Source organism: Streptomyces sp. NPDC003011 (assembly GCF_053591515.1).
On record NZ_JBSFTY010000002.1, the window covers coordinates 169,547 to 227,217 of the forward strand.

The 57,671-nt window shown below is 71.7% G+C and carries 43 protein-coding genes and 1 tRNA gene (2 of these 44 running past the window's edge); 19 read left to right on the forward strand and 25 right to left on the reverse strand.

All coding sequences use genetic code 11. The features are described from left to right. The 7 genes in view from ACWD0J_RS02160 to ACWD0J_RS02190 are tightly spaced (at most 8 nt apart) and all read right to left on the reverse strand, a layout consistent with a single transcriptional unit that may run on beyond the window. Positions 1 to 533, reverse strand: the 5' portion of a protein-coding gene (locus ACWD0J_RS02160; RefSeq protein ID WP_451493791.1) for an HpcH/HpaI aldolase/citrate lyase family protein. The gene continues 298 nt to the left of window position 1, outside the view; 533 of the gene's 831 nt are visible here — the first part of the coding sequence; the start codon lies at positions 531 to 533; the stop codon falls past the left edge of the window. Further along, on the reverse strand, positions 530 to 1,738 hold the full coding sequence (locus ACWD0J_RS02165; protein ID WP_451493792.1) for a CaiB/BaiF CoA transferase family protein: 1,209 nt from the start codon (positions 1,736 to 1,738) through the stop codon (positions 530 to 532). Before ACWD0J_RS02165 ends, ACWD0J_RS02160 begins: the two co-directional genes overlap by 4 nt. Next, positions 1,735 to 2,628 carry a ribokinase gene (gene rbsK, locus ACWD0J_RS02170; RefSeq protein WP_451493793.1) on the reverse strand — a complete coding sequence of 298 codons (894 nt, stop codon included), beginning with the start codon at positions 2,626 to 2,628 and terminating at the stop codon, positions 1,735 to 1,737. The genes ACWD0J_RS02165 and rbsK overlap by 4 nt, the downstream gene beginning before the upstream one ends. Then, positions 2,625 to 4,160 carry an ADP-ribosylglycohydrolase family protein gene (locus ACWD0J_RS02175; protein ID WP_451493794.1) on the reverse strand — a complete coding sequence of 512 codons (1,536 nt, stop codon included), beginning with the start codon at positions 4,158 to 4,160 and terminating at the stop codon, positions 2,625 to 2,627. Before ACWD0J_RS02175 ends, rbsK begins: the two co-directional genes overlap by 4 nt. Next, positions 4,148 to 5,323: an ADP-ribosylglycohydrolase family protein gene (locus ACWD0J_RS02180; protein WP_451493795.1), complete on the reverse strand. Its 1,176-nt coding sequence runs from the start codon at positions 5,321 to 5,323 to the stop codon at positions 4,148 to 4,150. Before ACWD0J_RS02180 ends, ACWD0J_RS02175 begins: the two co-directional genes overlap by 13 nt. 8 nt (positions 5,324 to 5,331) lie before the next feature. Next, on the reverse strand, positions 5,332 to 6,648 hold the full coding sequence (locus ACWD0J_RS02185; protein ID WP_451493796.1) for an ADP-ribosylglycohydrolase family protein: 1,317 nt from the start codon (positions 6,646 to 6,648) through the stop codon (positions 5,332 to 5,334). After that, a complete protein-coding gene (locus ACWD0J_RS02190) occupies positions 6,645 to 7,709 on the reverse strand; it encodes an ADP-ribosylglycohydrolase family protein (protein ID WP_451493797.1) in 1,065 nt (354 codons plus the stop codon). Before ACWD0J_RS02190 ends, ACWD0J_RS02185 begins: the two co-directional genes overlap by 4 nt. 309 nt (positions 7,710 to 8,018) lie before the next feature. Here ACWD0J_RS02190 and ACWD0J_RS02195 point away from each other — a divergent pair, with 309 nt between their 5' ends. The 5 genes from ACWD0J_RS02195 (at position 8,019) to qcrB (ending at position 17,820) form a co-directional block, all read left to right on the forward strand. After that, positions 8,019 to 8,750 (forward strand): VIT1/CCC1 transporter family protein, encoded by a 732-nt coding sequence (locus tag ACWD0J_RS02195; protein ID WP_451493798.1) that lies wholly within the window; start codon positions 8,019 to 8,021, stop codon positions 8,748 to 8,750. Positions 8,751 to 9,121: 371 nt separating this feature from the next. Beyond that, positions 9,122 to 13,717: a glutamate synthase large subunit gene (gene gltB / locus ACWD0J_RS02200; protein ID WP_451493853.1), complete on the forward strand. Its 4,596-nt coding sequence runs from the start codon at positions 9,122 to 9,124 to the stop codon at positions 13,715 to 13,717. After that, positions 13,710 to 15,173, forward strand: coding sequence for a glutamate synthase subunit beta (locus ACWD0J_RS02205; protein ID WP_451493799.1), 1,464 nt, complete (start codon positions 13,710 to 13,712; stop codon positions 15,171 to 15,173). The genes gltB and ACWD0J_RS02205 overlap by 8 nt, the downstream gene beginning before the upstream one ends. 183 nt (positions 15,174 to 15,356) lie before the next feature. After that, positions 15,357 to 16,082: a vWA domain-containing protein gene (locus tag ACWD0J_RS02210; RefSeq protein ID WP_451493800.1), complete on the forward strand. Its 726-nt coding sequence runs from the start codon at positions 15,357 to 15,359 to the stop codon at positions 16,080 to 16,082. Positions 16,083 to 16,161: 79 nt separating this feature from the next. Beyond that, a complete protein-coding gene (qcrB, locus tag ACWD0J_RS02215) occupies positions 16,162 to 17,820 on the forward strand; it encodes a cytochrome bc1 complex cytochrome b subunit (RefSeq protein WP_451493801.1) in 1,659 nt (552 codons plus the stop codon). Here qcrB and ACWD0J_RS02220 read toward each other — a convergent pair. Together ACWD0J_RS02220 and ACWD0J_RS02225 are read right to left on the reverse strand one after the other, a co-directional pair. Further along, positions 17,795 to 19,111: an acyl-CoA dehydrogenase family protein gene (locus ACWD0J_RS02220; protein WP_451493802.1), complete on the reverse strand. Its 1,317-nt coding sequence runs from the start codon at positions 19,109 to 19,111 to the stop codon at positions 17,795 to 17,797. The genes qcrB and ACWD0J_RS02220 overlap by 26 nt on opposite strands. Beyond that, a complete protein-coding gene (locus ACWD0J_RS02225) occupies positions 19,111 to 20,250 on the reverse strand; it encodes an acyl-CoA dehydrogenase family protein (RefSeq protein ID WP_451493803.1) in 1,140 nt (379 codons plus the stop codon). Before ACWD0J_RS02225 ends, ACWD0J_RS02220 begins: the two co-directional genes overlap by 1 nt. 61 nt (positions 20,251 to 20,311) lie before the next feature. Between ACWD0J_RS02225 and ACWD0J_RS02230 the strand changes: the two genes are divergently transcribed. Genes ACWD0J_RS02230 through ACWD0J_RS02240 form a run of 3 tightly spaced genes read left to right on the forward strand, consistent with a single transcriptional unit; the run spans position 20,312 to position 22,946 of the window. Continuing rightward, positions 20,312 to 21,103, forward strand: coding sequence for an SDR family oxidoreductase (locus ACWD0J_RS02230; protein ID WP_451493804.1), 792 nt, complete (start codon positions 20,312 to 20,314; stop codon positions 21,101 to 21,103). 26 nt (positions 21,104 to 21,129) lie between these two features. Continuing rightward, positions 21,130 to 21,765 (forward strand): TetR/AcrR family transcriptional regulator, encoded by a 636-nt coding sequence (locus tag ACWD0J_RS02235; protein WP_451493805.1) that lies wholly within the window; start codon positions 21,130 to 21,132, stop codon positions 21,763 to 21,765. Positions 21,766 to 21,788: 23 nt separating this feature from the next. Next, positions 21,789 to 22,946, forward strand: coding sequence for an acetyl-CoA C-acetyltransferase (locus ACWD0J_RS02240; RefSeq protein ID WP_451493806.1), 1,158 nt, complete (start codon positions 21,789 to 21,791; stop codon positions 22,944 to 22,946). A gap of 109 nt (positions 22,947 to 23,055) precedes the next feature. Here the strand turns inward: ACWD0J_RS02240 and ACWD0J_RS02245 are convergent, their stop codons facing one another. Genes ACWD0J_RS02245 through ACWD0J_RS02260 form a run of 4 tightly spaced genes read right to left on the reverse strand, consistent with a single transcriptional unit; the run spans position 23,056 to position 26,530 of the window. Continuing rightward, positions 23,056 to 24,123: an NAD(P)H-dependent flavin oxidoreductase gene (locus ACWD0J_RS02245; RefSeq protein WP_451493807.1), complete on the reverse strand. Its 1,068-nt coding sequence runs from the start codon at positions 24,121 to 24,123 to the stop codon at positions 23,056 to 23,058. Between the two features lie 14 nt (positions 24,124 to 24,137). Continuing rightward, complete coding sequence (locus ACWD0J_RS02250; RefSeq protein ID WP_451493808.1) at positions 24,138 to 24,893, reverse strand: CoA-transferase subunit beta; 756 nt, start codon at positions 24,891 to 24,893, stop codon at positions 24,138 to 24,140. Beyond that, positions 24,890 to 25,759: a CoA transferase subunit A gene (locus ACWD0J_RS02255; RefSeq protein ID WP_451493809.1), complete on the reverse strand. Its 870-nt coding sequence runs from the start codon at positions 25,757 to 25,759 to the stop codon at positions 24,890 to 24,892. Before ACWD0J_RS02255 ends, ACWD0J_RS02250 begins: the two co-directional genes overlap by 4 nt. Further along, positions 25,760 to 26,530, reverse strand: coding sequence for an enoyl-CoA hydratase family protein (locus ACWD0J_RS02260; protein ID WP_451493810.1), 771 nt, complete (start codon positions 26,528 to 26,530; stop codon positions 25,760 to 25,762). Between the two features lie 54 nt (positions 26,531 to 26,584). On the opposite strand from ACWD0J_RS02260, the gene ACWD0J_RS02265 reads away from it, so the two are divergent. Then, on the forward strand, positions 26,585 to 27,325 hold the full coding sequence (locus ACWD0J_RS02265; protein WP_451493811.1) for an SDR family oxidoreductase: 741 nt from the start codon (positions 26,585 to 26,587) through the stop codon (positions 27,323 to 27,325). A gap of 1 nt (position 27,326) precedes the next feature. Then, positions 27,327 to 28,232, forward strand: coding sequence for an SDR family oxidoreductase (locus ACWD0J_RS02270; protein ID WP_451493812.1), 906 nt, complete (start codon positions 27,327 to 27,329; stop codon positions 28,230 to 28,232). A 75-nt stretch (positions 28,233 to 28,307) separates the two neighbouring features. Here ACWD0J_RS02270 and ACWD0J_RS02275 read toward each other — a convergent pair whose 3' ends face one another. After that, positions 28,308 to 29,204 (reverse strand): hypothetical protein, encoded by an 897-nt coding sequence (locus ACWD0J_RS02275; RefSeq protein WP_451493813.1) that lies wholly within the window; start codon positions 29,202 to 29,204, stop codon positions 28,308 to 28,310. A gap of 536 nt (positions 29,205 to 29,740) precedes the next feature. On the opposite strand from ACWD0J_RS02275, the gene ACWD0J_RS02280 reads away from it, so the two are divergent. The 5 genes from ACWD0J_RS02280 to ACWD0J_RS02300 all read left to right on the forward strand — a co-directional run bounded on the left by ACWD0J_RS02280 (position 29,741) and on the right by ACWD0J_RS02300 (position 36,604). Further along, positions 29,741 to 30,091, forward strand: coding sequence for a chorismate mutase (locus tag ACWD0J_RS02280; RefSeq protein WP_451493814.1), 351 nt, complete (start codon positions 29,741 to 29,743; stop codon positions 30,089 to 30,091). A gap of 140 nt (positions 30,092 to 30,231) precedes the next feature. Then, the gene (locus ACWD0J_RS02285; RefSeq protein ID WP_451493815.1) at positions 30,232 to 30,783 is read left to right on the forward strand and encodes a response regulator; all 552 of its coding nucleotides are present in this window, start codon (positions 30,232 to 30,234) and stop codon (positions 30,781 to 30,783) included. A gap of 56 nt (positions 30,784 to 30,839) precedes the next feature. Continuing rightward, on the forward strand, positions 30,840 to 33,341 hold the full coding sequence (gene pepN, locus ACWD0J_RS02290; RefSeq protein WP_451493816.1) for an aminopeptidase N: 2,502 nt from the start codon (positions 30,840 to 30,842) through the stop codon (positions 33,339 to 33,341). 495 nt (positions 33,342 to 33,836) lie between these two features. Then, positions 33,837 to 35,195: a pyridoxal phosphate-dependent decarboxylase family protein gene (locus ACWD0J_RS02295; RefSeq protein ID WP_451493817.1), complete on the forward strand. Its 1,359-nt coding sequence runs from the start codon at positions 33,837 to 33,839 to the stop codon at positions 35,193 to 35,195. Further along, positions 35,192 to 36,604: a lysine N(6)-hydroxylase/L-ornithine N(5)-oxygenase family protein gene (locus ACWD0J_RS02300; RefSeq protein ID WP_451493818.1), complete on the forward strand. Its 1,413-nt coding sequence runs from the start codon at positions 35,192 to 35,194 to the stop codon at positions 36,602 to 36,604. The genes ACWD0J_RS02295 and ACWD0J_RS02300 overlap by 4 nt, the downstream gene beginning before the upstream one ends. 96 nt (positions 36,605 to 36,700) lie before the next feature. On the opposite strand, the gene ACWD0J_RS02305 is transcribed toward ACWD0J_RS02300, so the two are convergent. Continuing rightward, complete coding sequence (locus ACWD0J_RS02305) at positions 36,701 to 38,515, reverse strand: bifunctional metallophosphatase/5'-nucleotidase (protein ID WP_451493819.1); 1,815 nt, start codon at positions 38,513 to 38,515, stop codon at positions 36,701 to 36,703. Positions 38,516 to 38,652: 137 nt separating this feature from the next. On the opposite strand from ACWD0J_RS02305, the gene ACWD0J_RS02310 reads away from it, so the two are divergent. Beyond that, positions 38,653 to 39,366, forward strand: a complete 714-nt coding sequence (locus ACWD0J_RS02310; RefSeq protein WP_451493820.1) for an SIMPL domain-containing protein — start codon at positions 38,653 to 38,655, stop codon at positions 39,364 to 39,366. 170 nt (positions 39,367 to 39,536) lie between these two features. Further along, positions 39,537 to 40,967 (forward strand): pyruvate kinase, encoded by a 1,431-nt coding sequence (gene pyk, locus ACWD0J_RS02315; RefSeq protein WP_451493821.1) that lies wholly within the window; start codon positions 39,537 to 39,539, stop codon positions 40,965 to 40,967. Positions 40,968 to 40,978: 11 nt separating this feature from the next. Here pyk and ACWD0J_RS02320 read toward each other — a convergent pair whose 3' ends face one another. After that, complete coding sequence (locus ACWD0J_RS02320) at positions 40,979 to 41,734, reverse strand: helix-turn-helix domain-containing protein (RefSeq protein WP_451493822.1); 756 nt, start codon at positions 41,732 to 41,734, stop codon at positions 40,979 to 40,981. 106 nt (positions 41,735 to 41,840) lie between these two features. Beyond that, positions 41,841 to 41,915: transfer RNA gene (locus tag ACWD0J_RS02325), tRNA-Leu, on the reverse strand. Positions 41,916 to 42,014: 99 nt separating this feature from the next. Here ACWD0J_RS02325 and ACWD0J_RS02330 point away from each other — a divergent pair. Next, the gene (locus ACWD0J_RS02330; RefSeq protein ID WP_451493823.1) at positions 42,015 to 42,671 is read left to right on the forward strand and encodes an ANTAR domain-containing response regulator; all 657 of its coding nucleotides are present in this window, start codon (positions 42,015 to 42,017) and stop codon (positions 42,669 to 42,671) included. A gap of 101 nt (positions 42,672 to 42,772) precedes the next feature. On the opposite strand, the gene ACWD0J_RS02335 is transcribed toward ACWD0J_RS02330, so the two are convergent. The 7 genes from ACWD0J_RS02335 to ACWD0J_RS02365 form a co-directional block, all read right to left on the reverse strand. Next, positions 42,773 to 43,489, reverse strand: a complete 717-nt coding sequence (locus tag ACWD0J_RS02335; RefSeq protein ID WP_451493824.1) for an ABC transporter ATP-binding protein — start codon at positions 43,487 to 43,489, stop codon at positions 42,773 to 42,775. Next, on the reverse strand, positions 43,486 to 44,346 hold the full coding sequence (locus ACWD0J_RS02340) for an ABC transporter ATP-binding protein (protein WP_451493825.1): 861 nt from the start codon (positions 44,344 to 44,346) through the stop codon (positions 43,486 to 43,488). Before ACWD0J_RS02340 ends, ACWD0J_RS02335 begins: the two co-directional genes overlap by 4 nt. Before the next feature lie 5 nt (positions 44,347 to 44,351). After that, positions 44,352 to 46,157 (reverse strand): branched-chain amino acid ABC transporter permease, encoded by a 1,806-nt coding sequence (locus ACWD0J_RS02345; protein ID WP_451493826.1) that lies wholly within the window; start codon positions 46,155 to 46,157, stop codon positions 44,352 to 44,354. Between the two features lie 4 nt (positions 46,158 to 46,161). Further along, positions 46,162 to 47,091, reverse strand: a complete 930-nt coding sequence (locus ACWD0J_RS02350) for a branched-chain amino acid ABC transporter permease (RefSeq protein WP_451493827.1) — start codon at positions 47,089 to 47,091, stop codon at positions 46,162 to 46,164. A gap of 152 nt (positions 47,092 to 47,243) precedes the next feature. After that, on the reverse strand, positions 47,244 to 48,473 hold the full coding sequence (locus ACWD0J_RS02355) for a branched-chain amino acid ABC transporter substrate-binding protein (RefSeq protein WP_451493828.1): 1,230 nt from the start codon (positions 48,471 to 48,473) through the stop codon (positions 47,244 to 47,246). Between the two features lie 988 nt (positions 48,474 to 49,461). After that, positions 49,462 to 49,950, reverse strand: coding sequence for a hotdog fold thioesterase (locus ACWD0J_RS02360; protein WP_451493829.1), 489 nt, complete (start codon positions 49,948 to 49,950; stop codon positions 49,462 to 49,464). Between the two features lie 46 nt (positions 49,951 to 49,996). Beyond that, positions 49,997 to 52,279 (reverse strand): FdhF/YdeP family oxidoreductase, encoded by a 2,283-nt coding sequence (locus ACWD0J_RS02365; RefSeq protein WP_451493830.1) that lies wholly within the window; start codon positions 52,277 to 52,279, stop codon positions 49,997 to 49,999. 273 nt (positions 52,280 to 52,552) lie between these two features. On the opposite strand from ACWD0J_RS02365, the gene polA reads away from it, so the two are divergent. Beyond that, positions 52,553 to 55,279, forward strand: coding sequence for a DNA polymerase I (gene polA, locus ACWD0J_RS02370; protein WP_451493831.1), 2,727 nt, complete (start codon positions 52,553 to 52,555; stop codon positions 55,277 to 55,279). Between the two features lie 1,585 nt (positions 55,280 to 56,864). On the opposite strand, the gene ACWD0J_RS02375 is transcribed toward polA, so the two are convergent. Next, positions 56,865 to 57,671, reverse strand: partial view of a DUF4184 family protein gene (locus ACWD0J_RS02375; RefSeq protein ID WP_451493832.1) — the 3' portion only. 51 nt of this gene lie beyond the right edge of the window; 807 of the gene's 858 nt are visible here — the last part of the coding sequence; the start codon falls outside the window, past its right edge; the stop codon is at positions 56,865 to 56,867.

Consider the following 57,671-nt stretch of genomic DNA (forward strand, 5'->3'; position numbering starts at 1 on the left):
CCCGCCGCCCGTGCCGCCACGATCACCCGGGCGCGGGACCAGTCGAGGCCCGCGTCCTCGCGTACGCCCAGATCGGCGCGGAGGTCCGCCTCGCCGAGGGCGACACCGCGCAGGGAGACGTGCGCGGAGGCGATGGCGTGGGCGCGCTCGATCCCCAGGGCGGATTCCAGCAGGGCGTACAGCGGCGGTGTGCCCCGGTCGGTGAGGGCCGTGCTCCCGGCGACGCGGATGACCTGCTCGGGGGAGGTCACCTTGGGCAGGCGCAGGCCGCGGACGCCCGGGAGCGCGGCCATCGCCCGCAGGTCCCGGTCGGCGGCCGGGCTGCCGAGGGCGTTCACCCGTACGTGCACCGGGACCGGCTGCGGCTCGGCGAGGAGTTCCGCGGTGGCCGCGCGGGCGTACTCCTTGCGGTCGGGAGCGACCGCGTCCTCCAGATCGATCACGACGACATCGGCGCCCGAGGCGAGGGCCTTCACCACGACATGGGGGCGGTCACCCGGCACGTACAGCCAGGTCAGAGGGGGCGCTGTCATACGGCGCCCGCCTCGCGCAGGGCGGTCAGCTCGGCTTCGCTCAGGCCCAGTTCGGCGAGGACCTCCGCCGTGTCCGCGCCGTGCGGGCGGCCCGCCCAGCGGATCGCGCCGGGGGTGGCGGAGAGCCGGAAGAGGACGTTCTGCATGCGCAGCGGGCCCAGTTCGGGGTCGTCGACGGTGGTGACGGTGTCCAGGGCCTGGTACTGCGGGTCGGCCAGCACGTCCCGCACGTCCTGGACCGGGGCGACGGCCGCCTCGGCCTTCTCGAAGGCCGCCAGGACGTCGGTGCGGGTGCGGGCGGCGATCCAGGTGCCGACCGCCTCGTCGAGCAGGTCGGCGTGGGCGGCCCGGCCGGCGCCCGTCGCGAACCACGGTTCGTCGGTCAGTTCCGGGCGGCCCACCAGACGCAGCACGCGTTCGGCGATCGACTGGGCGGAGGTGGAGACGGCGACCCAACTGCCGTCCGCCGTGCGGTACGTGTTGCGCGGGGCGTTGTTGGCGGAGCGGTTGCCGGTGCGCTGCTGCACGTATCCCAGCTGGTCGTACCAGGTCGGCTGCGGGCCCAGCACGGTCAGGATCGGCTCGATGATCGCCATGTCGACGACCTGGCCCTCGCCCGTGCGGTCGCGGGCGGCGAGGGCCGTCATGACGGCGTAGGCCGTGGCGAGAGCCGCGATGGAGTCGGCCAGGCCGAAGGGCGGGAGCGTGGGGGGCGCGTCCGGTTCGCCGGTGATCGCCGCGAAGCCGCTCATCGCCTCGGCGAGGGTGCCGAAGCCGGGGCGGTGGGCCGAGGGGCCGAACTGGCCGAAGCCGGTGACCCGGGTGAGGACCAGGCGCGGGTTGGCGGCGGACAGCTCCTCCCAGCCGAGGTCCCACTTCTCCAGGGTGCCGGGGCGGAAGTTCTCGATGACGACGTCGGCGGTGGCGGCGAGGCGCAGCAGGGTGGTGCGGCCGCCGGACGTGGAGAGGTCCAGGGTGATCGTGCGTTTGTTGCGGCCCAGCAGCTTCCACCACAGGCCCACGCCGTCCTTCGAGGGGCCGTGGCCCCGGGAGGGGTCGGGCTTGGCGGGGTGCTCGATCTTGATGACCTCCGCGCCGAAGTCGCCGAGCATCGTCGCGGCGAGGGGACCGGCGAAGAGGGTGGCGAGGTCGAGGACCCGGAGGCCGGTGAGAGGGGCGGCGGAGGTGCGGGGGTGTGTCGTCATGGGGTGTACCGCGCTTCGATCTCGGAGCGGTAGGGCATCGACGCCGACGCGCCGGGCCGCTGGACGGAGAGGGCGGCAGCTGTGGCCGCCCAGGTCAGTGCCGCGCGCAGGGGGCGGCCCTCGCCGAGTGCCACGGCCAGGGTGCCGACGAAGGTGTCGCCCGCGCCGGTCGAGTCCACGGCGGTGACCCGCGGGGCGGGCACGGTGAACGGTTCGGTGCCACGGGCCGCGTACAGACTGCCCGCCGCGCCCAGGGTGACGACCACTTCGGGCACCTGGTCGAGCAGGGCGAGGGCCGCGCTGTGCGGGTCGGTGCGGCCGGTGAGGGCGGCGGCCTCGTGTTCGTTGGGGACCAGCAGGTCGGTGGCGGCGAGGAGTTCGGGCGGCAGGGGCTGGGCGGGCGCCGGTGTGAGGACCGTCCGGACGCCGTGGCCGCGGGCTGTGCGGGCGCCCGCGAGGACCGCGGCCAGGGGGATCTCCAGTTGGAGGAGCAGTGCGTCGGCGGAGGCGATGAGGCCGTCGTCGCCGGGGACGAGGTGGTCGACGCCGGCGTTGGCGCCGGGGACCACGACGATCGCGTTGCCGCCCTCGTCGTCCACGACGATGTGCGCGGTGCCGGAGGGGCCCTCGGTGGTGCGCAGGTGGTCGGTGGTGACGCCGGAGTGTTCGAGGGTGGAGCGCAGGCGGGGGCCGAAGACGTCGTTGCCGACCGCGCCGATCATCGACACGGTGGCGCCCGCGCGGGCCGCGGCGATCGCCTGGTTGGCGCCCTTGCCGCCAGGGATCGTGCGGAACTCCCGTCCCGTCACCGTCTCTCCGCGCTGCGGGGCCTTCTCGACGTACGCGACGAGATCCATGTTCGTGCTGCCGAGCACGACGATGTGGGTCATGGGCGAGGTGCCTCCCGGTGGGCGAGCGCGTGGGTGAGGTGGGCGAGCGTGTCGAAGCCGGTGCCGTCGAAGGCGCCGATGGTGGTGGCCAGCCGGTTCTTCAGCGGGGCCGTCCAGCGGTCGGGGAGGGCGGCGGGGGCGCCGGCGAGCAGGCCGGCGATGCTGCCGGCCGTGGCTCCGTTGGAGTCGGTGTCCCAGCCGCCGGACACCGCACGGCAGACGGAGCCGGTGAAGTCGCCGTCGGCGTGGGTGAGGGCGGCGGCGATCAGGGCGGTGTTGGGGAGGGCGTGCACCCAGTGGTGGGTGGGGGAGTGGACGGCGTGGAGTTCGTCGACGACCGTGTCGAAGTCGTCGTGGGAACGGGCGAGCCGGACGGCGTGCCGGACGGCCCCGGCCAGGCGGGAGCGGGGCGGGATCACCGTGAGGCCGGTGCGCAGTGCGGTGTGGACGTCGGTGGTGCCGGTGGCGGCCCGGGCGATGGTGGCCGCGATGAACATCGCCGCGTAGACGCCGTTGGCGGTGTGGGTGAGGGTGGCGTCCCGGTGGGCCTGTTCCGCGGCGGCGGCCGGGTCGCCGGGGTTGGTCCAGCCGTGCACGTCGGCGCGGATCAGGGCGCCGATCCATTCGCGGAAGGGGTTGCGGTGGCGGGCCGTGTGCGGCGGTTCCAGGCCGGTGAGGAGGTTGCGGTAGGCGATGCGTTCGGCGGTGAACGTGCGGCCGGCGGGGAGTTCGTCGAGCCAGAGGGCCGCCACGTCGGTGGTGGTGAAGTGCGCGCCGTGGCGGCGCAGCAGGAGCAGGTTGAGGAGGGGGTAGTTGAGGTCGTCGTCCTCGGGCATGCCGTCGATGTTCTCGGCGAGGGAGGTGGGCGCCGAGCGGCGGTTCCAGGGGTACTTCGCCAGGAGGTCGGCGGGGACCCCTCGTGCGGTGAAGTACGTGTCGAGGGGCCAGTTCCCGGTGGACGCGGCCAGCCGGCGGATGGCGTGCAGGGGGAGCTTCTCGACGGGTTTGCCCAGGAGGCAGCCCACCGCCCTGCCGAGCCAGGCCGCTTCGAGGCGGACCGGCGTTGTGGCCGGGGGACGGGTCTCGCCCGCCCGCGTCGGCGGGGTGGTGCCGCTGTGCCCGGCCGGGTCGGCCCGGCGGCCCGGCGGCTCGCAGCCGAGCGGATCGTGGCGGGGGGACGCCGGACGGTCGTGGCCGAGCGGGTCGTGGCGGGGGGACGGGTGATCGGGGCCGAGCGGGGCACGGCCGTCCGGCCAGTCGGGGCACAGGGCCTTGATCCTCGCGAGGTCCGTCGGTTCGGCGTCCGCCAGCGTGCTCGGCAGGTCCGCCAGTTCGTCCAGCAGGTCCTCGGCGAGCAGCCGTAGGTAGCGCGACGCCGGTTGTGGGGACGCTCCCGCCCGCGGCGGGGCCTCCGGCCCCCGCGCGGCCCGCCACCGCGCCGCGACCGCCGACGGCTCGCGGCCGTCCTGGGCCGCCTGACGCAGTTCGTGGCCGATCAGGTCCTCCGGCTGGACCCAGGTCAGTCGGAGCATCCGGGGCCTCCGAGCGTGGCGAAGGCCGCCTCGTGCGTCCGCCGGCGGCGCACGTCCCGTTCGAAGATCTCCCGCGCGACGGCCGTGAGGGTGGCCGCCGGTTCCCACAGGTCCAGGCGGCTCGCCTCGGACACCTGCTTCGCCCAGGTCTCCGGGACCGGTGAGCCGAGGGCACCGGAGATCGCGCCGGCCATCGTCGCGATGGAGTCGCAGTCGCGCCCGTAGTTCACCGCGCCGAGCACGGCGTGCCGGTAGTCGCCGCGCGCGACCACCAACATGCCCAGGGCGACCGGGAGTTCCTCGATCGCGTGCAGGCGTGACGGGCGGCGGGCGCCCAGCGAAGGGGACCGGTAGTCGGGGCCCACCGTGTCGTAGGGGGCCACCGCCGCCCGCAGCGGGACCAGCGCCGACTCGAAGTCCGTGTGGCGGGAGGCCGCTTCGCAGACCTTCTCGATCGCCTCCCGGGTGCCGTCCTTCGCCAGGGCCAGACAGGCGCAGACCACCGAGTCCACGGTCGCGCCCGGTGCGGTCGCCGCCGCCACCGCCGCCGCGAGGACGCCCGCCGCCTCGCGGCCGTACGACGACTGGTGGGCGCCCGCGATGTCCAGGGCCTCGGCGTAGGCGGCCCGCGGGTCGGCGGCGTTGACCAGGCCGGCCGGGGCCATGTACATCGCGGCACCGCAGTTGACGATGTTGCCGACGCCGGCCTCGCGGGGGTCGACGTGACCGTAGTGGAGGCGGGCCACCAGCCACTTCTCCGCCAGGAAGATCCGGTGCAGGGGAAGGGCCTCCGCCTCCAGCTCCGGGATCCAGCGCGGGGTCGTCATCAGGTCCGGGACCAGGCGGTCGGCGACGGCGTACGCGTCCAGGTGGTCGCGGACCTGGGCGTAGACCCGTACCAGGGCGTGTGTCATCAAGGTGTCGTCGGTGACGTGGCCGTCGCCCTTGTGGTACGGCGCGAGGGGGCGGGCGGTGCGCCAGGCGTCGCCGTTCCAGGGGCCGACGACGCCGTGGACGCGGCCGGCGTGGCGTTCCAGGATCTGAGCGGGGGAGTAGCCCTCGACGGGGCCGCCCAGCGCGTCACCGACGGCCGCGCCGACCAGGGCGCCGGTGATGCGCTCGTCCAGACTCGCCTCTCTGATTTCTTCCGTTTTGGGGTTCATGACCGGAATCATCCCTCTGGCGGGGCCGGTTGTGCGGCTTCCAGGAGTCCGGCGAGTTCCACCAGGTCGGTGCCGGTGAGGCGGGGGAGCGCGCAGCCGGAGAGAGTGCGGCAGGCGTCCCGCCAGGACGCGGGGATCGACGCGCCGCCGCCCAGCGCGCCGGTGAGCGCCCCCGCCAGTGCCGGGGCGGAGTCCGCGACCCGGGAGAGACAGGCCGCCGCCGGTACCGCTTCCGCGATCCGGCCGTGCGCGGCGGTGGCCAGGGCTAGGGCGACGGGGACGGTCTCGGCGGCCGCGATGCCGTAGCTGTAGACGTGGTCGACGATCTGGTGTTCGAGCAGAGGGATCAGGGCGAAGGCGCTCTCGGCTTCGCGGGCCAGCCTGAGGGCGTGGCGTGCGTTGCGGCCGATCTCGGTGGACTCGGGCAGCTCGGCGAGCGCGGCGCTGGTGCAGCGGTGTACGTCGGCTCCGGCCAGGGCGAGGGCCAGGGCCGCCGCCATCGCGCGGGCGCCGTGCACGCCGTCGCCGTCCTGGGTGTAGCGGGCGTCGAACTCTGCGAGGTCGGCGGCGAGTCGGGGGTCGCCGGGGTGGGCCACGGCCAGGACGCAGGCCCGTACGCAGGCCGCGTCGTCGAAGAAGTGCGGGTTGTCGTGGCCGGTGGCGGGCGGGCGCAGACCGGTGGCGAGGTTGCCGAGGCCGGCCCGGACGGAGATGCGGGCGCGCAGCGGGAGGAGCGCGGACTCGACCTCGGGGGCGCGGTCCGCCGCGGCGGCGACCTCGCTCGCCACGGCGTTCCAGGTCAGGTCGATCGCGGCGCGGGTGCGGCGCCGGCGGCTGAGGTCGCCCAGGACGCTGTCGTCACCGGCCCGCAGGAGGGCCTCCGCGGCGAACGCCGCCCACTCGGCGTCGTCGGAGGGGCCCAGGCGCAGGGGTTCCGGGGGCTGGTTCAGGGCGATGGGGACGGGGAGGGTCGTGGTCGCGTTCTGTTCGGCGAAGGTGTCCAGTTCGCGGGTGAGACGGCGGGTCCAGTCGGGCATGCGGGCGGCTCGGTGGCGGGCGGCGGGCCAGCCGGCGGCGTCGCCTGCGGCGAGGCCGATCAGGAGGCCTTCGATGCGGCGAGGTGCCTGTGGCGGCGGTGCCGGGGTCACGGCCTCGGCCGCGCCATCGGCCTTGTCGTTCCCTCCCGTACCACCCGTGCGGCCTTCGTCGTCGGGTGCGGGTGGCCCCTGTGGGGGGCTCTCGCCGTCGGCGGCCTCCGGTTCGAGCGGCTGGGCCGTGGCCGTGGCCGCGGAGGTGCTCTCGTTCCACGGGGCGGGGGGTGTCATGAGGCCGCCTCCGTCTCGGTGCGGGCCTTGCCCGGGACGTATCCCGTCGTGGCCCACCTCTCGTCCTCCCCCGGTGTCAGCAGCTCCGCCACGTCCAGCACATGGTGGCCCGCCATCGACGGCAGGCAACTGCCGCGGGCCGGGCCGATGGCCGTGGCCCAGTCGGCCGGGATCGCGGTGGCGCCCCGCGTCGCACCCGCCAGCGCGCCCGCCACCGCAGCCGTCGTGTCGGCGTCCCGGCCCATGTTGACGGCGGTCAGTACCGCCTGGACGAAGTCGCCGTCGGCTGCCGCGTACGCGCCGAAGGCGAGGGCGACCGCCTCGGGGGCCAGGTCCGTCCACGGGTAGCCGCCGATGACGACGGCGGAGCGGACCGCGCGTTCGCCCCGGTGGGCCACGGCCACCGCGCGGCGCAGCGAACGGGCCGTCCAGGAGTCGTCGGGGACGACCGCGAGCGCCGAGGCGACCACCGCGATCGCCGGTGCGCCCGCCATCGCCGCCGCCACGCCCGCCGCGACCGCCTGGCCGCCGTAGATGCCCTCGCCGTCGTGGCTGACCGATCCGTCGATCGCCACCAGGCGGGCCGCTTCGGCGGGGCGGCCCGCCGCGAAGACGCCGAAGGGGGCGGCGCGCATGGCGAGGCCGTCGCTCCAGGCGTGGCGGTGCTGGGCCGAGATGGGGGCGGCCAGGCCCCGGCGCAGGTTCTCCAGGGTGCCGCGTTCGCTGAAGCCGGCGCCCCGGAAGGGGCCCTCGTCGCGGTCGGCGATCCACTCGTGCCAGGCCGTCTCCACGTGGGCCGGGGTGAGGGCGGAGCCGTGGCGGGCCAGCAGCAGTCCCGAGAAGATCGCGTACTCGGTGTCGTCGGTGCCGGCGGGGGTGTCGGTGACGTAGCCGGTGATGCGGCCCCAGCGGGCGCGGATCTCGGAGGGCTTCATGTTCTCGGCCGGTGCCCCGAGGGCGTCCCCGACGGCCAGCCCGAGCAGCGCGCCGCGGCCCCGCTCGCGGAGTTCGGCGGCGCTCCCGGGCGCCGGGGCGGAGGGGATGCAGGCGATCGATGCCATACGCGGCTTCTCCTCTCGGGGGCGCCTGCTCAGGCGCTCTCAGGGGCGCGGAACCCTTTGCGGAACTGTCCCCGGTGCGGTGTGCCGCGCAGCCTCGTGCGCCCCCGTGTCACCCGGTCGACATGTGTGCGCGATCTCTTGCAGATGAGCGAGAGGAGGTAAAGCCGCAGGTTAGGCGAGTCTTTCCTTGGTGGCGGGCGAGGGTGGTGGAGCGTAGATTGGGTGATGTCGAAAAGTAGAATCAGTCCAGACAAGAGTCCGGGTGAGAGCCCGGACCAGCGGGACGAGCATCCTTTCGGGAGGACCGCAATGGCCATCATCGAGACCGAGGCGGCGCTGCACGAGGCGCACCGGGACAACCACACGCACCGGGACGTCAGCGGTGGCTGGCTGCGGCCCGCCGTCTTCGGCGCGATGGACGGCCTCGTCTCCAACCTCGCCCTGATGACCGGTGTCGCGGGTGGTGCGGTCGGCCAGCGGACCCTCGTCATCACCGGACTCGCGGGGCTCGCCGCCGGCGCCTTCTCCATGGCCGCCGGCGAGTACACCTCCGTCGCCTCGCAGCGCGAGCTGGTCGAGGCCGAGCTGGACGTGGAGCGCGGGGAGCTGAGAAAGCACCCCCAGGACGAGGAGGCCGAACTCGCGGGCCTGTACGAGGGGCGCGGGGTGGAGCCGGAGCTGGCCCGCGAGGTGGCCCGGCAGTTGTCCCGCGATCCGGAGCAGGCCCTGGAGATACACGCCCGGGAGGAGCTCGGCATCGACCCCGGTGACCTGCCGTCGCCGCTGGTCGCCGCCGTGTCGTCGTTCGGGTCGTTCGCGCTGGGGGCGCTGCTGCCCGTCCTGCCGTATCTGTTCGGTGCCACGGTCCTGTGGCCCGCCGTGCTGCTGGCGCTCTTCGGCCTGTTCGCCTGCGGTGCCGTCGTGGCCAAGGTGACCGCGCGGACCTGGTGGTTCAGCGGGCTGCGGCAGCTCGTTCTCGGGGGTGCGGCGGCCGGTGTGACGTACGCCCTGGGCAGCTTGTTCGGAATCGCCGTAGGATAGGTCGGCTGCAACTTATGCGTGGGGCCGCATAAGTAGCCGTTACTCGCTGGTTTCGATCGCTTAACCATCGGGCATGAGCCGTAAGCGCTGTGGGCAAGGACGCCCGCGGCGCACCTCGCGGGGTCGGTGACGACGCCTTCTCCGCCACTCGGACCGACGGACACCGATCTGTCCCGTTCGGTCCCCACATACTTCCAGCCATGTGCGCGGTACCCCCGCCGCCCCTCGTGGCGTCCGCATGATGGAACGGACTATCCGGTTCCCGAGATCCGCTCCATCATGTAACCTGCACGAAATTTTGCACGCACGCAGAGGGCCAACGTCGTCCCTCGGCAATCTGCATATGCCACATGACGACGACGGGAGAGCCGATGCGTACGCCGCGCCAGCCGTCCCAGCACTCCGCGAATGGCCAGAAGTGGTCCTTCATGGATGCTCGCCCTGCTGCGCAGGGTATGTACGACCCCCGCAACGAGCACGACGCCTGCGGCGTCGGCTTCGTGGCCACCCTCACCGGCGAGGCGAGCCACGCGCTGGTCGAGCAGGCGCTCACGGTTCTGCGCAACCTGGAGCACCGCGGTGCCACCGGCTCCGAGCCCGACTCCGGCGACGGCGCGGGCATCCTGTCCCAGGTCCCGGACGCCTTCTTCCGTGCGGTGACCCCGTTCGAACTGCCCGCGGCCGGCGGGTACGCCGTAGGTACGGCCTTCCTGCCGGAGGACGGCATCGAGGACGTCGTCTCGCATATCGAGACGATCGCCGCCGACGAGGGCCTGACCGTCCTCGGCTGGCGCGAGGTGCCCACCGCCCCCGAACTCCTCGGCGCCACCGCCCGGTCCACCATGCCGGTCTTCCGGCAGGTCTTCGTGACCGACGGCTCCGCCACGGACATCGCCCTGGACCGCAAGGCGTTCGTGCTGCGCAAGCGCGCCGAGCGCGAGGTCGGGGTGTACTTCCCGTCGCTGTCCGCGCGGACCATCGTCTACAAGGGCATGCTGACCACCGGCCAGCTGGAGCCCTTCTTCCCGGATCTGTCCGACCGCCGCTTCGCCTCGGCCATCGCGCTGGTCCACTCGCGGTTCTCGACGAACACCTTCCCGAGCTGGCCGCTGGCCCACCCGTACCGCTTCGTCGCGCACAACGGTGAGATCAACACGGTCAAGGGCAACCGCAACTGGATGGCCGCCCGGGAGTCCCAGCTCGTCTCCGACCTGTTCGGCGGGCAGGAGAAGATCGACCGCATCTTCCCGATCTGTACGCCGGACGCCTCCGACTCGGCGTCCTTCGACGAGGTGCTGGAACTCCTGCACCTGGGCGGCCGTTCGCTGCCCCACTCCGTGCTGATGATGATCCCGGAGGCGTGGGAGAACCACACCTCCATGGACGCCACCCGCCGCGCCTTCTACCAGTTCCACGCCACGATGATGGAACCGTGGGACGGCCCGGCCTGCGTCACCTTCACCGACGGCAAGCAGGTCGGCGCGGTCCTCGACCGCAACGGTCTGCGCCCCGGCCGCTACTGGGTCACCGACGACGGCCTGGTCGTCCTCGGCTCCGAGGTCGGCGTCCTCGACATCGACCCCGCGAAGGTCGTCCGCAAGGGCCGCCTGCAGCCCGGCCGGATGTTCCTCGTCGACACCGTCGAGCACCGGATCATCGAGGACGACGAGATCAAGGAAGCACTCGCCGCCGAGAACCCGTACGCGGAGTGGCTGGAAGCCGGCGAGATCGAGCTGTCCGACCTGCCCGAGCGCGAGCACATCGTGCACACGCACGCCTCGGTCACCCGCCGCCAGCAGACCTTCGGCTACACCGAGGAGGAGCTGCGCGTCATCATCGCGCCGATGGCCAAGGCCGGCGCCGAGCCGATCGGCTCGATGGGCACCGACTCGCCGATCGCCGCCCTGTCCGACCGCCCGCGCCTGCTGTTCGACTACTTCACCCAGCTGTTCGCGCAGGTCACCAACCCGCCGCTGGACGCGATCCGCGAGGAGCTCGTCACCTCCCTGCGTTCCTCGCTGGGCCCGCAGGGCAACCTGCTGGAGCCGACGGCCGCGTCCTGCCGCAGCGTCGTGCTGCCCTTCCCGGTCATCGACAACGACGAGCTCGCCAAGCTCATCCACATCAACGCCGACGGCGACATGCCCGGCATGAAGGCCGCGACCCTCTCCGGTCTCTTCCGCGTCTCCGGCGGCGGCGACGCCCTCGCCGCGCGCATCGAGGAGATCTGCGCCGAGGCCGACGCCGCCATCGAGAACGGCGCCCGCCTGATCGTCCTGTCGGACCGGCACTCGGACGCCGAGCACGCGCCGATCCCGTCGCTGCTGCTCACCGCGGCCGTCCACCACCACCTCATCCGCACCAAGCAGCGCACCCAGGTGGGCCTGCTGGTCGAGGCCGGTGACGTCCGCGAGGTCCACCACGTCGCCCTGCTGATCGGCTTCGGCGCCGCGGCCGTGAACCCGTACCTGGCCATGGAGTCCGTCGAGGACCTGGTCCGCGCCGGTACCTTCCTGTCGGACATCGAGCCCGAGCAGGCCATCCGCAACCTGATCTACGCCCTCGGCAAGGGCGTCCTGAAGGTCATGTCCAAGATGGGCATCTCGACCGTCGCCTCCTACCGCGGTGCCCAGGTCTTCGAAGCGGTCGGCCTGGACGAGCAGTTCGTCACCACGTACTTCAGCGGCACGGCCACCAAGATCGGCGGCGTCGGCATCGACGTCATCGCCAAGGAGGTCGCCGCCCGCCACGCCAAGGCGTACCCGGCCAGCGGCATCGCGCCGGCCCACCGCGCCCTGGAGATAGGCGGCGAGTACCAGTGGCGCCGCGAGGGCGAGCCGCACCTGTTCGACCCGGAGACGGTCTTCCGCCTCCAGCACTCCACGCGCAGCGGCCGGTACGACATCTTCAAGAAGTACACCGAGCGCGTCAACGAGCAGTCCGAGCGCCTGATGACGCTGCGCGGCCTGTTCGGTTTCGCCTCCGGCCGGCAGCCGATCCCGATCGACGAGGTCGAGCCGGCCAGCGAGATCGTCAAGCGCTTCTCGACCGGCGCCATGTCGTACGGCTCCATCTCCAAGGAAGCCCACGAGACGCTCGCCATCGCCATGAACCAGCTGGGCGGCAAGTCCAACACCGGTGAGGGCGGCGAGGACGCGGACCGCCTGTACGACCCGGCCCGCCGCTCGTCGATCAAGCAGGTCGCCTCCGGCCGCTTCGGTGTCACCTCCGAGTACCTGGTCAACGCGGACGACATCCAGATCAAGATGGCCCAGGGCGCCAAGCCCGGCGAGGGCGGCCAGCTGCCCGGCCACAAGGTGTACCCGTGGGTCGCCAAGACGCGTCACTCGACGCCGGGCGTGGGCCTCATCTCCCCGCCGCCGCACCACGACATCTACTCCATCGAAGACCTGGCCCAGCTGATCCACGACCTGAAGAACGCGAACCCGCAGGCGCGGATCCACGTCAAGCTGGTCTCCGAGGTCGGCGTCGGCACGGTCGCGGCCGGTGTCTCCAAGGCGCACGCGGACGTGGTCCTCATCTCCGGCCACGACGGCGGCACGGGTGCCTCCCCGCTCACCTCGCTGAAGCACGCGGGCGGCCCCTGGGAGCTCGGTCTCGCCGAGACCCAGCAGACCCTGCTGCTCAACGGCCTGCGGGACCGGATCGTCGTGCAGACCGACGGCCAGCTCAAGACCGGCCGGGACGTCGTCATCGCCGCGCTGCTGGGCGCCGAGGAGTTCGGTTTCGCGACCGCGCCGCTCGTCGTCTCCGGCTGCGTCATGATGCGCGTCTGCCACCTGGACACCTGCCCGGTCGGCATCGCCACCCAGAACCCGGTCCTCAGGGACCGGTTCACCGGCAAGGCCGAGTACGTGGTGAACTTCTTCCGGTTCATCGCCGAGGAGGTCCGCGAGATCCTCGCCGAGCTGGGCTTCCGCACCATCGAGGAGGCCGTCGGCCACGCCGAGGCACTCGACGTGACCCGCGCGGTCGACCACTGGAAGGCGCAGGGCCTGGACCTGTCCCCGCTCTTCTACGTGCCCGAGCTGCCCGAGGGCACCCCGCTGCACCAGGTCATCGAGCAGGACCACGGCCTGGAGAAGGCGCTCGACAACGAGCTGATCAGGCTCGCCGGCGACGCCCTGGCCGCGGACTCCGCGACCGATGCCCAGCCGGTGCGCGCCCAGGTCGCGATCCGCAACATCAACCGCACGGTCGGCACCATGCTCGGCCACGAGGTGACGAAGAAGTTCGGTGGCGCGGGCCTGCCGGACGACACCATCGACATCACCTTCACCGGCTCGGCCGGCCAGTCCTTCGGCGCCTTCCTGCCGCGCGGTGTCACGCTGCGCCTGGAGGGCGACGCCAACGACTACGTCGGCAAGGGCCTCTCCGGCGGCCGGGTGATCGTCCGTCCCGACCGGGGCGCCGACCACCTCGCCGAGTTCTCCACGATCGCCGGCAACACCATCGCGTACGGCGCGACCGGCGGCGAGCTGTTCCTGCGCGGCCGGACCGGCGAGCGGTTCTGCGTGCGCAACTCCGGTGCGACGGTCGTCGCCGAGGGCGTGGGCGACCACGGCTGCGAGTACATGACCGGCGGTCACGCGGTCGTCCTCGGCGAGACGGGCCGTAACTTCGCGGCCGGCATGTCCGGCGGCGTCGCGTACGTCATCGACCTGGACCGCGACAACGTCAACGTGGGCAACGTCGGCGCGATCGAGGCACTGGACGACACGGACAAGCAGTGGCTGCACGACGTGGTGCGCCGCCACGCCGAGGAGACCGGCTCGACGGTCGCCGGGAAGCTGCTCGCCGAGTGGTCCGTGTCGGTGGAGCGCTTCAGCAAGATCATCCCCAGCACGTACAAGGCAGTGCTCGCCGCCAAGGACGCCGCCGAGCGAGCGGGTCTCACCGAGACCGAGATCACCGAGAAGATGATGGAGGCGGCGATCAATGGCTGACCCGAAGGGCTTTTTGAACCACGGCCGCGAGGTCGCCAGGACCCGTCCCGTCAGCGAGCGTGTCAGGGACTGGAACGAGGTCTACGTCCCCGGCTCCCTGCTGCCGATCATCAGCAAGCAGGCCAGCCGCTGCATGGACTGCGGCATCCCGTTCTGCCACAACGGCTGTCCGCTCGGGAACCTGATCCCCGAGTGGAACGACTACGCTTACCGCGAGGACTGGGCCGCCGCCTCCGAGCGTCTGCACGCGACGAACAACTTCCCGGAGTTCACGGGCCGGCTGTGCCCGGCCCCGTGCGAGTCGGCGTGCGTGCTGGGCATCAACCAGCCGCCGGTCACCATCAAGAACGTCGAGGTCTCGATCATCGACAAGGCGTGGGAGACCGGTGAGGTCGCCCCGCAGATCCCGGAGCGCCTGTCCGGCAAGACGGTCGCGGTCATCGGGTCCGGTCCCGCCGGTCTCGCCGCCGCGCAGCAGCTGACCCGGGCCGGTCACACCGTCGCCGTCTACGAGCGCGCGGACCGCGTCGGGGGCCTGCTGCGGTACGGCATCCCCGAGTTCAAGATGGAGAAGCGGCACATCAACCGCCGTATCGAGCAGATGCGCGCGGAGGGCACCCGCTTCCGTACCGGGATCGAGATCGGCCGCGACCTCAAGGCGACCGACCTGAAGAAGCGGTACGACGCGATCGTCATCGCCGCCGGTGCGACGACCGCGCGTGACCTTCCGGTCCCGGGCCGCGAGCTCAAGGGCATCTACCAGGCCATGGAGTACCTGCCCCTGGCCAACAAGGTCCAGGAGGGCGACTTCGTGGCGCCCCCCATCACGGCCGAGGGCAAGCACGTCGTCGTCATCGGCGGCGGTGACACCGGCGCCGACTGCGTGGGCACCGCCCACCGCCAGGGCGCGGCCTCCGTCACGCAGCTGGAGATCATGCCCCGCCCGAACGAGGAGCGGAACCCGGTCTCCCAGCCCTGGCCGACCTTCCCGATGCTGTACAAGGTCACCTCCGCGCACGAGGAGGGCGGCGAGCGGGTCTACTCCGTCTCGACCACCCACTTCGAGGGCGACGAGGACGGCAACGTCCAGTGGCTGCACCTCACCGAGGTGGAGTTCGTCGAGGGCAAGCTGACCCAGAAGCCGGGCACGGAGCGCAAGATCCCCGCCCAGCTGGTCACCCTCGCCATGGGCTTCACCGGCACCGACCGGGAGAACGGCCTGGTCGAGCAGTTCGGCCTGGAGCTCGACGAGCGCGGCAACATCGCCCGCGACGCCGACTTCCAGACCAACGTGCCGGGCGTGTACGTCGCCGGTGACGCCGGCCGCGGCCAGTCCCTCATCGTGTGGGCCATCGCGGAGGGCCGCTCGGCCGCCAAGGGCGTCGACCGGTTCCTGACCGGTGACAGCGAACTGCACGCCCCGATCCGCCCGACGGACCGCTCGCTGATGGTCTGACGGCCACGTGAAGACGTCCCGTACAAAGGCGTACGGAACACAGACGGCGCCTGCCCCACAGTCCCCGACCGGACGAAGGGGCAGGCGCCGCCGCATGTCCGCGGCCGGTCAGGACGCCGTGCACGTCCGCCTTCGTCGAGCGGCGGGGTCCGCGGCGGGTTCCGCGCACGAGGGGGAGGTCCGGTGTCCGTGATCGGTCTGCGCGAGGTCGAGGAGGCCGCGCCCGCGCTGGTCAGCCTGTACAAGAGCGCCGGGGTGTCGCTGGAGCGGCATGGCCTGGAGGGCGTACGGGCCGCGGTCTACCTGGTCGTCGACCACTCCGGGTCGATGCGGCCGTACTACGAGGACGGCAGCGTGCAGGCGCTCGCGGACCGGGTGCTCGGGCTGTCGGCCCATCTGCACGGTGACGGGACCGTACCGGTGGTGTTCTTCTCCACGGACGTCGATGCCGTCGCCGACATCGACCTGGCCGGCCATCAAGGGCGTATCGCGCGTCTCGCGACCGGTCTGGGCCACATGGGGAGGACGAACTACCACGTGGCGATGGACGCCGTCCTCGACCACTACCTGGACAGCGGCTCGAAGGACCCTGCCCTGGTCGTGTTCCAGACCGACGGCGGGCCGAGCAGCAGGCCCGCCGCGGAGAAGTACGTGTGCAAGGCGGCCGGGCTGCCGTTGTTCTGGCAGTTCATCGGCTTCGGGGACCCGGGCAGCCGCCGGTTCGACTTCCTGCGCAGGCTCGACGCACTGGCGGTGCCCGGTCGGCGGGTGGTCGACAACGCCGGGTTCTTCCACGCCGGACGGGATCCGCGACGGATGTCCGACGCCGAGTTGTACGACCGTCTCCTGGGCGAGTTCCCGAGGTGGCTGGCGGCGGCGCGGGAGCGGGGGATCATAAGGCCGTCCTGACGTACCACGGCTGTGCCCCGTTGGCTTGGCCGGACCGTCGTGCCACCCTGTGGTGGATCCGAAGGGGAGGCGACGACGTATGGACGGCGCACGATCGGTGAACGAGGACACGGAGCGGGGCGGTTCCGCGCGCGGGGAGGCATCCGGCACGGGGGAGAGGCTCGCCGACTGGGCCGACGGGCGGCTCGGGCTGTACGCGCTGGCCAAGGCCAACATGCGCAAGGTCTTCCCGGACCACTGGTCGTTCATGCTGGGCGAAATCTGCCTCTACAGCTTCCTCGTCCTGATCCTCACCGGCGTCTATCTCACCCTGTTCTTCGAGCCGAGCGCGGCCGAGGTCGTCTACCACGGCTCGTACGAGCCCCTCAACGGCGTGGTGATGACCAGGGCGTACGAGTCGACGCTCGACATCAGCTTCGACGTGCGCGGCGGGCTGCTGATCCGGCAGATCCACCACTGGGCGGCGCTGGTGTTCGTCGCCGGCATGCTCGCGCACATGATGCGGGTGTTCTTCACCGGCGCCTTCCGCAAGCCCCGCGAGCTCAACTGGCTGTTCGGCTGGACCCTGCTGTTCCTCGGCATCATCACCGGCCTGACCGGCTACTCGCTCCCCGACGACCTGCTGTCCGGCACCGGCCTGCGCTTCGCCCAGGGGGCGATCCTGTCGGTCCCGGTCGTCGGAACGTATCTGGCGTTCTTCCTGTTCGGCGGGGAGTTCCCGGGCCACGACATCATCCCGAGGCTCTTCCCGGTGCACGTCCTGCTGCTGCCGGGGATCATGCTGGGCCTGGTGGTCGCGCATCTGATCCTGGTCTTCTACCACAAGCACACGCAGTATCCGGGTCCCGGCCGGGAGAACAGGTCGGTGGTGGGGATGCCGTTCCTGCCGGTCTACATGGCCAAGGCGGGCGGCTTCTTCTTCCTGGTCTTCGGCGTCCTGACGCTCATGGGCGGCATCGCCAGCATCAACCCCGTGTGGGCCTTCGGGCCCTACCGCGCGGATCTGGTGACCACGGGTGCGCAGCCCGACTGGTACCTGGGCTTCTCCGAGGGACTGATCCGGGTGATGCCGGGATGGGAGATCAACCTCTGGGGCCACACCCTGGCGCTGGGCGTCTTCATCCCCTTCTCGCTCTTCCCGCTGATCCTGCTCGCCCTCGGCGTGTACCCGTTCATCGAGGCGTGGATCACCGGCGACAAGCGCGAGCACCACATCCTGGACCGGCCGCGCGACGTACCCGTGCGCACCGGCCTGGGGGTCGCCTGGCTGAGCCTGTACGCCGTGCTGCTGATCGGCGGCGGCAACGACATCGTGGCCCTGCGTCTGCACCTGTCCATCAACGCGATCACCTGGTTCGTGCGGGTGTCGGTGTTCGTGGTGCCGGTGCTCGCCTTCATGGTGACCAAACGGATCTGCCTGGGCCTCCAGCGCCGCGACCGGGACAAGGTGCTGCACGGCAGGGAGACCGGCACCATCAAACGGCTCCCGCACGGGGAGTACGTCGAGGTCCACCAACCCCTCTCGCAGGCCCACCTGTTCACCCTCACCCAGCACGAGCAGCACCCGCCGTACGAGATCGGGCCGCTCGTCGACGCCCAGGGGGTGCGGCGGCCGGTCCGGGTCTCCCAGCGGGTGCGGGCCCGGCTGGCGCGGGCGATGTTCGGGCCCGGGACCCGGGTCGAGAAGCCGACCCCCGAGGAGTACCGGCAGATCACCAGCGGCGATCACCACCACTGAGAACGGCGCTCCGGCAGGTGTCCGGGTCGCCCCACGCGGTCCGCAGGGCGCGGGCCTTGGTGAGCCACAGGGACAGGTCGTACTCCGCCGTGTAACCGATCGCGCCGTGCAGCTGGAGCGCCGTCCGGGCGGTGGCGTACGCCGCCTCGCACGCGGTGACCTTGGCGGCGGCCACGTCGTCCGCGGCCATCGTCACGGCGGCACCGAGGACGAGCGGCCGGGCGAACTCCAGCGCGATCTTCGCATCGGCCAGCCGGTGCTTGACGGCCTGGAACGAGCCGACGGGGACGCCGAACTGGGTGCGCTGCCTGACGTACGCGACGGTCCGGTCCAGGAGTGCGAGGCCGACGCCGAGGGCCTGCGCGGCGGTGGCGAGGCGGGCCCAGTCGAGGGCACGGGAGGCCGCCGCGTCGACCTGCGCTCCCGCGGCGAGGAGTTCCCCGCCCGGCGGGAGAGGGAAGAGCCGACGGGCGGGATCGAGCGAGGGGCGGAGCCCGCCGCCGGGGAAGGGGACGCCGGGTGCGGGGGCCAGACGCAGCTCGGGCCCCTGGTGCGCGGGGGGTGGTATGGAGGCTTGGGCCGCATGGTTCGTCGGGGTTCCGGAGGGGTGGGCCGCATGGTCTGTCGGGGTTCCGGAGGGGTGGGCTTCACGGTCTGCCGGGGTTCGGGAGGTGTGGATCCCGTGGTCTGTCGGGGGGCGGGAGTCTTCGGTCCTGTGGTCTGTCGGGGGGCGGGGGACTGGGGTCGCGTGGTCTGTCGGGGGGCGGGAGCTTCCGGCCCCGTGGCTCGTCGTGGTTCCGGAGTCCTCGGCCCCGTGGCTCGTCGGAGTACCGGGGGGTTCGGGTGGCCGGGCCGGGGGGTGCGGGGACGAGACCGTCAGCCGTATGTCCGCCGCGTCCGCGTCGAGTGCGTACGGGCCCTGTGCCAGGGTGGCCGCCGACTCGCCCGAGGCCAGGGCGGGCAGCAGGCGTGCGGCCGGGCCCGTGTCGTCCAGCCGGGACAGCAGCGCCGCGGCACTCACCGTCTCCACCAGGGGACCCGGTACCGCATGCCGCCCCAGCTCGACGAAGGCGACGGCGAGTTCGACGGGCCGCGGTCCCATCCCCCCGTACACCTCCGGGACGGCGAGCGCGAAGACGCCGGCCTCGGCGACCCGGGACCACAGCGCGCGTCCGCTCCGGTGGTCGCCGCGGCTCCAGTCCCGTACGACGGACGGGGTGCCGGCGGACGTCAGGAGGGCGGTCAGCGCGTCGGCGAAGGCGCGTTGCTCGGTGGTGAGGAGGAACCGCATCAGCGGCGTCCCCTCGGCAGGCCCAGCAGGCGTTCGGCGATGATGTCGCGCTGGATCTCGTTCGTGCCGGCATAGAGGGGACCGGCGAGGGAGAAGACGTACCGATCGGCCCACTCGGTGTCCGCCAACTCGCCTTCCGGGCCCAGGAGATCGAGGGCGGTCTCGGTGAGCGCGATGTCGTACTCGGACCAGAACACCTTGTTCATGCTGGACTCCGGGCCGGGGGACGCTCCGTCGAGGTGGCGGGAGGCGGCGGCGTACCCGAACAGCTGGTAGGCGCGGGCGCCGATCAGGGCGTCGGCCACCCGGCTCCGCGTGGCGTCCGGGCAGCCTCGCGCCCGCCACAGCGCCACCAGCCGGTCGGCGCCCGCCAGGAAGCGGCCGGGGGAGCGGAGCGTGAGCCCGCGCTCGTTGCCCGCCGTCGTCATCGCCACCCGCCAGCCCTCGCCGGGCTCGCCGATCACGTCCTCGTCCGGGACGAACACCTCGTCCAGGAACAGCTCCGCGAAGGCCGGTTTCCCGTCGAGGCGGCGGACGGGGCGGACGGTGACGCCGGGCGCCCGCAGGCCGAACATCAGGTAGGTCAGTCCCTGGTGGGGTTTCGGCCGGTCCGGGTCGCTGCGGAACAGGCCGAACGCGCGGTCGGCGAACGCGGCCCGCGAGGACCACGCCTTCTGGCCGCTGAGCAGCCAGCCGCCGCCGGTGCGCACGGCCCTCGACCGCAGGGACGCCAGGTCCGAGCCCGCCTCGGGCTCCGACCACGCCTGCGCCCAGACCACCTCACCACGGGCCATGGGCGGCAGCACCCGCGCCCGCTGCTCCTCGGTGCCGTGGTCGAAGAGGGCCGGCGCGAGCAGGCCGATGCCGTTCTGGCCGACGCGGCCCGGCGCGCCCGCCGCGTAGTACTCCTCCTCGAAGAGCAGCCACCGGACCAGGCCCGCGTCCCGGCCGCCGTAGGCCGCGGGCCAGTTCACCACCGACCAGCGGTCCGCGGCGAGTCCGGCCTCCCACGCGCGGTGCGCCGCGAAGCCCTCCGCGGTCTCCAGGGAGGGCAGCGGGACGGACGGCACATGCGCCCTCAGCCAGCCGCGGGCCTCGGCCCGGAAGGCCTCCTCTTCCTGCGTGAGGGCGAGATCCATCGGCGGCCGTCCTTCATGGGGAGTCTTCCCTAACAAGTGTTTGGTAGGTTAGCGTGGCCCCATGACAGGCGTCGAGAGTCCGGCGTACGTGCCCGGGCACGGGCTGCTGAGCGGACGTACCGCCGTCATCACGGCGGCCGCGGGCGCCGGGATCGGCGGGGCGACCGCCCGCCGCTTCCTGGAGGAGGGCGCGCGGGTGCTGATCAGCGACGCGCACGCGCGGCGGCTCAGGGAGCACAGTGCCCGGCTGGGCGGCGAGTTCGGCGCGGAGCGGGTCGGCGCGGTGCCGTGCGACGTCACCGACGAGGGGCAGGTGCGGGCGCTGTTCGAGGCGGCGGTGCGGGACCACGGCCGGCTCGACATCGTGGTCAACAACGCCGGTCTGGGCGGCACGTCGGACCTCGTCGGCATGACCGACGAGCAGTGGTCGCGGGTGCTGGACGTGACGCTGAACGGCACCTTCCGGTGCACCCGGGCGGCCCTCGGGTCGATGAAGGCGGCCGGCACCGGCGGGGTGATCGTCAACAACGCCTCCGTCGTGGGCTGGCGCGCCCAGGCCGGGCAGGCGCACTACGCCGCCGCGAAGGCGGGGGTGATGGCGCTGACCCGGTGCGCCGCCCTTGAGGCGGCCGGGTTCGGGGTGCGGGTCAACGCCGTGTCGCCGAGCCTCGCCGTGCATCCGCACCTGGCCAAGGTGACGACTCCCGAGCTGCTGGCGGAACTGACGGGCCGCGAGGCCTTCGGGCGGTACGCCGAACCCTGGGAGGTGGCCAACGTGATCGTGTTCCTGGCGTCGGCCTACTCCTCGTACATGACGGGCGAGGTCGTCTCCGTCAGCGGTCAGCATCCCTGAAGACCGGAGCAGCCCACAATGGATCCGTGCCTACGAAGAAGAAGCCCCAGGTGACCGCGGCCGAGCCCGCCGCGGCCGTCACCGGTCGCGACCGCCGCCGCGAACTCCTCGACACCGCCGCCGAGGTCTTCGCCGAACAGGGCTACAACGCCACCACCGTGCGCAAGATCGCGGACCACGCGGGCCTGCTCGCGGGCAGCCTCTACTACCACTTCGACTCCAAGGAATCGATGCTGGAGGAGATCCTGCGCACCTTCCTCGACGAGCTGTGGGACGGCTACGACACCGTCCTCGGCGCCGGGCTCGGGCCGCGCGAGACCCTCGAAGCGCTGGTCACCGAGTCGTTCCGGGAGATCGACCGGCACCGGGCCGCCGTCGCGATCTACCAGAAGGAGAGCCGGCAGCTCGTCGCGCAGGAGCGGTTCCTCTTCCTCGCCGACTCGCAGCGCAGGTTCGAGAAGGCGTGGCTGTCCACGCTGGAACGCGGGGTCGCCGCCGAGGTGTTCCGGGCCGACCTCGACGTGCGGCTCACCTACCGGTTCGTGCGCGACACGGTGTGGGTCGCCGCGTCCTGGTACCGGCCCGGCGGACAGCACAGCCCGAAGGAGATCGCCCGGCAGTACCTGTCGATGGTGCTGGACGGGATCGCCGTACGCGAATAGCCCTTAAGGGTGAGGGAGTTGCCATGGCCGAGGCCTACATCGTCGAAGCGGTCCGGACGCCCGTCGGGCGGCGCGGGGGAGGACTGAGCGGGGTCCACCCGGCCGACCTGGGCGCGCATGTGCTCAAGGAGCTGGTGGCGCGGGCCGGGGTCGATCCGGCCGCCGTGGAGGACGTCGTCTTCGGCTGCCTGGACGCCGTCGGGCCGCAGGCGGGGGACATCGCGCGGACCTGCTGGCTGGCGGCCGGGCTGCCCGAGGAGGTGCCGGGGGTGACGGTGGACCGGCAGTGCGGCTCCTCGCAGCAGGCCGTGCACTTCGCCGCGCAGGCCGTGCTGTCCGGGACGCAGGACCTGGTCGTGGCGGGCGGGGTGCAGAACATGTCGCAGATCCCGATCGCCTTCGCCACCCGGCGGGCCGCCGAGCCGCTCGGCTTCACCGAGGGCCCGTTCGCGGGCAGCGAGGGCTGGCGGGCGCGGTACGGGGACCGGGCGGTGAACCAGTTCGCCGGCGCGGAGATGATCGCCGCGAAGTGGGGCATCACCCGGCAGGACCAGGAGGAGTTCGCGCTGCGCTCCCACCGGCGGGCGCTGCGGGCGATCGACGAGGGGCGCTTCGAGCGGGAGATCGTGGCCTGTGGCCAGGCCGCCGTCGACGAGGGCCCGCGCCGGGACACCTCGCTGGAGAGGATGGCCGGCCTGAAGCCGGTCATCGAGGGCGGCACGGTCACCGCGGCCTGCTCCTCGCAGGTCTCCGACGGGGCCGCGGCCATGCTGCTGGCCTCGGAGCGGGCGGTGCGGGAACACGGGCTGCGGCCCCGCGCGCGCGTGCACCATCTCTCCGTGCGCGGCGAGGACCCCATCCGCATGCTGACCGCGCCGATACCGGCCACCGCGCACGCCCTGAAGAAGACCGGCCTGTCCCTCGACGACATCGACCTCGTCGAGATCAACGAGGCGTTCGCCCCGGTCGTCCTGGCCTGGCTGAAGGAGACCGGCGCGGATCCCGGCAGGGTCAACGTCAACGGCGGGGCCATCGCCCTCGGCCATCCCCTGGGCGCCACCGGCGTGAAGCTGATGACGACGCTGCTGCACGAACTGGAGCGCACCGGCGGCCGGTTCGGCCTCCAGACGATGTGCGAAGGCGGCGGGCAGGCGAACGTCACGATCATCGAGCGGCTCTGAAAAGCGGCGGGAGGCAGGCCGGCCGGCCATGTGGCGGACAGGGCGGTGTGGCGGTCGGCCAGCCACGTGGCGGAGACGCCGGTGTGACGGTCGCGAGCGGCTGTGACGCTCAGGGGCCGGGTGACGCGCAGGGGTTGGCCCCGAGCCTTGCCCGCACCTCCTCGGCCTCCTTCATGATCCGCTCCACCAGCTCCGCGCACGACGGCAGGTCGCCGATCACCCCGGCGACCTGCCCGGACGCCATGACCCCGAGATCCGTGCGGCCGTCCACCATCGCCGACCTCAGCAGCATCGGCGTGTTCGCGGCGAGCAGGACCTGACTCCACGTCAGGTCCCGGCCGTGCTTCATGGCGAGGCCGTCACGGACCATCCGCCGCCAGGTCAGCCCCGACAGCTTCCGGAAGCCGGCTGCTTTCCGCGCGGCCCGCAGCAGGGCCGTCACGCGGCCGGAACGCTCCAGGGCGGCGACCAGGTCCGTCCGCAGCATGCGGTGCGGCAAGCCGTCGACGGCGGTGGTGACCGTGACGTCCCCGACCGTCGCCGCCAGGTACCTCGCCTGCACCGCGCCGGGGACCGTGGAGTCCGAGGTGAGCAGGAACCGGGTGCCCATGGCCACGCCGGACGCCCCGTAGGCCAGCGCGGCGACCAGGCCGCGTCCGTCGAAGAAGCCGCCCGCCGCCACGACCGGGATGTCCACCGCGTCCACCACCTGCGGCAGCAGCACCGTCGTCGCCACCTCGCCGGTGTGTCCGCCGCCCTCGCCGCCCTGCACGATCACCGCGTCCGCCCCCCACCCGGCGACCTTCTCGGCGTGCCGGCGGGCACCCACGGACGGGATGACGACGACCCCCGCCTCCTTGAGTGAGGCGATCAGTTCGGGGGAGGGCGCGAGGGCGAAGGACGCGACCCGCACCCCTTCCTCGATCATGATCCGCACCCGGTCACCGGCGTCGGCGGCGTCGGCCCGCAGGTTGACCCCGAAGGGCGCGTCGGTGCGGGACCTCACCTCGCGCACCGCCGCGCGCAGCTGGTCCGGGGTCATCGTCGCGGAGGCCAGGATGCCGAGCGCCCCGGCGTTCGCCGTCGCCGAGACCAGGCGGGGGCCCGCCACCCAGCCCATCCCGGTCTGTACGAGCGGATGCCGGACGCCGGCCAGCCGGGTGAACGCGGTCTCCATCAGATCCCGGCCTCTCAGATCCCGACCTCGGTGGCCCGGGTGTTCCCCGGGTCGAGCACCTCGCGGATCAACTCCAGCTCGTGGTGCGTCGGTGCGCGGGTGTACGGCACCTCGCCCGGGACGGCCAGCCCGAAACCGGTGGCCTCCCTGACCTGGTCCACGGTGACCCCGGGATGCAGCGAGGCCAGCCGCATCGAGCGGTCGGGGGTGGCGAAGTCGAAGACGCCGAGGTCGGAGACGACCCGGGGGATCCGGTGGAAGCGGGCCGTCCGCGGATGCTCGGCGGCACGGTCGTACCCCACCCCGCACACCAGGTCGACCCGCTCGACGAAGACCCGCCGTGAGTGTCTCGGGATCCAGTAACTGGTCGGATGGTTGAGGGTGTTGACGGGGGCGCCGCGCACCCCGAGCAGCTGCCGCGCGGGCCGGTCCCAGTCACCGACGCAGGAGATGTTCTGGTTGCCGTACCGGTCGATCTGGCTCGCGCCCATCATCACGTGGCGCCGGCCGCCGGTGACCAGGGTGAGGTGCTGCCGGTAGGGCAGCCAGCCCTCGACGGTGCCGTCCGGGCCGACGAGCAGTGCCTCGCCGTCGGTCAGCAGCAGGTCCGGCGCGAAGGTGCGGCGGGCGAGGCGGGCGCCCACGGACGGGATCACGCCCATCGGGCTCGCCAGGATCTCGCCCGCGTCCCGCCACGCCTCCGCGCAGGCGATCACGCAGTACTCGGCGCGGGTGGGCGGGGCAGGGGGAGCGTGCGGCACGGTGGTCATGTCCCCGCCCCCGCCCCGGCCCCCGCTGCCTCGTGCCACGCCCGGACGGCCGACCGGTACGCCCGTTCGTCCCCGTTCAGGAACCGCGCCGCGAACTGCGCCCACGGCGTGCTCGCGTACTGCTTCTGGAACGCCTCGTCCCGGCCGTAGTCGGGGACGCAGGACGTGAAGTGCGCGCCGTCGGGAGCCTCGACGACCCCCGTCACCGTGTGGCGTTTGACCAGCAGGGTCTGCGGTGCCGCCGCCTTCGTCAGCTCGGCGGTGTCCACGATCCGCTCGCAGGACACGTACGCGGTGTCGGCCGCCGCGCAGAACAGGTCGTCGAAGTACGGGTCCGGGCCCAGGTACTGGCCGTTGCCCTGCCGGTCGGCGCGGCTGACGTGCACCAGGGCGGCGTCCATCCGCAGCGCCGGCATCGCCACGAACGTCTCCCCGTCGTCGTAGGGCGACGTCACCGTGCGCAGAGCGGGGCCGACCCGCATCACGTCCGAGGCGATGCCGGCCCGCACCGGCAGGAAGGGCAGCCGGTTGGCCGCCGCGGTCAGGCCCCACAGGAACATCGCCTCGTCGACCTCCCTCAGCTCCAGGGCGCCGCCCTCACGGGCCGCCCGGTAGTGCGGTTCGAGCGGGATCGAGTCGAGGGTGACGAACGCGGTGACCAGCGTGCGGATCCGTCCGGCGGCGGCCAGCATGCCCACGTCCGGGCCGCCGTACGAGACGATCGTGAGATCGGTGATCCCGGACCGGAGCACCGCTCTGACCAGGGCCATCGGCTTGCGGCGGGAGCCCCAGCCGCCGATGCCGAGGGTCATGCCGCTCGCCAGCCGGGAGACGGCCTCATCGGCGGTCATCGTCTTGTCGCCCACCTACACCCGCTCCTTGCCGAAGTCGTCGCGCACCCGGCCGGCCACCCCGGTGAGACCGGCCTCGAAGGTGAAGCCCTGCTCGAAGCGGTAACTGCGGCGCACGTCCACCGGGTCGATGCCGTTGAGGGCGGCCTTGGCCAGGCGCAGCAGCTCCCCGTCCTTGGCGGCGATCTCACCGGCCAGCTCCAGGGCCGCCGCCCGCAGGTCCGCGCGCTCCACCACCCGCCACACCGACCCGTGCGCGTGCAGGTCAGCCGCGCTCACCGTGCGCGAGGTGTAGTACAGCGTCCGCATCAGGTGCTGCGGGACCAGCCGGGCCAGATGGGTGGCGGCGCCCAGCGCCCCCCGGTCCAGCTCGGGCAGCCCGAAGGCGGCGTCCTCGCTCGCCACGATCGCGTCCGCGTTGCCCACCAGGCCGATCCCGCCGCCCAGGCAGAAACCCTGCACCGCCGCCACCACGGGCACCTCGCACTCGTACACCGCCGCGAACGCCTCGAAGCAGCCGCGGTTGGCGCCGACCAGCGCACTGTGCCCCCGTGCCTGTATCTCCTTGAGGTCCACGCCCGCGTTGAAGCCCCGCCCCTCGGCGGCCAGCACCACACACCGCGTCCCCGGGTCCCGGCCGGCCGCGCGCACCGCGTCGGCCAGCGCGAACCAGCCGCGCACCGGCAGCGCGTTCACCGGCGGGACGTCGACCGTGACGACGCGGACCCCGGGCGTGGGGGCCATGACGGAAATCCCCTTTTCCGGGGACGGGGTGGAGACACCCATGGGCGCATCAGCTACCTTTCCACCAAACGTTTGTTAGGTGAAGGGTAGCGGTGCATGGAGCTGCACGGGAAGGTCGCGGTCGTCACCGGCGGCACCCGCGGGGTCGGCGCCGGGATCGCGCGGGCCCTCGTCGCGGCGGGCGCCCACGTCGTGGTCTGCGCCCGCAGACCCCCCGAACAGCCCCTCGCGGGCACCGAGTTCACCCCCGTCGACCTGCGCGACCCGCCCGCCGTACGGCACTTCTTCGCCGCGCTGCCCCGCCTCGACGTGCTCGTCAACAACGCGGGCGGCACCCCCCACCGGCTCCTGGCCGGCGCGGACGCCGAACGGCACGCCCGGGTCGTCGAACTCAACCTCCTCACCCCGCTGACCGCCTCGCTCGCCGCGTACCAGCACCTCAAGCGGGCCGGCGGATCGGTCGTCATGATCGGCAGCGTCAGCGGCAGCCGCCCCTCGCCCGGTTCGGCGGCCTACGGGGCGGCCAAGGCGGGCCTGGAGCACCTCGCCCGGTCGATGGCCGTGGAGTGGGCGCCCGAGGTCCGCGTCAACACCCTCGTCGTCGGCATGGTCCGCACGGAACTGTCCCACCTGCACTACGGCGACGCGGACCGGATCGCCGCGGTCGCCCGTACCGTCCCGCTCGGCCGCCTCGCCGACCCCCGCGACGTCGGCGCGGCCGCGGTCTTCCTCGCCTCCGACGCCGCCGCCTACATCAGCGGGGCCAGCCTCCTCGTGCACGGGGGCGGGGAGCGGCCCGCGTTCCTGGACGCCGCGACCACGCACCGGGAGGCCTGACATGAGCGGACTCTGCGACGGACGGGTCGTCGCCGTCACCGGCGCGGGCCGCGGACTGGGCCGGGCCCACGCCCTCGCGTTCGCCGCCGAGGGCGCCAAGCTCGTCGTCAACGACCTCGGCGTCGGCCTCGACGGCACGCCCGGCGCCGACAGCCCGGCCGGCCGGGTGGCGGCGGAGATCCGCGCGGCGGGCGGCGCGGCGGTCGCGCACGGCGGCGACATCGCCACGAGCGACGGTGCCGCCTCCCTGGTACGGACCGCCGTGGAGACGTACGGCCGTCTCGACACCCTCGTCAACAACGCCGGCTTCCTGCGCGACCGCATGCTCGTCAACCTCGACGAGGACGACTGGGACGCCGTCCTGCGCGTCCATCTCACGGGCCACTTCCTGCCCCTCAAGCACGCCGCCGCACACTGGCGGGCCGAGACCAAGGCGGGCCGCACACCCGAGGCACGGATCGTCAACACCAGCAGCGGGGCCGGCCTGTCGGGCTCGGTGGGGCAGGGCAACTACAGCGCGGCGAAGGCCGGGATCGTCGGGCTGACGCTGGTGGCCGCGGCCGAACTGGCCCGCTACGGCGTCCTGGTCAACGCCATCGCGCCGGCGGCGCGGACCCGGATGACGGAGCAGACGTTCGCCGAGGCGATGGCGAGCCCCGCGCAGGGCTTCGACGCCATGGCCCCCGAGAACGTGTCACCGCTGGTGGTGTGGCTGGGCTCGGCCGCGAGCGCCGGTGTCACCGGACGGGTCTTCGAGGCGGAGGGCGGCCGGATCACGGTGATGGAGGGCTGGCGCGCCGGACCGAGCGCCGACAAAGGGGCACGGTGGACTCCGGGGGAGGCGGGAGAGGCGGCACGGCGGCTGCTGACGGAGGCGGGGGTGCCCCGGGCGGTGTACGGGGCGTAGGAGAACACCGGCCGGGCACCGCGGTGGCCGGTGCGCGCACCGCCGACGGCAGACCCCCGCAGCACGCACCCGCACCTACGTGTCGCACTCCAGTACCGTCCGGCACAGCGCGCACCGCGCCCGGACCCGCCCCCGTACCGCCACCCTGATCCGCTGATGGCAGGTCGGGCAGGGGAAGGACACCCGCAGCCGCCCGCTCCCGTCGGGGGTGAACGCGTAGGGGGCGTCGGGCCGCGCCCCGGGGCCGGCCCCGGGGCCGGCCTGGCGGCGGTCGTGGGCGTAGCGGCGCCGGCCCGCCCATCCCGCCGCCGTCAGCGGCGGCTGCTGCCCGTCCTGGCGGGCCCGCGCCATGCCCTTGACGTACGCCGTGTAGGCCTGCGCGCTGGTGAACCACACCGAGGGGTCCTCGCCGAAGAGCAGGGCCCGCTTGGCGAGAACGTAACCGAACTCCTCCGGCGTGAGATACCCCAGCTTCTGCGAGGACGCCGCGTCCTCCCGGTAGGCGTCCAGCAGCAGCCACCCCGCGCCCAGATACGTCGTCGCCGTGTCCGTGAGGATCTCGTTGTCACGGGTGCCGGGGAAGGACAGGCCGAGCCGGTGCAGATACACGTGCATCACCTCGTGCGCGAGAGCCGCCCCGATGTCCCGGCGGTGGGTGCGGAAGCGGTCGTTGAGCTCGACGAAGTACTCCGGACCCGCGGTGAGCTCGACGTTCGCCGCGTGCGACATCTCGCGGAAGCCGACGACCAGCCGGGCGTCCGGCAACCGGTAGTGCCGCACCAGCTCACGGGCCACCCGCTGCGCCCCCAGATACAGGTCGTCGGTGTCACAGAACGCCACGTCGACGGGGGCCACACTGGTCGCGAACGTCTGGACGGTGTCGTACGACAGCCGCCTGTACAGCGCGGTGATGGCGGCCCGCACCGTCTCCAGATGCGGGTAGCCGTGCTCGACCGGTCCGTCGTTCGCCACGCCCGTACCCCCAAGACGCCGTGAACCCGATTCCACTCTACGGGGACGCCGACGGAACCTCCCCGCCTTCAACGGCCGCACGACCGGCGCCGGCACACCGCAGGACCTCACCGTCCGCGCCGACGACGACGCGGGGGAACTGGGGGCGGGCTCACCGCGCGGGTGCGGGGCCGGTGCCGCGTGGCCGAGACGCTGTGGGGAGGCGATCCTCCCCAGGGTCTCCGCCCGTCCGCCGGCCCGCGCACCCTCGACCACCACGTCGCCGTCGTCATCAGCGCCGGTCCGGCCGGCACGCGGCCCCCGACGGCCGCCGCACCACCGTCACCGCGCCCGGGCCGCTGTGGCTCACCCCCGGCGTGCCGCACCCCCGCGCGCCCGACCCCGGCACCGGCCCCGGCCGCGACGACGGCTGCGTCGACTTCACCGGGCCCGCCACCGCAACCGCCAACGCCCTCCGACGGCTGGAGCGGCCAGGTCCCCGGCCCCGCCGATCCACCCGTGATCGAACGGCAGCACGCCCCGTAATGTGGTCGCCCATGACCACCAGCAACACCGGCACCCAGGACGTCGACCCCGCGGTCCGCGAGGAACTCGCCCGGCTGCGCGACAGCATCGACAACATCGACGCGGCCGTCGTCCACATGCTCGCCGAACGCTTCAAGTGCACCCAGCAGGTCGGCCACCTCAAGGCCCGGCACCAGCTGCCGCCCGCTGACCCGGCCCGCGAGGCCCGCCAGATCGAACGCCTGCGCGCCCTCGCGGAGAACGCGAAACTCGACCCGGCCTTCGCCGAGAAATTCCTCAACTTCATCGTCGCCGAAGTGATCAGGCACCACGAGCGCATCGCCGAGGACGCCGTGAACGGCTCGGCGCGACCGGCCGGTTGACCTCCCACGACGCCCCGGGGACGTGACACGGGAGCTTCCGAGAGGCATGCTGCGCTGTGCACTCCTTGTCAGCCGACGAGCACTCCCCGTCAGCTGACCGGACATACGCTGGGTTGTCCACGAGGGAGGGACGTCGGGTCATGCCGCCGGATGCCAGGATCCTCATCGTCGACGACCACGAAGACACGCTGTACGCCCTGGAGAGCGCCCTGGCCCCGCTGGGCTACCGGCTGGCCCGCGCCACCAGCGGCGACGAGGCACTCAAACAGGTGCTGCGCGGCCACGTCGGCCTCCTCCTGCTCGACGTACGCATGCCCGGCGTCAGCGGCCTCGACGTCGTGCGCTACATGCGCCGCGTGGAACAGACCCAGCACATACCGGTCATCCTGCTCACCGGCTTCGGCCCCGACCAGGAACTGGCCTCCGCAGCCTTCGGCCTCGGCGTCGCCGACCTCGTCATGAAACCCATCGACCCGTGGGCCCTGCGCACCAAAGTCCGCTACCTGTTCGACACCCACCAGCGCCACCTCGCCCTCGAACACGAGGTACGCGCCCTGCGCACCCTGGCCAAGGACCACACCGAGACCGCGAAACCTCCCCCGCGCCCCGCCCTGCCCCACCCGGACGCCCGGGTTCCGCTCCAGCGCGCGCAAGAGGCGCACACCGGGCAGCTCGAACAGGACCGGACATAGGCCGCGTACCGATCCGCCCCTGTGCCTTGCCCACGCCATCAGGCAGCATGGCCTGCATGTCCGTACTGACGCGCGCCGAAGCGCAGACCCGTGCCAGGCTCATCGACGTCCACCGCTACACGATCGACCTCGATCTGACCGCCGGGGACGACACCTTCGACTCCCGCACCGTCATCCGGTTCACCGTGCGCGCGGACCAGGACGCCACGGACACCTTCGTCGAGGTCAAGCCCGCCACCCTGCGCACCGTCAGCCTCGACGGACAGCCCCTGGACCCGGACACCCTGGACGAGAACCGGCTCCCGCTGAAGAACCTCCTCCCCGGCGAGCACGAACTGCGCGTCGACGCGAGCATGCGCTACTCCCGCACCGGCGAGGGCATGCACCGCTTCACCGACCCCACCGACGGCGAGAGCTACGTCTACACCCAGCTGTTCATGGACGACGTCCAGCGCGTCTTCGCCGCCTTCGACCAGCCCGACCTCAAGGCCGTCTTCGACCTCACCGTCACGGCCCCCGAAGGCTGGACCGTCCTCGCCAACGGCATCACCGACCACCTCGGCGACGGCCGCTGGCAGGCCGCGCCCACCCCGCTGATCTCCACCTACCTCGTCGCCGTCGCCGCCGGCCCCTGGCACTCCGTCCGCACCGAACACCGCGGCCTGCCCTTCGGCATCCACTGCCGCCGCTCCCTGGCCCCGTACCTCGACGCCGACGCCGACGAACTCCTCGACATCACCCGCCAGTGCTACGACCGCTACCACGAGAAGTTCGAGGAGCCCTACCCCTTCGACTCCTACGACCAGGCGTTCGTCCCCGAGTTCAACGCCGGCGCCATGGAGAACCCCGGACTGGTCACCTTCCGCGACGAGTTCGTCCACCGCTCCGCCGTCACCGACACCGAACGCCAGACCCGCGCCGTGGTCATCGCCCACGAGATGGCCCACATGTGGTTCGGCGACCTCGTCACCCTGCGCTGGTGGGACGACATCTGGCTGAACGAGTCCTTCGCCGAGTACATGGGCTACCAGACCCTCACCGAAGCCACCCGCTTCACCGACACCTGGACCGACTTCGGCGTCGCCCGCAAAGCCTGGGGCTACGACGCCGACCAGCGCCCCTCCACCCACCCCGTCGCCCCCGAAGCCGTCGACGACACCGCCGCCGCGCTGCTGAACTTCGACGGCATCTCCTACGCCAAGGGCGCCTCCGCCCTGCGCCAGCTGGTGACCTGGCTCGGCGAGAAGGACTTCCTGGCCGGCATCAACACCCACTTCGCCCGCCACAAGTTCGCCAACGCCACCCTCGCCGACCTCATCGACTCCCTCGCCGCCCACACCGACCGGGACGTCCACGCCTGGGCCGACGCCTGGCTGCGCACCACCGGCGTCGACACCCTCACCCCGCGCATCACCCCCGACGGCGGCACCTGCACCCTCACCGTCGACCACACCGGCAGCCGCCCCCACCGCATCGCCGTCGGCCTCTACGACCAGGACGTCACCGACGAGATGCACCACCTCGTCCTGCGCGAACGTCTCGACCTCGACGTCCCGCAGACCGCAGCCGGCGGACCCCACCCCATCGGCAAGCGCCCCGCCCTGCTCCTCCTCAACGACGGCGACGTCACCTACGCCAAGATCCGCTTCGACCCCGAATCCTTCCGGACGGTCACCACCGCCCTCTGCGGCCTGCCCGAACCGCTCACCCGCGCGGTCGTGTGGAACGCCCTCAGGGACGCCGTCCGCGACGGCGAACTGCCCGCCGCCGCCTACCTGGAGGCCGCCCGCACCCACCTCCCGCACGAGACGGACCTCGCCCTCGTCCAGGGCGTCCTCGCCTTCGCCTCCGTCCAGGTCGCCGACCGCTACCTCACCCCCGAGGAGCGCCCCGCCGCCCTGGCCACCCTCACCGCCCTGTGCCGCGACCTCATCCGCCGCACCGAGGACGGCGACCACCCCGGCCTGCGCCTGATCGCCGTACGCCACTGCATCGACGTCGCCGCCCACCCCGACACCCTCGCCGCCTGGCTCGCCGACGGCACCGTGCCCGGCGGACCCGAACTCGACCCCGAACTGCGCTGGCGCGTCCTCGGCCGGCTCGCCGTCCTCGGCGCCACCGACGAGGCCGCCATCACCGCCGAACTGGAACGCGACCCCAGCGCCACCGGCCAGGAGGGCGCCGCCCGCTGCCGGGCCGCCCTGCCCGACGCGGACGCCAAGCGCCGGGCGTGGGACGCCATGTTCGCCACCGACGACCTGTCCAACTACCTGTTCACCGCCACCGCCCAGGGCTTCTGGCAGCCCGAACAGACCGACCTGGTACGGGAGTACGTACCGCGCTACTTCCAGGACGCGGTCGCCGTCGCCGCCCGCCGCGGCCCCGCCATCGCGGACGCCGCCGGCCGCTGGGCCTTCCCCGCCCACGCCATCGACGCCGACACCCTGCACCTGGGCGAACAGTGCCTGCGCGACGCCGACCCCATCCCCGCCCTGCACCGCAAACTCACCGACCAACTCGACGACCTGGCCCGCGCGCTCCGCGTACGGGAGGCGTAGGACCACGACACGGGCACGGCGGGTCCCCGCCGCCCGCACCCACGTGCGCCCAGTGAGCCGGGGACCACACGGAAGCCTCCGGTCGTGAACCCAAGAAGCCTCGGTCAGCCGCGCCCTGCCCCTCAGGGACCTGAGGGCGGGCCCGTTGAGGAGAGCGGCAGCGGGGCCGGACGCCAGCGGGGGTCGGGCGGCGGTCCGGGACAGCGAGCAACGGGCCCCGGGCGGTATCGCGGGCCCGTGGGCGGCAGCCGCCGTGACGGCCCGGCGACTCCCACTCACGGCCGAAGCCCCGCGAAAGGACAGTCCGGGTCAGCAACGGCGTCCGGAAGCCGCAGCCCCCGCCGCGGCCCCGCCCGCCTGCCTCCTCACCGCCGAAGCCCCGCACGGGCACACGTACCCCCTTTCGGGTTCTGATCGTTGAACCTCCCGGGCGCGCCCACGCGACCGCGTACAAGCTGGAACCACCCGGCCCCAGCAGCGCCCCGGAGGACACCGATGAGCATGCCGCCGCTCGCCTCAGGACCCGAAGGCCCCCACGCCCTGCGGCCGTTGCTCGACACCGTCCTCGACGCGCTGCGCGACGGCACCCGGGCCCGCGGCGGACCACTCCCGGCGGGCGGCCCGGAAACGGTCGCCGCACACGTCCGGGACGCGGTCGGCGACGTCCTGCCCGAGGAGGGCGACCCGGACGCCCTACGACGCCTCGTCACCGCCCTCGCCGAGGGTTCCGCCGACCCCGCCCACCCCCACTGCGCCGCCCACCTGCACTGCCCGCCCCTCGCCGTCGCCACCGCCGCCGACCTCGCGGCCAGCGCCCTCAACTGCTCCCTCGACTCCTGGGACCAGGCCCCGGCCGCCTCCGCACTGGAGGCCCTGGTGACCCGGGCCCTCGCCCGGGAGGCCGGCGCCGCCGACGCCCTCGTCACCACCGGCGGCACCGAATCCAACCACCTCGCCCTCCTCCTGGCCCGCGAACGGCACGGCGCAGGCATCCGCCTCGTCCACGGCGCCAACGCCCACCACTCGCTGCCCCGCGCCGCCTGGCTGCTCGGACTGCCCGACCCCGTCGTCGTGCCCGCCCCCGCCGGCACCCTCGACCCCGCCGCCCTCGACGAAGCCCTCACCACCCTGCCCGGCCCCCTGCTCGTCGCCGCCACCGCCGGCACCACCGACGCCGGACTCATCGACCCCCTGCCCGAGATCGCCGCCCTGTGCACGGCCCACGCAGCCCGCCTCCACATCGACGCCGCCTACGGCGGGGGACTCCTCCTCAGCGACCGCCACCGCCACCGGCTCACCGGACTCGAAGCCGCCGACACCGTCACCCTCGACCTGCACAAACTCGGCTGGCAGCCCATCGCCGCCGGCCTCCTCACCGTCACCGACCCGCACGACCTCACCGCCCTGCACCAGCACGCCGACTACCTCAACGCCGACGACGACACCGACGCCGGACTGCCCGACCTCCTCGGCCGCTCCCTACGCACCAGCCGCCGCCCCGACGTCCTCAAGATCGCCGTCACCCTCACCACCCTCGGCCGCACCGGCCTCGGCGCACTCGTCGACCAGGTCTGCGACCGGGCACAGCAACTGGCCGCCCTCGTCCACGCCCACCCCGGCTACGAGCTGTACGACCGGCCCACCATCAGCACCGTCCTGTTCCGGCCCGCCGGCGCCACCGACGACACCGTCGCCGCCGTACGCCGACGCCTCCTCACCGAAGGCCGCGCCGTCCTCGGCCGTGCCCGCCTCGACGGCCGGCTCTGGCTCAAGGCGACCCTCCTCAACCCCCACACCCGACCCGACGACCTGGCCGGGCTCCTGCACCTCGCGGAAGGAACCACCCCCCGATGAGCCACCCCCCACTCCACCAACCCGACCGGCCCCGCGACCTCGTCGGCATCGGCATCGGCCCCCTCAACCTCTCCCTCGCCGCCCTCGCCCACCCCCTCACCGACCTCGACACCGTCTTCTACGAACAACACCCCGCCTTCGACTGGCACCCCGGCCTGCTCATCGAAGGCGCCACCATCCAGGTCCCCTTCCTCGCCGACCTGGTCACCCTCGCCGACCCCACCAGCCCCTGGAGCTTCCTCCACTACCTCAAGGCCCGCGAGCGTCTCTTCCCCTTCTACTTCGCCGAGCGCTTCCACATCCAGCGCGCCGAATACGACGCCTACTGCCGCTGGGTCAGCGAGAACCTCCCCGCACTGCACTTCGGCCACCAGGTCGACGCCGTCCGCTGGAACCCCGAACGCGACGTCTTCGAAGTCGACTTCACCCAGCTCGACACCGACGGAGAAGCCGAAGCCCTCGGCCGCACCTACACGAGAAACGTCGTCCTCGGCATCGGCACCGAGCCCTACGTCCCCGAACCGCTCGCACCCCTCGTCGAGACCCCCGCCGTGCCCGTCGTCCACGCCGCCGACTACCTCGACCACCGCGACACCCTGCTCACCGCCGGCCACGTCACCGTCATCGGCTCAGGACAGTCCGGCGCCGAGATCTTCCTCGACCTGCTCCGCCACCGCCCCGCAGGCCGCGAACGACTCCACTGGCTCGGCCGCACCGAGGCCTTCGCCCCCATGGAGTACTCCAAGCTCGGCCTCGAACACTTCACCCCCGACTACACCCGCTACTTCCACGCCCTCCCCGAAGCCGTCCGCGACCGCCTCGTCACCGCCCAGTGGCAACTCCACAAAGGCATCGAGGCCGCCACCATCGCCGCCATCCACGACGAGCTCTACCGCCGCAGCCTGCACGGCGGCTGGCCCGACGCCGTCCTCACCCCCGGCGTCCGCGTCCGCACCGCCGGCCGCATCGCCACCACCAAGGTCGAACTCCACCTCGAACACATCCAGCAGCACACCCGCTCCCGCCTCACCACCGACGCCGTCGTCCTCGCCACCGGCTACCGCGAACGCCCCCTCGACCGCGTCCTCGCCGGCCTCGACCCCTACCTGCGCCGCGACAGCCGCGAACGCCCCCGCGTCGACGAACAGTTCCGCCTCGTCCTCGACCCGTCCGTCACCGGCTCGGTGTACGTCCAGAACGCCGCCCGGCACGCTCACGGCGTCGGCACCCCCGACCTCGGCCTCGCCGCCTGGCGCAGCGCCACCATCCTCAACTCCCTCACGGACCACGACCCCTACCCGCTGCCCACCCGAACCGCCTTCACCACCTTCGGACTCGAACCCCAGCCCCACGTCCCCCCGGCCCGACAGGCCCCCCGGACCCTCACCCCACTCGTCGACAGAAGGTGAGAAGCACCCTGCGAGACGCCGACGGCGCCGGCGAGAACACGCTCGCCGACGCCGTGGACGTCACCCCTCCGAACCCCCGCCGGACCCGCCGGACCCCTAGAACACCGGCGTACCGTCCCGCGTCAACGTCCAGTCCACCGACGCGAACTCCTTCGGATCCAGCACACCCTTCTCCGTCACCCACTCCGCGATCCGCGTCCGGATCTCCGTCGACTCCGACCACACCTCCCGCGCCGACGCCACATGCGGGAACGCACCCCCACCATTCGCCCGGTAGTTGTTCACCGCCAGCACGAACTGCTGCGCGTCATCCAACGCCGCACCCCCGTACGACAGATTCCTGATCCGCGCACCCGCCGGCTGCGCGATGTCGATCTCGTACGACAGCCCCGACACATAGTCGTAGTTGTAATCCGGACGACCACCCGCATTCGTCAGCTTCGCCACGTCGACCACCGCGTCCGCCGCCGTCTGCACGAAATACTGCGCCGAGTACTCCAGGTACGCCCGGATCTGCGCCCCCGTCATCACCTTCGCGACCAGCGTGTTGTCATACACGTACAGACTCGACAGATCCCGGATCGTCACATCCCCGGCCGGAATCGCCGACGTCCGCGAGAACGGCGACGCCTGCGCGATCACCGGCACCGACGCGAACTCCGTACCCGCCAGCGCCGCCCTGACCACGTCCTCCTGCACCCTGGTGATCAGATCGATGATCGGCGCGTCCTTGTACCGCGCCTCCACCGTCGTCAACGTCTCCGTCGCCGTACCGACCACCTGGTTCACATACGCCACGACCACATCGTGATCGTCCTTCAGCAACCTGGTGATCCGCGGATCGTCGGCGACCGAGTTCGAGTTCCGCACTGACGCCTTCACCGACTCGACCCGCCAGCGCCCCTTCACGAACTCCAGCTCGAAGTCGAACAACGACAGCCGCTCCGCATACGCCAGCGGCTCCGACAGCACCACCGTCTTCCCGGACTTCTCGTTCGTGACCAGCAGCTCCGGAATCTCCACATGCGCGTGCCCGACGAGAATCGCGTCGATCCCCGGCACCTGCCGCGCCACCAACGCCGCCGAGTTCTCCACATACGGCAACTGATCACCGTACGACGACGTACCCGACGACCCGGAATGCGCCGACACCACCACCACGTCCGCACCCATCGACCGCAGCTTCGGCACCCACTTCGCCGCCTGCTCCTCCAGCCCCGGGAACGTCAGCCTGCCCTGCACATACGCCTTGTCCCAGATCGCGATACCAGGATTGGTCAGACCCAGAACCGCCACCGTCACCGGCGGCGCACCCTTCACCGGGAACTTCTTGATGAAATACGGCGGAAAAGCCGGCTTCAGCGTCTTCGCGTCCAGCGCGTTCGCACCCAGCAGCGGAAAATCACACTGCTCCTCGAACTTCCGCAGCGTCTCGATGCCGTAATTGAACTCGTGGTTGCCGAGCGCCACCGCGTCATACCCGATCGCGTTCATCGCCGCCGCCATCGGATGCACCGGACCGCCCTCGGCGGTGATCGGATCCACCTTCGCGTAGTAATACGTCAGCGGAGTGCCCTGAATCGTGTCCCCGGCATCCAGCAACAGCGTGTTCCCCCGGCCCTTCTCTTCACGGACCTGGTTCACCAGCGTCGACACCCGCGCCAGACCCTGCGCGTTGCCCTGCGCGTCGGCGTACTCCGCGTCCTTGAAGTAGTCCCAGTTGAAGACATGACCGTGCAGGTCGGTCGTGCCCATCACCGTCAGCGCGTACCGCTTCGACGGCCTCGGCCCCTTCTTCGCCTCCGCGGCCTGCGCCGCCGGAGCCGCCACCGCACCCGCCAGCGCCACCCCCGCCCCGGTCACGGCGGACTTCTTCAGGAACTTCCGGCGATTCAGGCGATTCAACGGCATGGCTCGAACTCCTCGGGACGGATCAATGACGCGCGTAGATTCTGACCCGCGCACGCCCGACCAGAACAGACCCCGCAGGTTTCGATCTGGTGACCAACAACGACCGCGAACACAGAGCGACTGACACAGTGGGACGCATGACCACCGAACCGGCCGACGACACCCGCCCCGCCGTCCCCTACGGCACCCCCGACGCCCCCCGCATCGCCGTCCGCGGCGAAGCCCGCCTCGAAGTCGACCCCGAAATCGCCCGCATCACCGTCACCGTCGCCTCCCGCGGCAAAGACCGCCGCGCCGCCCTCGACGACCTCACCCGCCGCAACACCACCGCCCTCAACCTCATCAAAACCTACGGCGAAGCAGTCGAACGACTCGAAACCGGCGCCTTCTCCATCACCCCCCAACTCAAAGAAGGCCGCGGCGAACGCGTCCACGCCTACCACGGCCGCGTCCACCTCACCGCCGAACTCACCGACTTCACCGCCCTCGGCGAACTCACCACCCGCCTCGCCGACCTCGACCTCACCCGCGTCGACGGCCCCTGGTGGGCCCTGCGCCCCGACTCACCCGCCCACCGAGAAGCCCGCCAACAAGCAGTACGCGAAGCCGTCCAACGCGCCCGGGAATACGCCGAAGCACTCGGCACCACCCTCGCCGCCCTCGTCGAACTCGCCGACATCGGCGCCGAGAACACCCCACCCGCCTACCCCGCCGCACCCGCCGGCCGCATGCGCTCCATGGCCCACGCCGTCGAGGAGACCGCCGCCGCCCCCCTCGACCTCGAACCCCAACGCCAACGCGTCCACGCGCATGTCAACGCCCGCTTCACGATGGTGCCCCCGCACCTGTGACCGCACCTGCGACCACACCCCCCCCGACCGCACAGGAACACGCCCCTCGAACACCCGTCGGAGGGTCCTCGCGCACCCTTCAACCCTCGACAACAACCCTTCACCCAAAGGTGGTTGAGCAGCCACGCCCAACGAATTCCCTACCCACCGGTAAGCCCTAGGGTCGCCTCATGCGCCGAGCGAAAATCGTCTGCACCCTGGGCCCCGCAACCGACTCGTACGACCAGATCAAAGCCCTGGTCCACGCCGGAATGGACGTCGCCCGCCTCAACCTCAGCCACGGCACCCACGCCGAACACGAGGAGCGCTACCACCGCGTACGCAAGGCCTCCGACGAGACCGGCCGCAGCGTCGGCGTCCTCGCCGACCTCCAAGGCCCGAAGATCCGCCTCGGCCGCTTCGCCGAAGGCCCCGTACTTCTCGAACGCGGCGACACCTTCACCCTCACCACCGACGAGGACACCGAAGGAGACCGCCACACCTGCGGCACCACCCACGCCGGCCTCGCCACCGACGTCACCCCCGGCGAACACATCCTCGTCGACGACGGCAGAGTCAGCCTCCAGGTCACCGAGATCGACGGCCCCCGCGTCCACACCACCGTCATCGAAGGCGGCATGGTCTCCGACCACAAAGGCCTCAACCTCCCCGGAGTCGCGGTGTCCGTCCCCGCCCTCTCCGGCAAGGACGAAGCCGACCTCCGCTGGGCCCTGCACGCGGGCTGCGACATCATCGCCCTCTCCTTCGTCCGCGGCGGCCGCGACATCCAGGACGTCCACCGCATCATGGACGAGGAAGGCCGACGCCTCCCCGTCCTCGCCAAAATCGAGAAACCCCAGGCCGTCGAAGCCATCGACGACATCGTCGCCGCCTTCGACGGCATCATGGTCGCCCGCGGCGACCTCGGCGTCGAAATGCCCCTCGAACAGGTCCCCCTCGTCCAGAAACGCGCCATCAAACTCGCCAGACGCAACGCCAAACCGGTCATCGTCGCCACCCAGATGCTCGACTCCATGATCGAGAACTCCCGCCCCACCAGGGCGGAGGCGAGCGACGTCGCCAACGCCGTCATCGACGGCACCGACGCCGTGATGCTCTCCGGCGAGACCAGCGTCGGAAAATACCCCGCCGAAACGGTCCGCACGATGGCGAAGATCGTCGAAGCGGCCGAGGAGGACATCCTCACCAAGGGCCTCCCACCCCTGACGGAACGCAACAAGCCCCGCACCCAGGGCGGCGCCGTCGCCCGAGCGGCAGCCGAGATGGGCGACTTCCTCGGCGCCAGGTTCCTGGTCGCCTTCACCCAGTCCGGCGACACGGTCCGCCGCCTGTCGCGCTACCGCTCCCCGATCCCGCTCCTCGCCTTCACCCCCGAACCGGCCACCCGCTCCCAGCTCAGCCTCACCTGGGGGGTCGAGACCTTCCTCGGTCCCCACGCCGACTCGACCGACGCGATGGTCGCCCAGGTGGACGAACTGCTGCTGAAGTACGGCCGCTGCGACAGGGGCGACACGGTCGTCATCACCGCCGGCTCGCCGCCCGGGGTCTCAGGCTCGACGAACCTGGTGCGGGTGCACCACATCGGGGAGGACGACAAGTAGCCCGGCCAGGGTCAGTGTTTGGGGCCCACGTGCGTGTCCATGAGGGCGACGGAGGCTTTGCGGGCGATGGAGATGTTGAACGGGTCGCTGCCCCGGGCGAGGGTGGTCCACTCGACACCGACCTTGTCGAGGGTGTCCGTGAAGAGTGCCCTGATGTCGTCCGACTTGTTGGTGAAGAAGTACCGGGGGTATTCGTAGCGCTTGCGCTCACCGGCGACGAGGCGAGTCGTCCAGTTGGTGATGCGGCATCCGTCGGAGTGGATCAGGCCGCGGATGAACTCCCAGGGGTGGGCGTCGACGATGGCTTGCTGCCAGGCTTCCAGGGTGATGGTCCGCTCATGCTTCTTGCCGGGGCCGTGTTGAGGGAAGAGCCGGGGCCAGTGCGGGGAGTAGCTGGTCATCATCGTGCAGCCCTCCTTCTGAAGGGCGTAGACGCCGATGCCAGGACGCACCTTCGTGATGGCTTCACGGCACTGCTGGATAAGACCGGGCCACGCATCGGCGCATGCGATGCGGAGGTAGTAGCCGCCGCGGGGGTGGGCGCTGATGCAGCCGTCGCCGAGGTAGAGGCCCAGCAGGTAGGCGTACGCGCGGTCGTCCGCGGGCGGTCCCGGGTCCGGAGGCGCGATGCGAGCCAGGGGTTCAAGGCGCTCTTGCCAAGCACGGATCGTGGCCCGTGAGATACCGGTCTCCCGGCTGACGGAATTGAGGCTGCGCCCCTGACTGACCAGCGCGAGTGCTCGCTTGCGTGTGCCGAGGTCGTACATACGGACACCTTGCGAAAGTGATCGCGACGACACGCAGCAAAAAGCGGATGTTCACGAGAACGTGGACATCCGCTTCGGAGGGCTGACCTTGGATTCGAAGGAAAAGTGCCCCGGGTCGGACTCGAACCGACACTGTATGGGTTTTGAATCCATTGCCTGCTGCCAATTGGGCTACCGGGGCCCGCAGAATCCAAGGTTTCCCTTGACCCTCCGCGCCCCCACCTTACCGCAGCTAGGTACGCTCTTGGGAGCAGTACTCCGCCCTGAACGAGGAGCCCCCGTGACCGCCCCCGAGTCGCCCCAGCCCGTAGACGCGCCCGACGACGACAAGTCGCACGTGCCTCCGCTGACGACCCGTGTCGTCATCGCCGAGGACGAGGCCCTGATCCGGCTCGACCTCAAAGAGATGCTGGAGGAGGAGGGCTACAGCGTCGTCGGCGAGGCCGGTGACGGTGAGGCGGCCGTGGAGCTCGCCCGTGAGCACAAGCCGGACCTGGTCATCCTGGACGTGAAGATGCCCAAGCTGGACGGCATCTCCGCGGCCGAGAAGATCGCCGAGGAGCGCATCGCCCCGGTGCTGATGCTGACGGCCTTCTCGCAGCGCGATCTGGTGGAGCGGGCGCGGGACGCCGGTGCGATGGCGTATCTGGTGAAGCCGTTCAGCAAGAGTGATGTCGTTCCGGCGATCGAGATGGCGGTCTCGCGGTTCACGGAGCTGCGGGAGCTGGAGAACGAGGTCGCGGACCTGTCCCAGCGGCTGGAGACGCGGAAGCTGGTGGACCGGGCGAAGTCGATTCTGCAGACGGAGTACGGGCTGACGGAGCCGGCGGCGTTCCGGTGGATCCAGAAGACGTCGATGGACCGCCGGATGTCGATGCAGCAGGTCGCGGAGGCGGTCATCGCGGACGCCGACGAGAAGAAGGCGAGCAAGGGCTGAGCGCGCCCTCTGCTCCCGGGCGCTTGTAGGTCCGTACGAAGAGGCCCGCTCCCTGTGCCGGGGAGCGGGCCTTTGCCGTGCTCGCGTACGGGTGAGGTGCTCTAGTCCTCGCCCAGGTACGCCTTGCGTACGGATTCGTCGTGCAGCAGGTTCTGTCCGGTGCCGGACAGGACGATGTTGCCGACTTCCATGACGTGTCCGTGGTCGGCCAGGGAGAGGGCCGCCTGGGCGTTCTGTTCGACCAGGAGGATGGTGGTGCCCTGGGACTTCAGTTCGGAGATGGTCGCCATGATCTTCTGCATCATGATCGGGGAGAGGCCCATGGAGGGCTCGTCGAGCATGAGCAGTTTGGGCTGGGACATGAGTGCGCGGCCCATGGCGAGCATCTGCTGTTCGCCGCCGGAGAGGGTTCCGGCGGCTTGCTTGCGGCGCTCTCCGAGGATGGGGAAGAGGTCGTAGGCGCGTTGGATGTCCTTGTCGATGCCTTCTTTGTCCTTGCGGAGGAAGGCGCCGAGCTGGAGGTTCTCCGCGATGGTGAGGCGGGGGAAGATGTGCCGGCCTTCGGGGGAGTGGGCGAGGCCGAGGGCGACGATCTTGTGGGCGGCGATGCCGGTGAGGGGCTTGCCGTCGAAGAGGATCTTCCCGCTGGTGGGCTTCAGCAGGCCGGAGAGGGTGCGCAGGGTGGTGGTCTTGCCGGCGCCGTTGGTGCCGATGAGGGTGACGACCTGGCCGGCTTCGACGCTGAAGGAGATGCCTTTGACGGCTTCGATCTTGCCGTAGGAGACCCGGAGGTCCTCGACTTCGAGGAGTGCGGTCACTTGGCTTCTCCCTTGGTGCTGGTGGTGCTGGGCGCCTCGGCGGCGGCTTCGGCGGCGGTGACTTCCGCGGCTTCGGCCTCTCCGGGTGCGCCCTCGAACGGTTCGCCGAGGTAGGCGGCGATGACGCGTTCGTCGGCCTGGACGACGTCGGAGGTGCCTTCGACGAGCTTTTCGCCCTGGACGAGGACGGCGACGCGGTCGCACAGGTTGAAGATGAAGCGCATGTCGTGCTCGATGACGAGGACGGCGATGCCCTGGTCGCGGATGGCGAAGACGAGTTCTTCGGCGGCGCGGGTTTCCTGGGGGTTCATGCCGGCGGTGGGCTCGTCGAGGAGCAGGATGCCGGGTTCGCTGGCCATGGCGCGGGCGATTTCGAGCTTGCGCTGTTCGCCGTAGGGGAGGTTGCGGGCGAGGTGGTCGCGCTTGTGGGCGAGGCCGATGAACTCGAGGAGTTCCATGGCGCGTTCTTCGCTGGCCTTTTCGGCTTTCTTGAAGCCGGGGCCGCGCAGGAGGGCGGACCAGAGGCCTTCTTTGGTGCGGGTGTGGCGGCCTACGAGGACGTTTTCCAGGACCGTCATGTTGGCGAACAGGCGGATGTTCTGGAAGGTGCGGGCGATGCCTGCCTGGGTGACGAGGTGGGGTTTGGGCGGCAGGACGGTGCCCTTGTAGGAGACGGTGCCCTCGGTGGGGATGTAGAGGCCGGTGAGGCAGTTGAAGAAGGTGGTCTTGCCGGCGCCGTTGGGGCCGATGAGGCCGACGATCTCGCCTTCGTTGACGGTGAAGTCGACGGAGCGGACGGCGGTGAGGCCGCCGAAGCGCATGGTGACGTCGCGTGCTTCGAGTACAGGTGTGGTCATGGTGGTCACGCCCCCGCCTTGGTGACGGTCCCCGGTGTGTCGGTGAGCGTCGTCTGTTCTGGTACGTCGAGTTGGCCGGTCTCGTGGAATTCGAGCTGGCGGCGGCGGTTGGCGATGATGCCTTCGGGGCGGAAGCGCATCAGCAGGATGAGGGCGATGCCGAACGCGAGCAGCGACTTGTCCTGGAGGAAGACCAGCTTCTCGGGGAGGAGGTAGAGGAGTGCGGCGCCGAGGATGGGGCCGGCGACGGTGCCCATGCCGCCGAGGACGACGGCGGCGAGGAGGAACGCCGAGTTGGGGGGTGTGGATCCGGCGAACTGGTAGGGGGTGGGGACGACGCTGTAGGTGACGTGGGCGCTGACGGTGCCGGCGAGGCCGGCGAGGGTGGCGCCGAGGGCGAAGGCGATGAGTTTGACGCGGAAGCCGTTGATGCCCATGGCGGTGGCGGCGGTCTCGTCTTCGCGGATGGCGATCCAGGAGCGGCCGATGCGGGAGTCGGCGGCGCGGGTGTAGACGAGGACGACGATGGCCATGATGAGGACCATCAGGAGGTAGTAGTTGGCGAATCGGCCGAGGGTGAAGCCGGCGATGTCGTGGGATTGGCCGAGGTTGAAGCCGAAGAAGCTGAGGTCGGGGATGGAGGGGATGCCGTTGGGGCCGTTGGTGATGTCGGGTCCGGAGTCGCCGTCCATGTTGTTGACGGCGATGCGGAAGATCTCTCCGAAGCCGAGGGTGACGATGGCGAGGTAGTCGCCGCGCAGGCGCAGGGTGGGGGCGCCGATGAGGACGCCGAAGACGAGGCTGGCGGCGGCGCCGGTGAGGGCGGCGGCCCAGAAGGGGAACTGGACGCCGGAGAAGCGGGAGAACTCGGAGCCGGAGACGAGGGCGGCGGTGTAGGCGCCGACGCCGAGGAAGGCGACGTATCCGAGGTCGAGGAGTCCGGCGAGGCCGACGACGATGTTGAGGCCGAGGGCGACGGTTCCGAAGATGAGGATGTTGACGCCGATGTTGGCGTAGTGGTCGTCGCTCTGGGTGAAGGGGAACGCGATCGCGGCGGCGAAGCCCATGGCGAGCGTGAAGCTGCGGTGGTGGGCGACGAGGCGGGAGAAGCGGTCGAGTACGCCTGCGGTGTGCAGGGCCCAGAGGGAGAAGATGACGACGATGAGGTAGCCGATGAAGAGTTCGCCGTATTCGGTGTCGATGCCGTAGGTGAAGACGCCGAGGCCGATGATCGTGACGATGGTGATGATCGCGCGCTCGAGCCAGGGGGAGATGTCCTGGGGGGCGGGGATCTTTTCGGCCTTGGTGATGTAGGCCTTGAGGTGTTCCTTGGTGTCGCCGGTGGTCTTCTCGGGGAGCGCGAGGGCGCCGAGGAGGGGGATGAGGGAGGCGACGGCGGCGATCCAGGCGCCGGGTTCGAGGTTGGCGAGGCCGCCGAGTTTGGTGCTGATCGCGAGGACGGTGTACCAGGTGACGCCGAAGCCCGCGAGGGCGCTGAGGACGAGCGGCGCGTTGTTGCGGGCGGGCGTGAGCCAGCGGAGGCCGCGGACGCCGTAGGCGGCGAGGGCGAACAGGGTGGTGAGGACGCCGGCGGTGAGGGTGAGCCATTGGAGGCCGCCGGGGTATCCGGTGACGGTGAGGTTACCGGGGAATTCGGAGGTCCAGGTCCAGGCGAGGAAGGTGGAGGCGGTGGTGGCGATGCCGCCGGCGAGGAGGAGTGCGCGGGCTGCCGGGGTGGGCAGGGGCACCAGGGCGCGGTTCTCGGTGGGGGTGTCCACGGCCGAGGGGGTGGGGTTCTTGGTCTCGGTCATGTCATCACGCCCTGTCCGCGACGCGTTCGCCGAGCAGGCCTTGTGGCCTGACGAGGAGGACGAGGATGAGGAGGCAGAAGGCCCAGACGTCGGCCCAGCCCTGGCCGCCGAGCTGCTGCATGCCGGGGACTCCGTCGATGTAGGCGGACGCGAGGGTTTCGGCGATGCCGAGGACGAGGCCGCCGAGCATGGCGCCGTAGATGTTGCCGATGCCGCCGAGGACGGCGGCGGTGAACGCCTTGAGGCCCATGAGGAAGCCCATGCGGTAGTCGACGCTGCCGTATTTCATGCCGTACGCCACGGCGGCCACGGCGGCGAAGAAGCCGCCGATGGCGAAGGCGATGACGATGATGCGGTTGGTGTCGATGCCCATGAGCTGGGCGGTGTCCGGGTCCTGCGCGGTGGCCTGCATGGCGCGGCCGGTGCGGCTCTTGCGGACGAAGTAGGCGAGGGAGGACATGCACACGATCGCGGCGACGATGAGGAAGATGTCGGCGTCCTTGATGGTGACGGAGCCGATGTGGTGGAGGGTGTCGAGGCCGGGGAAGGCGCGGGCGCGGTCGGCGTCGGGGTAGAAGTTGCGGACGACTTCCTGGAGGGCCAGGGAGAGGCCGATGGCGGTGATGAGTGGTGCTAGCCGTGGTGCTCCGCGCAGTGGCCGGTAGGCGAATCGTTCTGCTCCGACGGCGATGAGGATGGCGACGATGGCGCCGCCTATCAGCATCAGGGGGACGGCGATGGCCATCGCGGTGCCGTCGGGGAGGATGTAGAAGTAGACCGTGAGGGCGCCGAAGGCTCCGGTCATGAAGATTTCGCCGTGCGCGAAGTTGATGAGCTGGACGATGCCGTACACCATCGTGTAGCCGATGGCGATCAGCCCGTACATCGAGCCTAGAAGCAGCCCGTTGGCCAGCTGCTGCGGCAGGGTGTTCACCGCGTGGCCTCCATGTCGCTGGTGGTCGTGTGCACTGGTGGTGTGCAGGGTCTGGGGTGCACTGGTGTGCGGAAGTCCGGGTGTGGGAACGGGCCGCGCGGTCGGGGTCCTCCTTCCGCGCGGCCCGTGGGGGATGTGCTTGAGGTTCCGGGTCAGCCGAGGTCGGCGGTGCCGGTGTCGACGGCCTTCCAGGCGCCCTTTTCGACCTGGTAGACGGTCAGCTGCTTGTTGGTGGTGTCGCCGTACTGGTCGAAGGAGACCTTGCCGGTGAGGCCTTCGAAGTCGGACTTCTGGACTCCGTCGACGACGCTGGTGCGCAGGGCGTTGATGTCGGTGGGGACCTTGCCGTCGTTGGCGTCGACGGCGGCCTTCACGGACTTGATGATGGCGGTGGTGGCGTCGTAGGCGTAGGCACCGTAGGCGCCGTAGTCACCCTTGTAGCCCTTGGCCTTGTAGGTCTCGATGAAGGTCTTGGCGGCGGGCAGGGTGTCGGCGGGGACGCCGATGGCGGTGACGAGGTCGCCTTCGGCGGAGGCGCCGGCGGTCTCGATGTAGGTGGAGGCGAACATGCCGTCGCCGCCGAAGAGCGGGATCTTGACGCCGGCGTCCTTGAGCTGCTTGGTGAGCAGGGAGGACTCGTCGTACTGGCCGCCGTAGTAGAGCAGGTCGGCGCCGGAGTTCTTGATCTTGGTGACGAGGGAGCCGAAGTCCTTGGCGCCGGTGTTGACGTGGTCGGTCTGGACGACCTGGCCGCCGAGCTTCTTGAACTGCTCGTTGAAGATCTTGGCGAGGCCGGCGCCGTAGGTCTGCTTGTCGTCGACGACGAAGGCCTTCTTCTTCTTCAGGTCGTTGAAGGCGTACTGGGCGGCGAAGCTGCCCTGGAGTTCGTCGGTGGTGGCGGTGCGGAAGTACGTCTTGAACGGCCGCTTCTTGTCCGTCTGCCAGTTCTTGCCCTGGGTCAGCTCGGGGGCGGTGTTCGCGGGGGAGATCTGGACCATGTCGGCGGAGGCGAAGACCTGCTGCATGGTCTGGGCGACGCCGGAGTTCAGCGGGCCGACGGCGCCGACGGCGGTCTTGTCGGCGGTGATCGCGGTGGCGTTCTGCTGGCCGGTGGCGGGCTGCGCCTTGTCGTCCAGGGCCTTGAGCTTGAACGTCACGCCGGGGACGAGCTTGTTCTTGTTGGCGTCGTCGACGGCGATCTGGGCGCCGTACTGGATGCCCAGGCCGGTGGTCGAGTTCTCGCCGGACAGGGGGGCGCTGACGCCGATCGTCAGGGTGGTGGTGTCCCCGTTGTCGCCACTGTCGCCGCCATTGTCGTCACGGGAGCCGCAGGCGGTGAGCGTCAGAGCTCCAGTCGCGAGGACGGAGGTAAGTATCACCATGGAACGTCGCACAATCAGTCCTTTCCGCAGGCACTGCCACCTCGGTGGGGGCGGCTGGTGCCGCGCTGGTACCGAACTCCCGATGGAGCGGTGACTGGCCGTGACTCTAAGCCCGGTTCGCGGGCCCGGGCATCGCCGTGGGCGGGCTTGTGACTTTCTTGTTATGACGTGATGGAGAGCGGACTTCGGCAAAGGGGGCTCTCCACCGTTTTGGCGTGAATTCTCGCCAGTCCGCATGCTGAGAACCCGCACTTCCGCTTGGCCGTGGGCCCGGTCGTTGGGATGTGGGCCCGCGGGCGCTTCGAACGAGCGGGAAACGCTCTGCGGAGTGGGTGCGGCCGGGGGTGGATCTGTGGCGCTGTATTGCACGCAGGTTACGCAGCGTTACGACGGGAAGGGGGAGGTCCGCATTCGGGTGCGGGCCGGATCAGCCGGAACGGGAATCTCCACGGTGGTCCGGCGGGCTGTCCCGGGGGCGCGGTGAGTGCGGCTCGGGTGTGCTGGTGCCCGCGGCGTCATGTGTGGCCCCTGTGAGCCTGTGGTGTCTGTGGTCATGGGGTGCGTGGTCCGGGGAGGCGGCGCCGGTGACGTGGAGGGTGACGGGCGGCGCGGGGTCCGCGGGTGGCACGGGGTCCGCGGTCGTAGTGTCGCCGGTCGCCGGTCGCCGGGCAGGTGGGGTGCGCCGGCTTCGATGGCGTCGTCACCGGCGTACGGGTCCGGGAAGGTGGGCGGCTCGACGGGCCGGATGCCGTCAGGGGAAGCGGTGACCGGCCGTGGCCGCACCGGCGGCGGCCGGTTTCGGCGGGTGGGGCCGGGCGGCCGTCTTCCGGCGCCGGTGAGCTTGAGCGACTTTCAGCCGGTCGGCGTGGGAGAGCGAGGCCCGTTCAGGGCCTTTGCGGGGGTCTGGAGGGGCCGGGCAGACGGAAGGAAGGCCCGCGAGTGTGCCGGGTGTCTGACGCGGGCGGCACCCGGCCAGGCGACGGGACTGTCACCCCGCGGCGCGCACGTGCGCGCCGTCGGCGGCCGTCGCGTCCCGGAGCATGCAGGTCAGCCGCGCGGTGCAGACCCGCCGGCCTTCCTCGTCGCTGATCACGATCTCGTACGTCGCCGTGGACCGGCCCCGGTGCACGGGCGTGGCGACGCCGGTGACCAGCCCCGACCGGGCCCCTCGATGGTGGGTGCAGTTGAGGTCGACGCCCACGGCGATCTTGGAGCTGCCGCCGTGCAGCATGGAGCCCACGGACCCGAGGGTCTCGGCGAGCACCGCGGACGCCCCGCCGTGCAGCAGCCCGTACGGCTGGGTGTTCCCCTCGACCGGCATCGTCCCGACGACGCGCTCCGCCGACGCCTCCACGATCGCCACGCCCATCCGCGTCCCGAGGTGCCCCGCGGAGAACAGTGCGGGGAGATCCACGCCGAGCGCGGCGTACTCGTCGATGACCTCCTGCGGGAACTTCACGTGCTGCTGCTCGCCCATGGGGTCCGGCTCCGTTCGTCTGGCGGCCTGGTGACTGAGCAAACGCTCAGTCGGTCGCCGATTGTTCCAGACGGACGACGACGGACTTGCTGGCCGGGGTGTTGCTGGTGTCCGCGGTGGCGTCCAGCGGGACGAGCACGTTGGTCTCGGGGTAGTAGGCGGCCGCACACCCGCGCGCGGTGGGGTAGTGCACGACCCGGAAGCCGGGCGCGCGTCGCTCCACGCCGTCCCTCCACTCGCTGACCAGGTCGACGTACGACCCGTCGGCCACCTTGAGCGCCCGCGCGTCCTCCGGGTTGACCAGCACCACCCGGCGCCCGTTCCTGATGCCGCGGTAGCGGTCGTCGAGGCCGTAGATCGTGGTGTTGTACTGGTCGTGCGAGCGCAGCGTCTGGAGCAGGAGGCGGCCCGCGGGCAGCTTCGGGTACTCCACCGGCGCCGCCGTGAAGTTGGCCTTGCCGGTGGCGGTCGGGAAGCGGCGCTCGTCGCGCGGGGCGTGGGGGAGGGTGAAGCCGCCGCCGGCGTCGCTCACGCGGGCGTTGAAGTCCTCGAAGCCGGGGATCACGCGCGCGATGCGGTCGCGGATCGTGGCGTAGTCCTTCTCGAACTCCTCCCAGGGCACCTTGCTGGCCTCGCCGAGCACCCGGCGGGCCAGGCGGCACACGATCGCCGGTTCGGACAGCAGGTGCGCGCTCGCGGGCTCCAGGTGCCCTCGGGAGGCGTGCACCATGCCCATGGAGTCCTCGACGGTCACGAACTGCTCGCCGCTGCCCTGCAGATCGCGTTCGGTGCGGCCGAGCGTCGGCAGGATGAGCGCACGCGCGCCGGTGACCGCGTGCGAGCGGTTGAGCTTCGTCGACACGTGCACGGTCAGCCGGGCCCGGCGCATGGCGGCTTCGGTGACCTCCGTGTCGGGGGAGGCGGAGACGAAGTTGCCGCCCATGGCGAAGAAGACCTTGGCGTCGCCGTCGCGCAGGGCGCGGATGGCCTGGACGACGTCGTAGCCGTGCTTGCGCGGGGGCGCGAAGCCGAACTCCTTCTCCAGGGCGTCGAGGAAGGCGGGCGCGGGGCGTTCGAAGATGCCCATCGTGCGGTCGCCCTGCACGTTCGAGTGGCCGCGCACCGGGCACACGCCCGCGCCCGGGCGGCCGATGTTGCCGCGCAGGAGGAGGAAGTTGACGACCTCGCGGATGGTCGGCACGGAGTGCTTGTGCTGGGTGAGGCCCATGGCCCAGCACACGATGGTGCGCTTCGAGGCGAGGACCATGGCGAGGGCTTCCTCGATCCGCTCGCGCGTGAGACCGGTCGCGGTGAGCGTCTCGTCCCAGTCGGCGGCGCGGGCCGCTGCCGCGAACTCCTCGTAGCCGTGGGTGTGTTCGCGGACGAACTGCTCGTCGACCGCGCCCTCGGTGTCCAGGATCAGCTTGTTCAGGAGGCGGAAGAGGGCCTGGTCGCCGCCGATGCGGATCTGCAGGAACAGGTCGGTGAGCGCGGCGCCGGTGGTGAGGCCCTTGGGGGTCTGCGGGTTCTTGAAGCGCTCCAGGCCGGCCTCGGGCAGCGGGTTCACGCTGATGATCTTCGCGCCGTTCGCCTTCGCCTTCTCCAGGGCGGACAGCATGCGCGGGTGGTTGGTGCCGGGGTTCTGGCCCGCGACGATGATCAGGTCGGCCTTGTGGAGGTCTTCGAGCAGCACGCTGCCCTTGCCGATGCCGATCGTCTCGGTCAGGGCCGAGCCGGACGATTCGTGGCACATGTTCGAGCAGTCCGGCAGGTTGTTGGTGCCGAGTTCGCGCGCGAAGAGCTGGTAGAGGAACGCGGCCTCGTTGCTGGTGCGTCCGGAGGTGTAGAAGAGGGCCTCGTCGGGCGAGGAGAGGGCGGTGATCTCCTCGGCGATGATGTCGAAGGCACGCTCCCAGGTCACCGGCTCGTAGTGCGCCCCGCCCTTGGGGAGGTACACGGGGTGGGTGAGCCGCCCCTGCTGTCCCAGCCAGTAGCCGCTCCTGGTGGCGAGGTCGGCGACGGAGTGCGCGGCGAAGAACTCCGGGGTGACCCGGCGCAGGGTGGCCTCCTCGGCGACCGCCTTCGCGCCGTTCTCGCAGAACTCCGCCGCGTGCCGGTGCTCCGGCTCCGGCCAGGCGCAGCCCGGGCAGTCGAAGCCGTCCTTCTGGTTGACGCGCAGGAGGGTCAGCGCGGTGCGCCTGACGCCCATCTGCTGCTGCGCGATGCGCAGGCTGTGCCCGATGGCCGGGATTCCCGCCGCCGCGTGCTTCGGCTCGGCGACCTGTGGCGCGTCCTGGACCGGATCTGCCTTGGGCGGCTTCGTTGCCATCGCGGCGCTCTCCTTCACTGGCGTGTGCGCTACCTCTGCGGCTACCTCTGCGATCCTCGCACGCGGCACCGACAACGATCGCGGGCGGGAGGGCGCGGGAACGAGGAGCATTGCTTGCGCCGGGGCCCGTCGGGGGCCCGCCGTGAGCCTGTCGACAGCGGTGGCCGGCGCCGCGCGACGGCGGCGGCCGACGGCGGTGGTCGGCGGCGGGCGGGTCCGACTGTCAGCGGCGGGCGGGTCCGACTGTCAGTGGCACGTGGCAGGATCGGGGGCGTGGCAGAAACAGCATCGAAGAAGACCGACACCAACCCCGGCGGCAGCCGTCCTCGCCTGATGCTCATGGACGGGCACTCGCTGGCCTACCGCGCGTTCTTCGCGCTGCCCGCGGAGAACTTCACGACCGCGACGGGCCAGCCGACGAACGCGATCTACGGCTTCGCGTCGATGCTGGCCAACACCCTGCGTGACGAGTCGCCCACGCACTTCGCGGTGGCCTTCGACGTCTCCCGCAAGACATGGCGCTCCGAGGAGTTCACGGAGTACAAGGCCAACCGCTCCAAGACCCCGGACGAGTTCAAGGGGCAGGTCGAGCTGATCGGCGAGCTCCTCGACACCATGAACGCGCAGCGGTTCGCCGTCGACGGCTTCGAGGCGGACGACATCATCGCCACGCTCGCCACCCAGGCCGAGGCCGAGGGCTTCGAGGTGCTGATCGTCACCGGCGACCGCGACTCCTTCCAGCTGGTCAGCGAGCACACGACCGTGCTGTATCCGACGAAGGGCGTCTCCGAGCTGACCCGGTTCACCCCGGAGAAGGTCTTCGAGAAGTACGGGCTGACGCCCGCCCAGTACCCCGACTTCGCGGCGCTGCGCGGCGACCCGTCCGACAACCTGCCGGGCATCCCGGGCGTCGGCGAGAAGACGGCCGCGAAGTGGATCAACCAGTTCGGCTCGTTCGCGGAGCTGGTCGAGCGCGTCGACGAGGTCAAGGGCAAGGCCGGGCAGAACCTGCGCGACCACCTGGAGGCCGTCAAGCTCAACCGGCGGCTGACCGAGATGGTCCGCACCGTGGAGCTGCCCCGGACGGTCGCCGACCTGGAGCGCGCGCCGTACGACCGCAAGGCGCTCGCGATGGTCCTCGACACGCTGGAGATCCGCAATCCCTCGCTGCGGGAGCGGCTGCTGGCCGTCGACCCGGGCGCCGAGGAGGCCGAGACGACACCGGTGGTCGCGGACGGCGTGGAGCTGGACGGCACCGTGCTCGGCACCGGCGAGGTGGCCCCCTGGCTCGCCGAGCACGCCACCGAGGTCCTCGGTATGGCCACGGTCGACACCTGGGCGCTCGGCGCCGGCTCGGTCGCCGAGGTCGCGCTCGCCACGGGCGGGGGAGCGGCCGCCTGGTTCGACCCCTCCCAGCTGGACGAGGCCGACGAGACGGCGTTCGCCGGCTGGCTGGCCGACGCCGGCCGGCCCAAGATCCTCCACAACGCCAAGGGCGCGATGCGGGTCTTCGCCGAGCACGGCTGGACCGTCGACGGCGTCACGATGGACACGGCTCTGGCCGCCTACCTGGTCAAGCCGGGCCGTCGCTCCTTCGACCTGGACGCGCTGTCCCTGGAGTACCTGCACCGTGAGCTGGCCCCCGCCGCCGCGGCCGACGGGCAGCTCGCCTTCGGCACCGACGAGGGGGCCGAGGCCGAGGCCCTGATGATCCAGGCCCGCGCCGTCCTGGACCTGGGCGAGGCCTTCGGCACGCGCCTTCAGGAGGTCGGGGCCGCGGACCTCCTGCGGGACGTGGAGCTGCCCACCTCCGCCCTGCTGGCCCGGATGGAGCGGCACGGCATCGCCGCCGACCGGGCCCACCTGGAGGCCATGGAGCAGATGTTCGCGGGCGCCGTGCAGCAGGCCGTGAAGGAGGCGCACGCGGCGGCGGGGCACGACTTCAACCTCGGCTCGCCCAAGCAGCTCCAGGAGGTCCTCTTCGGTGAGCTCGGTCTGCCGAAGACGAAGAAGACCAAGACGGGTTACACCACCGACGCCGACGCGCTGGCCTGGCTGGCCACGCAGACGGACAACGAACTGCCGGTGATCATGCTCCGGCACCGCGAGCAGGCCAAACTGCGGGTCACCGTCGAGGGCCTGATCAAGACGATCGCCGTGGACGGCCGTATCCACACCAGCTTCAACCAGACGGTCGCCGCGACCGGCCGCCTGTCGTCCACGGATCCGAACCTGCAGAACATCCCGGTCCGCACGGACGAGGGCCGGGCGATCCGCCGCGGCTTCGTGGTGGGCGACGGCTTCGAGTCGCTGATGACGGCCGACTACAGCCAGATCGAACTGCGGGTGATGGCCCACCTGTCCGAGGACGTGGGCCTGATCGAGGCGTTCACCTCCGGCGAGGACCTGCACACCACGGCCGCCGCGCAGGTGTTCGGGGTCGAGCGGGGCGCGGTGGACGCGGAGATGCGCCGCAAGATCAAGGCGATGTCGTACGGCCTGGCGTACGGTCTGTCGGCGTTCGGCCTCTCCCAGCAGCTGAACATCGAGGCGGCCGAGGCACGCGCCCTGATGGACGCGTACTTCGAGCGGTTCGGCGGCGTACGGGACTATCTGCGCCGGGCCGTCGACGAGGCCCGGGCGACGGGCTACACGGCGACCCTCTTCGGGCGCCGCCGCTACCTGCCCGACCTCAACAGCGACAACCGCCAACGCCGTGAGGCGGCCGAGCGCATGGCCCTCAACGCGCCCATCCAGGGCACGGCCGCGGACATCGTCAAGATCGCCATGCTGAACGTGGACAAGGCACTGCGCGACGCGGACCTCAGGTCCCGCATGCTGCTCCAGGTCCACGACGAAATCGTCCTGGAGATCGCCCCCGGCGAGCGCGAGACCGTGGAGGAACTGGTCCGCCGGGAGATGGCGGGCGCGGTCCACCTCCGAGCCCCCCTGGACGTCTCGGTGGGCTCGGGCCCCGATTGGGAATCAGCGGCGCACTAGCCCCCGGCGGGGCACGGCTTCGACTCGGGCCGGTGACCACGGGGCCCTCGGCACACAGACCCGCCGGGGGCCCTGCGCCAGGCCCCCCGGCCGACCGCCGCCTGGCGGCAAGCCAGGTCCCGGCCGCCGTCCGGCGGGTAGCCAGCCCCGGCCACGTGCTGCCGGGAAGCCAGGCCCGGCCGCCGTCCGGCGGGTAGCCAGCCCCGGCCACGTGCTGGCGGGAAGCCAGGCCCGGCCGCCGTCCGGCGGGGAGCCAGGCCCAGCCACGTGCTGGCGGGAAGCCAGGTCCGGCCGCCGTCCGGCGAGGAGCCACGGCCCGATGCACACCCACCCGCGACAGCCCCGTCGCCCCGCCCCGCCCCGGGAAGGCCAGCCACTCGCGTGGTGCCCGCGAAGGCGCCGTAACGGCTGAGCGCCAACTGGCGAAGCCCGATGGGGTGCGACGGGCACCAGCCCCACCCCGACCGCCCCGTCCAACCCACCCCGCGAGGCGCCGACGGGCCGACCGCCGCCTGGCAGGGACGCACGGCACCTGTCCCGCGCCAGCAGGCAGGTGCCCGTCCCGGGCCAGCTGGCAGGTGCCCGTCCCGCGCCAGCCGGCAGGCATCCGTCCCATCCGAGCGGACGCTCACCCGTTCCGCGCCAGCCGGCAGGTGCCCGTCCCTGGCCAGTCGGCAGGCATTCGCCCCATCGTCTCGGGCCAGCCGACAGGCATTCCTCCCGTCCGAGCGGACGCTCACCCGTCCCGCGCCGTCAGCTGGCACGCACCCGCTCGCCCCACCGGCCCCGGCCGATCCACCCCGCCTTTCCCCGACGGTCCGTCACTCGCGTGGCCCCCGCGAAGGCGCCCCCCGCTGTCCCCTCCCGCAAGGATGCGGGCATGGGTATACGCATGCTCCGCCGCCGGACGGCCCACGCACGGACGCGGGAACAGACGCACGCCGACTCGGCCCCGTCCCAGTCCCAGTGCCCGTCGCCTCCGTCGGTCCCGGCCGTCGCGGCCACGGCGAGCACCGCCCGACTCCCCGCCGGCCTGGGGACGCCTCTCCGTACGGCCGCCAAGGCCGCCGCCGCGATGCCCTTCCACCTCAGGGCGACCCTCCGTAGAACCACCGAAGCCGGCGCCTCGATCCCCTTCCACCTGGAGGCGACCCTCCGTAAAGCCACCCAGGCAAGCACCGCCGTTCCGTCCCTTGCGTCCGTCCCGTCCCTCCCCTCCCTCCTCGGGACAGCCCTGCGCAGAGCCGGTAAGGCCGGTGTCGCCCGCCTCCCCGCCGGCCTCGCGACGCGCCTGTGGCACGTGGGCGCGGCGCTCCGGTACCGGCCACCGGGCCGATCGTCAGTGGGGCGTCGTGGGACAGGACCCCGTGCCTCCTCATCCGGCCGATCGTGAGCGGGACGCCACAGAGCAGGACCCCGTGCCTCCTCGTCGGGCCGATCGTGAGCGGGACGCCAACAGAGCAGGACCCGGTGGACAGGACCCCGTGCCTCTCCGGCTCGCCGGCCGTGAGCGGGACGCCGTAGGGCGAGACCCCGCGCCAGTCATCTCGCTCTGGCGCTCACGCCGTTGCCGCGGGCACCGGTGTCAGCGAGCGGTCGGCCGGCTTCGCTCCCCGGGGCCCACGCCCGCGTCGTGGGAGACCCGGGCCGGTCGCCACAGTCTGACGCCGACGGCGTACAGCAGCACGCCCAGGACAAGCCCCGCGCCCGCCCCGAAACACAGCGTCGGGATCAGTTCCCAGGGCTTCGCGGTGGAGCCCCAGTAGTCCCACCACCGCGTCGCCCGCTGCGTCGCCGCGACGACCGCGCAGCCGCCGATCACGGCACCGGCCCACCACCGGTCCCGTACCGACAGCGCCGGGACCCCCACCGCCACAGCCGTCGCGGGCGCGCGGCGCAGCGCGTGGGCCACGAACACCGTGATCACGACCGCGGCGACCGCCGAACCGCCGTACTGGAGGTACCAGTACAAAGGGGAGCCCGCCACCTTCTCGCCCAGCACGGGGAACAGCCGCATCCCCCACCGGTCGAGGTGCGTGAACGCGTCCCACACGACGTGGGTCAGCGCACCGAGCACGGCGGACACGTACCACCACAGGACCGAGGACGGCCGTACGCGCGCGCGGGGCACGCCGCAGCGCAGGAGCGCCGCCACTCTGCCCTGCCGTGTCCGCGGCAGCAGCGCGACCAGCGGTTCGCGCACCAGCAGCCACAGCCCGACCAGCGCCCAGGCGACCAGCACGTCGATCGTGAAGACGCCCGGGAAGGAGTGGGTCACCTCACCGAACTCCATGGCTCCGGACGCCACACTCGCCGCGTAGTAGGTCATGTCGGGCGCGAAGGAACCCGCCACGAGCACGGCCGGCACCAGGGACCCACGGCCGCTCCCGTC

Bases quoted from the DNA above. Each gene is read 5' to 3' on its own strand.
- ACWD0J_RS02230 (WP_451493804.1), top strand. From the start codon at position 20,312: ATGACAGGCGTCGAGAGTCCGGCGTACGTGCCCGGGCACGGGCTGCTG.
- ACWD0J_RS02310 (WP_451493820.1), top strand. From the start codon at position 38,653: ATGACCACCGAACCGGCCGACGACACCCGCCCCGCCGTCCCCTACGGC.
- ACWD0J_RS02340 (WP_451493825.1), bottom strand. From the start codon at position 44,346: ATGACCACACCTGTACTCGAAGCACGCGACGTCACCATGCGCTTCGGC.
- ACWD0J_RS02220 (WP_451493802.1), bottom strand. From the start codon at position 19,111: ATGCGGTTCCTCCTCACCACCGAGCAACGCGCCTTCGCCGACGCGCTG.
- ACWD0J_RS02205 (WP_451493799.1), top strand. From the start codon at position 13,710: ATGGCTGACCCGAAGGGCTTTTTGAACCACGGCCGCGAGGTCGCCAGG.
- ACWD0J_RS02195 (WP_451493798.1), top strand. From the start codon at position 8,019: ATGGCCATCATCGAGACCGAGGCGGCGCTGCACGAGGCGCACCGGGAC.
- ACWD0J_RS02305 (WP_451493819.1), bottom strand. From the start codon at position 38,515: ATGCCGTTGAATCGCCTGAATCGCCGGAAGTTCCTGAAGAAGTCCGCC.
- ACWD0J_RS02345 (WP_451493826.1), bottom strand. From the start codon at position 46,157: ATGACCGAGACCAAGAACCCCACCCCCTCGGCCGTGGACACCCCCACC.
- ACWD0J_RS02365 (WP_451493830.1), bottom strand. From the start codon at position 52,279: ATGGCAACGAAGCCGCCCAAGGCAGATCCGGTCCAGGACGCGCCACAG.
- ACWD0J_RS02300 (WP_451493818.1), top strand. From the start codon at position 35,192: ATGAGCCACCCCCCACTCCACCAACCCGACCGGCCCCGCGACCTCGTC.
- rbsK (WP_451493793.1), bottom strand. From the start codon at position 2,628: ATGACCCACATCGTCGTGCTCGGCAGCACGAACATGGATCTCGTCGCG.
- ACWD0J_RS02270 (WP_451493812.1), top strand. From the start codon at position 27,327: ATGAGCGGACTCTGCGACGGACGGGTCGTCGCCGTCACCGGCGCGGGC.
- ACWD0J_RS02320 (WP_451493822.1), bottom strand. From the start codon at position 41,734: ATGTACGACCTCGGCACACGCAAGCGAGCACTCGCGCTGGTCAGTCAG.
- ACWD0J_RS02250 (WP_451493808.1), bottom strand. From the start codon at position 24,893: ATGACCACCGTGCCGCACGCTCCCCCTGCCCCGCCCACCCGCGCCGAG.
- ACWD0J_RS02360 (WP_451493829.1), bottom strand. From the start codon at position 49,950: ATGGGCGAGCAGCAGCACGTGAAGTTCCCGCAGGAGGTCATCGACGAG.
- ACWD0J_RS02280 (WP_451493814.1), top strand. From the start codon at position 29,741: ATGACCACCAGCAACACCGGCACCCAGGACGTCGACCCCGCGGTCCGC.
- qcrB (WP_451493801.1), top strand. From the start codon at position 16,162: ATGGACGGCGCACGATCGGTGAACGAGGACACGGAGCGGGGCGGTTCC.
- ACWD0J_RS02165 (WP_451493792.1), bottom strand. From the start codon at position 1,738: ATGACGACACACCCCCGCACCTCCGCCGCCCCTCTCACCGGCCTCCGG.
- ACWD0J_RS02285 (WP_451493815.1), top strand. From the start codon at position 30,232: ATGCCGCCGGATGCCAGGATCCTCATCGTCGACGACCACGAAGACACG.
- ACWD0J_RS02295 (WP_451493817.1), top strand. From the start codon at position 33,837: ATGAGCATGCCGCCGCTCGCCTCAGGACCCGAAGGCCCCCACGCCCTG.
- ACWD0J_RS02265 (WP_451493811.1), top strand. From the start codon at position 26,585: ATGGAGCTGCACGGGAAGGTCGCGGTCGTCACCGGCGGCACCCGCGGG.
- ACWD0J_RS02185 (WP_451493796.1), bottom strand. From the start codon at position 6,648: ATGACACCCCCCGCCCCGTGGAACGAGAGCACCTCCGCGGCCACGGCC.
- ACWD0J_RS02240 (WP_451493806.1), top strand. From the start codon at position 21,789: ATGGCCGAGGCCTACATCGTCGAAGCGGTCCGGACGCCCGTCGGGCGG.
- ACWD0J_RS02225 (WP_451493803.1), bottom strand. From the start codon at position 20,250: ATGGATCTCGCCCTCACGCAGGAAGAGGAGGCCTTCCGGGCCGAGGCC.
- gltB (WP_451493853.1), top strand. From the start codon at position 9,122: ATGCGTACGCCGCGCCAGCCGTCCCAGCACTCCGCGAATGGCCAGAAG.
- ACWD0J_RS02260 (WP_451493810.1), bottom strand. From the start codon at position 26,530: ATGGGTGTCTCCACCCCGTCCCCGGAAAAGGGGATTTCCGTCATGGCC.
- ACWD0J_RS02355 (WP_451493828.1), bottom strand. From the start codon at position 48,473: ATGGTGATACTTACCTCCGTCCTCGCGACTGGAGCTCTGACGCTCACC.
- ACWD0J_RS02190 (WP_451493797.1), bottom strand. From the start codon at position 7,709: ATGGCATCGATCGCCTGCATCCCCTCCGCCCCGGCGCCCGGGAGCGCC.
- ACWD0J_RS02180 (WP_451493795.1), bottom strand. From the start codon at position 5,323: ATGAACCCCAAAACGGAAGAAATCAGAGAGGCGAGTCTGGACGAGCGC.
- ACWD0J_RS02175 (WP_451493794.1), bottom strand. From the start codon at position 4,160: ATGCTCCGACTGACCTGGGTCCAGCCGGAGGACCTGATCGGCCACGAA.
- ACWD0J_RS02245 (WP_451493807.1), bottom strand. From the start codon at position 24,123: ATGGAGACCGCGTTCACCCGGCTGGCCGGCGTCCGGCATCCGCTCGTA.
- pepN (WP_451493816.1), top strand. From the start codon at position 30,840: ATGTCCGTACTGACGCGCGCCGAAGCGCAGACCCGTGCCAGGCTCATC.
- pyk (WP_451493821.1), top strand. From the start codon at position 39,537: ATGCGCCGAGCGAAAATCGTCTGCACCCTGGGCCCCGCAACCGACTCG.